Source organism: Cupriavidus sp. CPT47-8839-RL05A (genome assembly GCF_058792255.1).
Map to the genome: position 1 here is coordinate 140,569 of NZ_JBYTEG010000003.1, position 56,083 is coordinate 196,651.

General features: G+C 66.3%; 50 protein-coding genes and 2 pseudogenes (1 of these 52 cut by a window edge). 24 read left to right on the plus strand and 28 right to left on the minus strand.

The genetic code is table 11. The annotated features are described in order from the left end of the window. Together AC3WVS_RS04310 and AC3WVS_RS04315 are read left to right on the plus strand one after the other, a co-directional pair. Nucleotides 1-1,125: sigma-54-dependent transcriptional regulator (locus tag AC3WVS_RS04310; RefSeq protein WP_492317544.1), on the plus strand; the 1,125-nt coding region annotated here is incomplete at its 5' end. Between the two features lie 481 nt (nucleotides 1,126-1,606). Continuing rightward, the gene (locus AC3WVS_RS04315) at nucleotides 1,607-2,203 is read left to right on the plus strand and encodes a helix-turn-helix domain-containing protein (protein WP_492317545.1); all 597 of its coding nucleotides are present in this window, start codon (nucleotides 1,607-1,609) and stop codon (nucleotides 2,201-2,203) included. 46 nt (nucleotides 2,204-2,249) lie between these two features. Here AC3WVS_RS04315 and ocd read toward each other — a convergent pair whose 3' ends face one another. Together ocd and AC3WVS_RS04325 are read right to left on the minus strand one after the other, a co-directional pair. Then, nucleotides 2,250-3,335: an ornithine cyclodeaminase gene (gene ocd / locus AC3WVS_RS04320; RefSeq protein WP_492317546.1), complete on the minus strand. Its 1,086-nt coding sequence runs from the start codon at nucleotides 3,333-3,335 to the stop codon at nucleotides 2,250-2,252. 22 nt (nucleotides 3,336-3,357) lie between these two features. Continuing rightward, nucleotides 3,358-4,236: a dimethylarginine dimethylaminohydrolase family protein gene (locus AC3WVS_RS04325; RefSeq protein WP_492317547.1), complete on the minus strand. Its 879-nt coding sequence runs from the start codon at nucleotides 4,234-4,236 to the stop codon at nucleotides 3,358-3,360. Between the two features lie 164 nt (nucleotides 4,237-4,400). On the opposite strand from AC3WVS_RS04325, the gene AC3WVS_RS04330 reads away from it, so the two are divergent. The 7 genes from AC3WVS_RS04330 to AC3WVS_RS04360 all read left to right on the plus strand — a co-directional run bounded on the left by AC3WVS_RS04330 (nucleotide 4,401) and on the right by AC3WVS_RS04360 (nucleotide 11,545). Next, a complete protein-coding gene (locus AC3WVS_RS04330) occupies nucleotides 4,401-4,820 on the plus strand; it encodes an Lrp/AsnC family transcriptional regulator (protein WP_010813068.1) in 420 nt (139 codons plus the stop codon). A 177-nt stretch (nucleotides 4,821-4,997) separates the two neighbouring features. Further along, on the plus strand, nucleotides 4,998-6,137 hold the full coding sequence (locus AC3WVS_RS04335) for an HPP family protein (RefSeq protein ID WP_492317548.1): 1,140 nt from the start codon (nucleotides 4,998-5,000) through the stop codon (nucleotides 6,135-6,137). 574 nt (nucleotides 6,138-6,711) lie between these two features. After that, a complete protein-coding gene (locus AC3WVS_RS04340; protein WP_010811543.1) occupies nucleotides 6,712-7,869 on the plus strand; it encodes an AI-2E family transporter in 1,158 nt (385 codons plus the stop codon). Beyond that, a complete protein-coding gene (locus AC3WVS_RS04345) occupies nucleotides 7,869-8,552 on the plus strand; it encodes a paraquat-inducible protein A (protein ID WP_492317549.1) in 684 nt (227 codons plus the stop codon). Before AC3WVS_RS04340 ends, AC3WVS_RS04345 begins: the two co-directional genes overlap by 1 nt. Then, on the plus strand, nucleotides 8,549-9,301 hold the full coding sequence (locus tag AC3WVS_RS04350; RefSeq protein ID WP_492317550.1) for a paraquat-inducible protein A: 753 nt from the start codon (nucleotides 8,549-8,551) through the stop codon (nucleotides 9,299-9,301). Before AC3WVS_RS04345 ends, AC3WVS_RS04350 begins: the two co-directional genes overlap by 4 nt. Beyond that, nucleotides 9,288-10,943 carry a PqiB family protein gene (locus tag AC3WVS_RS04355; protein ID WP_492317551.1) on the plus strand — a complete coding sequence of 552 codons (1,656 nt, stop codon included), beginning with the start codon at nucleotides 9,288-9,290 and terminating at the stop codon, nucleotides 10,941-10,943. The genes AC3WVS_RS04350 and AC3WVS_RS04355 overlap by 14 nt, the downstream gene beginning before the upstream one ends. Next, nucleotides 10,940-11,545 carry a PqiC family protein gene (locus AC3WVS_RS04360; RefSeq protein ID WP_492317552.1) on the plus strand — a complete coding sequence of 202 codons (606 nt, stop codon included), beginning with the start codon at nucleotides 10,940-10,942 and terminating at the stop codon, nucleotides 11,543-11,545. Before AC3WVS_RS04355 ends, AC3WVS_RS04360 begins: the two co-directional genes overlap by 4 nt. Here AC3WVS_RS04360 and AC3WVS_RS04365 read toward each other — a convergent pair. Beyond that, nucleotides 11,542-12,102 (minus strand): nucleoside 2-deoxyribosyltransferase, encoded by a 561-nt coding sequence (locus AC3WVS_RS04365; RefSeq protein ID WP_492317553.1) that lies wholly within the window; start codon nucleotides 12,100-12,102, stop codon nucleotides 11,542-11,544. The genes AC3WVS_RS04360 and AC3WVS_RS04365 overlap by 4 nt on opposite strands. Nucleotides 12,103-12,279: 177 nt before the next feature. Here AC3WVS_RS04365 and AC3WVS_RS04370 point away from each other — a divergent pair, with 177 nt between their 5' ends. The 5 genes from AC3WVS_RS04370 to AC3WVS_RS04390 all read left to right on the plus strand — a co-directional run bounded on the left by AC3WVS_RS04370 (nucleotide 12,280) and on the right by AC3WVS_RS04390 (nucleotide 15,936). Next, on the plus strand, nucleotides 12,280-13,221 hold the full coding sequence (locus tag AC3WVS_RS04370; protein ID WP_492317554.1) for a 2-hydroxyacid dehydrogenase: 942 nt from the start codon (nucleotides 12,280-12,282) through the stop codon (nucleotides 13,219-13,221). A gap of 71 nt (nucleotides 13,222-13,292) precedes the next feature. Further along, nucleotides 13,293-13,487 carry a DUF1059 domain-containing protein gene (locus tag AC3WVS_RS04375; protein WP_013955718.1) on the plus strand — a complete coding sequence of 65 codons (195 nt, stop codon included), beginning with the start codon at nucleotides 13,293-13,295 and terminating at the stop codon, nucleotides 13,485-13,487. 210 nt (nucleotides 13,488-13,697) lie between these two features. Further along, the gene (gene modA, locus AC3WVS_RS04380) at nucleotides 13,698-14,471 is read left to right on the plus strand and encodes a molybdate ABC transporter substrate-binding protein (protein ID WP_492317555.1); all 774 of its coding nucleotides are present in this window, start codon (nucleotides 13,698-13,700) and stop codon (nucleotides 14,469-14,471) included. 18 nt (nucleotides 14,472-14,489) lie between these two features. After that, nucleotides 14,490-15,200 carry a molybdate ABC transporter permease subunit gene (gene modB / locus AC3WVS_RS04385; RefSeq protein WP_492317556.1) on the plus strand — a complete coding sequence of 237 codons (711 nt, stop codon included), beginning with the start codon at nucleotides 14,490-14,492 and terminating at the stop codon, nucleotides 15,198-15,200. A 13-nt stretch (nucleotides 15,201-15,213) separates the two neighbouring features. Further along, entirely contained in the window at nucleotides 15,214-15,936 is a 723-nt protein-coding gene (locus AC3WVS_RS04390) for an ATP-binding cassette domain-containing protein (protein ID WP_492317557.1), read from the plus strand. Here AC3WVS_RS04390 and AC3WVS_RS04395 read toward each other — a convergent pair. From AC3WVS_RS04395 to AC3WVS_RS04410, 4 genes are all read right to left on the minus strand, one after another. Next, the gene (locus AC3WVS_RS04395; protein WP_492317558.1) at nucleotides 15,906-16,445 is read right to left on the minus strand and encodes a class IV adenylate cyclase; all 540 of its coding nucleotides are present in this window, start codon (nucleotides 16,443-16,445) and stop codon (nucleotides 15,906-15,908) included. The two genes, AC3WVS_RS04390 and AC3WVS_RS04395, sit on opposite strands and share 31 nt — an antisense overlap. 18 nt (nucleotides 16,446-16,463) lie before the next feature. Next, the gene (locus AC3WVS_RS04400; RefSeq protein WP_013955713.1) at nucleotides 16,464-17,063 is read right to left on the minus strand and encodes a LysE/ArgO family amino acid transporter; all 600 of its coding nucleotides are present in this window, start codon (nucleotides 17,061-17,063) and stop codon (nucleotides 16,464-16,466) included. A 96-nt stretch (nucleotides 17,064-17,159) separates the two neighbouring features. Further along, a complete protein-coding gene (locus AC3WVS_RS04405) occupies nucleotides 17,160-17,954 on the minus strand; it encodes a TOBE domain-containing protein (RefSeq protein ID WP_492317559.1) in 795 nt (264 codons plus the stop codon). An 84-nt stretch (nucleotides 17,955-18,038) separates the two neighbouring features. Next, nucleotides 18,039-20,324 carry a DUF3141 domain-containing protein gene (locus AC3WVS_RS04410; RefSeq protein WP_492317560.1) on the minus strand — a complete coding sequence of 762 codons (2,286 nt, stop codon included), beginning with the start codon at nucleotides 20,322-20,324 and terminating at the stop codon, nucleotides 18,039-18,041. Between the two features lie 343 nt (nucleotides 20,325-20,667). Between AC3WVS_RS04410 and AC3WVS_RS04415 the strand changes: the two genes are divergently transcribed. After that, the gene (locus tag AC3WVS_RS04415) at nucleotides 20,668-21,630 is read left to right on the plus strand and encodes a phosphate acetyltransferase (protein WP_492317688.1); all 963 of its coding nucleotides are present in this window, start codon (nucleotides 20,668-20,670) and stop codon (nucleotides 21,628-21,630) included. Nucleotides 21,631-21,677: 47 nt separating this feature from the next. After that, on the plus strand, nucleotides 21,678-22,913 hold the full coding sequence (locus tag AC3WVS_RS04420) for an acetate/propionate family kinase (protein ID WP_492317561.1): 1,236 nt from the start codon (nucleotides 21,678-21,680) through the stop codon (nucleotides 22,911-22,913). A 1-nt stretch (nucleotide 22,914) separates the two neighbouring features. Here the strand turns inward: AC3WVS_RS04420 and AC3WVS_RS04425 are convergent, their stop codons facing one another. Together AC3WVS_RS04425 and AC3WVS_RS04430 are read right to left on the minus strand one after the other, a co-directional pair. Next, a complete protein-coding gene (locus AC3WVS_RS04425) occupies nucleotides 22,915-23,736 on the minus strand; it encodes a tyrosine-protein phosphatase (protein ID WP_492317562.1) in 822 nt (273 codons plus the stop codon). Between the two features lie 50 nt (nucleotides 23,737-23,786). After that, entirely contained in the window at nucleotides 23,787-24,032 is a 246-nt protein-coding gene (locus tag AC3WVS_RS04430; RefSeq protein WP_010811526.1) for a hypothetical protein, read from the minus strand. 435 nt (nucleotides 24,033-24,467) lie between these two features. Between AC3WVS_RS04430 and AC3WVS_RS04435 the strand changes: the two genes are divergently transcribed. Together AC3WVS_RS04435 and AC3WVS_RS04440 are read left to right on the plus strand one after the other, a co-directional pair. Then, entirely contained in the window at nucleotides 24,468-25,991 is a 1,524-nt protein-coding gene (locus tag AC3WVS_RS04435) for a DASS family sodium-coupled anion symporter (protein ID WP_492317563.1), read from the plus strand. Nucleotides 25,992-26,172: 181 nt separating this feature from the next. Continuing rightward, nucleotides 26,173-26,868, plus strand: coding sequence for a transglycosylase domain-containing protein (locus AC3WVS_RS04440; RefSeq protein ID WP_316153245.1), 696 nt, complete (start codon nucleotides 26,173-26,175; stop codon nucleotides 26,866-26,868). A 48-nt stretch (nucleotides 26,869-26,916) separates the two neighbouring features. On the opposite strand, the gene AC3WVS_RS04445 is transcribed toward AC3WVS_RS04440, so the two are convergent. The 14 genes and pseudogenes from AC3WVS_RS04445 to AC3WVS_RS04510 form a co-directional block, all read right to left on the minus strand. Beyond that, nucleotides 26,917-27,636: a TagF domain-containing protein gene (locus AC3WVS_RS04445; RefSeq protein WP_492317564.1), complete on the minus strand. Its 720-nt coding sequence runs from the start codon at nucleotides 27,634-27,636 to the stop codon at nucleotides 26,917-26,919. Continuing rightward, a complete protein-coding gene (gene tssM / locus AC3WVS_RS04450; RefSeq protein WP_492317565.1) occupies nucleotides 27,633-31,457 on the minus strand; it encodes a type VI secretion system membrane subunit TssM in 3,825 nt (1,274 codons plus the stop codon). The genes AC3WVS_RS04445 and tssM overlap by 4 nt, the downstream gene beginning before the upstream one ends. A 19-nt stretch (nucleotides 31,458-31,476) precedes the next feature. Then, nucleotides 31,477-32,715 carry a type VI secretion system protein TssL, long form gene (tssL, locus tag AC3WVS_RS04455; protein ID WP_492317566.1) on the minus strand — a complete coding sequence of 413 codons (1,239 nt, stop codon included), beginning with the start codon at nucleotides 32,713-32,715 and terminating at the stop codon, nucleotides 31,477-31,479. A gap of 56 nt (nucleotides 32,716-32,771) precedes the next feature. Then, a complete protein-coding gene (tssK, locus tag AC3WVS_RS04460) occupies nucleotides 32,772-34,115 on the minus strand; it encodes a type VI secretion system baseplate subunit TssK (RefSeq protein WP_492317567.1) in 1,344 nt (447 codons plus the stop codon). Between the two features lie 4 nt (nucleotides 34,116-34,119). Continuing rightward, nucleotides 34,120-34,677, minus strand: coding sequence for a type VI secretion system lipoprotein TssJ (tssJ, locus tag AC3WVS_RS04465; protein ID WP_492317568.1), 558 nt, complete (start codon nucleotides 34,675-34,677; stop codon nucleotides 34,120-34,122). Next, nucleotides 34,664-35,002: a PAAR domain-containing protein gene (locus tag AC3WVS_RS04470; protein WP_492317569.1), complete on the minus strand. Its 339-nt coding sequence runs from the start codon at nucleotides 35,000-35,002 to the stop codon at nucleotides 34,664-34,666. Before AC3WVS_RS04470 ends, tssJ begins: the two co-directional genes overlap by 14 nt. Next, nucleotides 35,002-35,472: an inner membrane protein YiaA gene (yiaA, locus tag AC3WVS_RS04475; protein WP_492317570.1), complete on the minus strand. Its 471-nt coding sequence runs from the start codon at nucleotides 35,470-35,472 to the stop codon at nucleotides 35,002-35,004. Before yiaA ends, AC3WVS_RS04470 begins: the two co-directional genes overlap by 1 nt. 67 nt (nucleotides 35,473-35,539) lie before the next feature. Beyond that, nucleotides 35,540-36,985 carry a hypothetical protein gene (locus AC3WVS_RS04480; protein ID WP_492317571.1) on the minus strand — a complete coding sequence of 482 codons (1,446 nt, stop codon included), beginning with the start codon at nucleotides 36,983-36,985 and terminating at the stop codon, nucleotides 35,540-35,542. Between the two features lie 253 nt (nucleotides 36,986-37,238). Further along, nucleotides 37,239-37,793, minus strand: a complete 555-nt coding sequence (locus AC3WVS_RS04485; RefSeq protein WP_492317572.1) for a DUF3304 domain-containing protein — start codon at nucleotides 37,791-37,793, stop codon at nucleotides 37,239-37,241. Between the two features lie 181 nt (nucleotides 37,794-37,974). Beyond that, the gene (locus tag AC3WVS_RS04490; RefSeq protein ID WP_492317573.1) at nucleotides 37,975-38,832 is read right to left on the minus strand and encodes a DUF4123 domain-containing protein; all 858 of its coding nucleotides are present in this window, start codon (nucleotides 38,830-38,832) and stop codon (nucleotides 37,975-37,977) included. Nucleotides 38,833-38,849: 17 nt separating this feature from the next. Next, nucleotides 38,850-41,312, minus strand: coding sequence for a type VI secretion system Vgr family protein (locus AC3WVS_RS04495; RefSeq protein WP_492317574.1), 2,463 nt, complete (start codon nucleotides 41,310-41,312; stop codon nucleotides 38,850-38,852). Between the two features lie 130 nt (nucleotides 41,313-41,442). Beyond that, a complete protein-coding gene (locus AC3WVS_RS04500; protein ID WP_492317575.1) occupies nucleotides 41,443-41,928 on the minus strand; it encodes an Hcp family type VI secretion system effector in 486 nt (161 codons plus the stop codon). Nucleotides 41,929-42,056: 128 nt separating this feature from the next. Continuing rightward, nucleotides 42,057-42,461, minus strand: a pseudogene (locus AC3WVS_RS04505) (type VI secretion system contractile sheath large subunit); the annotation flags it as partial. Continuing rightward, a pseudogene (locus AC3WVS_RS04510) lies at nucleotides 42,452-43,717 on the minus strand (AAA family ATPase); the annotation flags it as partial. The pseudogenes AC3WVS_RS04505 and AC3WVS_RS04510, both read right to left, overlap by 10 nt. 453 nt (nucleotides 43,718-44,170) lie before the next feature. On the opposite strand from AC3WVS_RS04510, the gene AC3WVS_RS04515 reads away from it, so the two are divergent. Genes AC3WVS_RS04515 through tssA form a run of 6 tightly spaced genes read left to right on the plus strand, consistent with a single transcriptional unit; the run spans nucleotide 44,171 to nucleotide 50,090 of the window. Next, complete coding sequence (locus tag AC3WVS_RS04515) at nucleotides 44,171-44,773, plus strand: TagK domain-containing protein (protein WP_492317576.1); 603 nt, start codon at nucleotides 44,171-44,173, stop codon at nucleotides 44,771-44,773. Beyond that, entirely contained in the window at nucleotides 44,763-45,599 is an 837-nt protein-coding gene (locus tag AC3WVS_RS04520; protein WP_492317577.1) for a type VI secretion system accessory protein TagJ, read from the plus strand. The genes AC3WVS_RS04515 and AC3WVS_RS04520 overlap by 11 nt, the downstream gene beginning before the upstream one ends. Next, a complete protein-coding gene (tssE, locus tag AC3WVS_RS04525) occupies nucleotides 45,592-46,113 on the plus strand; it encodes a type VI secretion system baseplate subunit TssE (protein ID WP_492317578.1) in 522 nt (173 codons plus the stop codon). Before AC3WVS_RS04520 ends, tssE begins: the two co-directional genes overlap by 8 nt. 4 nt (nucleotides 46,114-46,117) lie before the next feature. Then, nucleotides 46,118-47,998 (plus strand): type VI secretion system baseplate subunit TssF, encoded by a 1,881-nt coding sequence (tssF, locus tag AC3WVS_RS04530; RefSeq protein ID WP_492317579.1) that lies wholly within the window; start codon nucleotides 46,118-46,120, stop codon nucleotides 47,996-47,998. Nucleotides 47,999-48,000: 2 nt separating this feature from the next. Beyond that, the gene (gene tssG / locus AC3WVS_RS04535) at nucleotides 48,001-49,041 is read left to right on the plus strand and encodes a type VI secretion system baseplate subunit TssG (protein WP_492317580.1); all 1,041 of its coding nucleotides are present in this window, start codon (nucleotides 48,001-48,003) and stop codon (nucleotides 49,039-49,041) included. Nucleotides 49,042-49,043: 2 nt separating this feature from the next. After that, a complete protein-coding gene (gene tssA, locus AC3WVS_RS04540; RefSeq protein ID WP_492317581.1) occupies nucleotides 49,044-50,090 on the plus strand; it encodes a type VI secretion system protein TssA in 1,047 nt (348 codons plus the stop codon). 18 nt (nucleotides 50,091-50,108) lie between these two features. On the opposite strand, the gene AC3WVS_RS04545 is transcribed toward tssA, so the two are convergent. The 5 genes in view from AC3WVS_RS04545 to AC3WVS_RS04565 are tightly spaced (at most 35 nt apart) and all read right to left on the minus strand, a layout consistent with a single transcriptional unit that may run on beyond the window. Continuing rightward, nucleotides 50,109-50,333 (minus strand): formate dehydrogenase subunit delta, encoded by a 225-nt coding sequence (locus tag AC3WVS_RS04545; RefSeq protein ID WP_010811246.1) that lies wholly within the window; start codon nucleotides 50,331-50,333, stop codon nucleotides 50,109-50,111. Continuing rightward, complete coding sequence (gene fdhD, locus AC3WVS_RS04550; RefSeq protein ID WP_492317582.1) at nucleotides 50,330-51,196, minus strand: formate dehydrogenase accessory sulfurtransferase FdhD; 867 nt, start codon at nucleotides 51,194-51,196, stop codon at nucleotides 50,330-50,332. Before fdhD ends, AC3WVS_RS04545 begins: the two co-directional genes overlap by 4 nt. 16 nt (nucleotides 51,197-51,212) lie before the next feature. Next, entirely contained in the window at nucleotides 51,213-54,092 is a 2,880-nt protein-coding gene (gene fdhF, locus AC3WVS_RS04555) for a formate dehydrogenase subunit alpha (protein WP_492317583.1), read from the minus strand. Between the two features lie 35 nt (nucleotides 54,093-54,127). Further along, entirely contained in the window at nucleotides 54,128-55,690 is a 1,563-nt protein-coding gene (locus tag AC3WVS_RS04560; RefSeq protein WP_492317584.1) for a formate dehydrogenase beta subunit, read from the minus strand. After that, nucleotides 55,687-56,083: the 3' portion of a formate dehydrogenase subunit gamma gene (locus AC3WVS_RS04565; protein WP_492317585.1), read on the minus strand. 134 nt of this gene lie beyond the right edge of the window; 397 of the gene's 531 nt are visible here — the last part of the coding sequence; its start codon lies off the right edge, out of view — the gene reads right to left on this strand; its stop codon occupies nucleotides 55,687-55,689. Before AC3WVS_RS04565 ends, AC3WVS_RS04560 begins: the two co-directional genes overlap by 4 nt.

A 56,083-nucleotide genomic window follows, 5' to 3' on the forward strand; every position in this document is an offset into this window, starting at 1 on the left:
CCCCCCACCCCCCCCCCCCCCCGCGACCCGGCCCTGCCGGTGATCATGATCACCGGCCACGGCGACGTGGGGCTGGCGGTGCAGGCGATGAAGCAAGGCGCCTACGACTTCCTGGAAAAGCCGTTCTCGCCCGAGCAGCTGGTGGACGCCACGCGCCGCGCGCTGGAGCAACGCCGGCTTGCGCTGGAAGTGTCAGAACTGCGAGAACGGCTGGCGGGCCGCCAGAAGCTGGAAGCCCACCTGATCGGCCATTCGCCCACGGTCGAGCGGCTGCGCCGCCTGATCGCCGACCTGGCCGGCACCGACGCCAATGTGCTGATCCACGGCGAGACCGGCACCGGCAAGGAACTGGTGGCGCGTTGCCTGCATGAGGCCAGCCAGCGCCACGCGCGCAACTTTGTTGCCATCAACTGCGGCGGCCTGCCAGAGCAGCTGTTCGAGAGCGAGATCTTCGGCCATGAAGCCGGCTCGTTCACCGGTGCCGCGCGCCGCCGCATCGGCAAGATCGAGCACGCCGAAGGCGGCACGCTGTTTCTCGACGAGATCGAGAGCATGCCGATGCCGCTGCAGATCAAGCTGCTGCGGGTGCTGCAGGAACGCGTGGTGGAACGGCTTGGCTCCAACCAGCCGGTGCCGGTCAACACGCGCGTGGTGGCCGCCACCAAGGCCGACCTGCGCGCGCTCTCCGATGCCGGCCAGTTCCGCGCCGACCTGTACTACCGCCTGAACGTGATCACGCTGGAGTTGCCGCCGCTGCGCGAGCGGCGCGAAGACGTGCCGGCTTTGTTCGAGCATTTCGTCGCGCAGGCCGCGTTGCGCTTCAACCGCGAGGCTGTGCCCGCGACCCCGGCCGAGCTGGCCGCGCTGGTAGCCTACCCATGGCCCGGCAATGTGCGCGAGCTGCGCAACCTGGCCGAGCGCCATGTGCTGGGGCTGGGCTGCAACCCCGGCCACGGCACCACCGCGCCAGAAGCCCTGCCGCTGGCGCAGGCAGTCGAGCAATTCGAGCGCGCACTGATTGCCGATGCCATGCGCCGCCACGACGGCAACCTGAGCCGCGCCAGCGAAGCCCTGGGCGTGGCGAAGACCACGCTGTTCGACAAGGTGCGCAAGTACGGGCTTTGAAGCGTGGCCGGTGAATCGGGGACAGTCGCGCCGGCCATGCCGCGCAATCTGTCATGTCACGACAGGACTCTGAAGCGCCCGCTGTATTCAGCGGATGCTTCAGACGCTGCGTCGAATCCCGGGGAACCACCTGCGCAGGACAATGTCTGCGTTACTGTCGTGTCTGCCTGCAAGCACCAATGTGCGTTAAACAACCAATACGCGATGGATTTATGTTTTTTCTTACAGATGGATTGGCGTTTGCGGCATATTATTGGCTTCCAGCAGATCCGAGTCTGAGATCTTCAATACGTCCAGAAAGTCGCTGATCGGCTGGAAATGAAAGAAACAACAAATTTATAAAGAAAGCCGTCCGGCCGGCGGGGGAGCGGGCCAGGACACAGGGTCAGTCAACCATTGGCAGTGACAAGCGCGCGGCGCATGTGCCTGGCGCCGCGGGCGCCGTCCCGGCGCGACTGCCTTCAGGACCACGGGTGATGGGATGAAACTGGATCCGGCACTGGCTGAAAAGCCTTATTACAGCACGCGTACAGCGGCAAAACTGCTTAACGTCTCTCTGGGCACCGTCCAGAAGATGGTCGAGCGCGGCGAACTTGGCGCCTGGAAGACCAACGGCGGCCATCGGCGCATCCACAAGGAAACCGTGCACCGCCTGCTGGCGACGCGCATCGGGCCGGAATCGGCGTCGCCGCACGGCCTGGACCTGGTGGTGTTCCACCCCAACCACCAGGAAGCGCAGCGCATCCACGGCCAGCTTGCCAAATGGGGGCTGCCGCTCAAGAGCGTGGTGGTCGACGATGTGCTGGACACCGTCATCACCTCGGTCAGCGAGCATCCGCGCGTGGTGCTGTACTACGTCGACGAACTGAACGACGCCGAGTCGGCCACCATCGAGAAGCTGCAGAATTTCTTTGCCAGCCAGCACGTGATCTTTGCCGTGATCACCAACCGCCAGGCCTATGAAGGCGTGGCCGATGCCCTGCAGCACTGGGGCATCATGGTGTTCCTGAAGACGCCGTCGCTGGAAGAGGTCAAGGGCTTCCTGCGCGCCCAGCTGATGATGGGCCGCGCCGCCTGAGCACGGCTGCACCGGGGCCATGCCGGCCCCGGCATCGCCTGCAGCCTCAGGCCACTGCCGCCTGCCGGGGCGTTGCCAGCCCGGCTTCGTCGCCGTCGGCCTGCGCCATCATCCAGCCGTACAGGTTGCGCGGATCCGGCGGCATCGCCACCAGCTCAACCGCCCTGCCCGCCCGGTGCGCCTGCGCTGCGGCGTAGAGCCAGCGCAGCGCGGCGTAGTCTTCCAGCGCAAACCCGACCGAATCGAACACGGTCACCTCGTCCGCCGCCGCGCGGCCGGGCGCGTGGCCGGCCAGCACCTGCCACAGCTCGGTCACCGGCGCGTCAGGCGGCAACTGCTGGATCTCGCCTTCGATGCGCGTCTGGTCTTCGTACTCCACCACGATGCGCGCGCGGCGCAGGATATCGGGGTGCAGTTCAGTCTTGCCGGGGCAGTCGCCGCCCACCGCATTCAGGTGCATGCCGGGCCGCACCATTTCCGGCGCGAGGATGGTGGCGCGAGTCTTGTCGGCGGTGACCGTGGAGACAATGTCCGCCCCGGCCAGCGCGGCCTCGATCGATTCGGCACGCCGGATCGAAAGTCCGGGTACGCCACCAAGGTTGCGCATCAGCCGTGTGGTGGCGGCGGGATCGATGTCATAGGCGGCGATCTCGCGCACGCCCAGCATCGCCTGGAAGGCCAGCACCTGGAACTCGGCCTGCGCGCCGTTGCCGATCAGCGCCATGGTCGCCGCACCGGGCGGCGCCATGGCGCGCGCCGCCAGCGCCGACGTGGCCGCGGTGCGCAGCGCCGTGGCCAGCGTCAGGTCGGCCAGCATCAGCGGGAAGCCGGTTTCCACTTCGGCCAGCAAGCCACAGGCCATCACCGTCGGCATGCCATGCTGCGCATTGCGCGGATGGCCGTTCACATACTTGAACGCATACTGGATGCCGTCGCTGACCGGCATCAGCTCGATCACGCCACGCGCGGAATGGCTCGCCAGCCGTGCGGACTTGTCGAAGTCGTGCCAGCGCAGGAAGGCCTGCCGGACCTGCCCGGCCAGGTCGACGATGGCGGCCTGCGGGCCGATCAAGGCCACCAGCCGGGCGACGTCCGTGGCATCGAGAAACAATGATCGGGCGGTGTTCTTCATGACCCTCTCCTTGATGGTCTGCTCAGGCCGCCGCCGCGGCCACGCCACGCCCGCTGCGGCGATCCAGGCGCAGCGTCATGCAATAGGCGCCGCCGCCGGACAGCATGAAGGGCGACAGGTCGACCTCATGCAGCTGGTAGCCGCGCCGGCCCAGCTCGGTGCGCAGGTGCGGCGTGGTGCGGGTCATCACCACCTGGTCGTCGAGATTGACGGCATTGACGCTGAAGTGGCGCAGGTCGTCGGCGCTGGCCTCGATGCGCAGCCGCGCCGGCACGCGCGCGCGCAGCTCGCGCAACGCCGCTTCGCTGAAGGCTGGCGGGTAGTACAGCACCTCGCCGCCGGAAAGCGGGCAGAAGCAGACGTCCAGGTGGTAGCTCTGCTCGGTGGCCAGCTCCAGCGCCACCACGTCCTTGCCGAAGTAGTTCGACACCGCCACGGCCGCCTCATGCGACGAGCGCGGACCGAACCCGGCCCAGAAGTGGCCGCGGCCGGCATCCCAGATGCAGTCGCCCGCGCCTTCCTGGAAGCAGCCCTCGGGCAGCAGCGCGACTTCGTCGAGCAGGCCGCGTTCGCGCAGCTTGCCGAAGATGTCGGCGAACGGCGCTTCTTCACCACGGCGTTGCGGGTAACGGAATCGCGCCAGCAGCGCGCGGCCATCGAGCACCACCGCGGCGTTGGCCGGGAACACCATGTCGGGCAGCCCCGGTGCGCCGGGGGCCACCTCGACCGCAAAGCCGGCCCGGCCCAGCGCCTCGCGCAGCGCGTCGAACGACTGCATCGCGCTGCGGTGCATGCCACGCGGGTCGCGCGCCCAGGCAGCCGGGTCCATCCACGGATTGATGCTGTACGACACATCGTAGAAGGTCGGCTCGACCAGCAGGATCGTGGGGGAGTGGGTCACGGGGGCTCCTTTTTTGATGGCAGGTTTCGGGAAATCAATCGGTCGATTGAATTCTCGGGCAAGCTGGTGTTAACTAATAGCCAGCAACTTGCGCAATTTGCGCGAGGCATTTATCAAAATGTCAGCCTACGCTGGCGCTTTGAAAAGATTGTTTGCCCACCCATATGGATGCCACCGACCACCAGCTGATTTCCCTCCTGCGCGACAACGCGCGCATGCCGGTCACGGCGCTGGCGCAGGCGCTGCGCGTGTCGCGCGCGACCGTGCAGAACCGCATCGACAAACTGGAACAGGAAGGGGTGATCGTTGGCTACACGGTGCGCCTGCGGCCCGAGGCCGAAGCACACCGGATCCGCGCCTGGATGACGATTGCCGTGGAAGGCAACAAGGCCCGCACCGTGCTGCAGGCGCTGCGCGGCGAGCCCAATGTGCAGGCCCTGCATACCACCAACGGCCGCTGGGACATCATTGCCGAACTGCGCGCCGACACACTGGAAGCGTTCGACCGCGCGCTGGACCGGATCCGGCTGATCGACGGCATCAGCGCCACCGAGACCAGCATCCTGCTGTCGACCTACAAGTAAAGGGACCCGCCCAGGTCCCGGCGCTACCCCACCGGCAGGGGCGCCACGCCCGGCGCCGCCATGCGCTTGTGCGGTGCATCACGCCCCACGATTGGGATGCATTGCACCAAAGGCGGCCAAATATATCACCCCGTGATATATTACGCGCACCATTCCAAAGCGCCCCCCGTCACAAGAATGCCAACCGCCCCCGCTGTCTCTGCCCTGGCGCAGAATGCCCGTGCATGGCTGCGCACATTCGTTCCGCTACCCGTTGCCGCCAGCCGCAAGGAGCGCCTCAAAAGTTGCCTGGGCGCCCTGCTGGGCCTGCTCTGCACTGAATGGATCAGCCACCAGACCCTGGGCGGCTTCAACCCCTGGTTTGTCGCGCCGATGGGGGCCTGCGCGGTGCTGCTGTTCGCGGTGCCGTCATCGCCGCTGGCACAGCCCTGGTCAGTGATTGGCGGCAACCTGATTGCCGCGGTGGTCGGCGTGGCGTGCGCGCGCTGGATCCCGGACCCTGGCCTGGCCGCAGCGGTCGCCGTGGCCGTCTCCATCGCCCTGATGTTCCAGTTCCACTGCGTGCACCCACCCAGCGGCGCGGTGGCCATCACCGCCGTATTCGGCGGGCCGGCGGTCAGTGCGCTGGGCTTCGGCTTCGTTGCCGTGCCCGTGCTGTTCAATTCGATGCTGCTGCTGATGATGGCGCTGGCCTTCAACAACCTGTCGCGGCGGCGCTACCCGCACCGCCCGCCCGAGCCGGCCATGCAGCACGGGACCAAGGACGTGCCGCCATCCCAGCGCGTGGGCGTCACCCGCGCCGACCTCGATGCCGCGCTGAAGGTGCGCGGCGAATTCCTGGATATCGAAGAAGACGACCTCGAACAGATCCTGGTGGCCGCGCAGTTGCGCGCCTACCGGCGCCACTTCGGCAACGTGCTGTGCGGCGAGATCATGTCGCGCGACGTAGTCATGGTGACCGCGGACCAGCCTGCGCATGAGGCCGGGCACCTGCTGTCGCGGCACCGTATCAAGGCCCTGCCGGTGGTGGACGCCACCCGGCGGCTGGTGGGCATCATCACCCAAAGCGATTTTTTTGCGGCGCAGCGTGATACCGGTGCGCGGCGGCTGGCTGGTACCGTGCGGGACCTGATGACACGCGCCGTCGTCACCGCCCGACCCGAGCAGCCGATGGTGGAGTTGGCCCAGGCGTTCTCGGATGGCGGCCTGCACCACGCGCCAGTGATCGACGACCACCGGCGCGTGGTGGGGATGGTGACGCAGTCCGATCTGGTGGCTGCACTGCTCAAGAGCGGGGTGATGGCGGTGCCGGATTGAGAGTACGCATCAACGCGTTCGGCTGCGCTACGCACAAGCGCCCAGTGCGCGACGGCGCATTTTGGACCCGCGCAGCAGCCGTAGGCGTCCCCGCGATGCGGCTGGCAGCAGGCGGCCTACGCCCTGCATGGGGATCGTTCAATAGTGGGTTAACGCAGGCACTGTCCCTGACTCACATGGCGTAGCAGGGTCGAACGGGCAACCACGCCCAAACGGCAAGCACCACCGCTCGAACCACCAACACCGTGGAATTGATTGCCAGCCGCACAGGCGACGCGTTTTTTGGTTACTTTTTGTCGCTCGGACAAAAAGTGACTCGCCGGCTACGCCGGCGAAACAGCCACGCCGACCAAGCGCCACATACCGACCGCTAGCAAAAAGCCCAAGCACCCACCCGCTATCCACCGTCACAAACCTATGGCACTGTGCCCCCCACGAGGGGAACACGCCGCACGCAGCGGCCCACCGCCATAGTGACGACTAACCCACCGCCCCCCTTCCGCATCGCCCCACCCAACGTAAGCTATATTTACGCCGTTCCCGTCACACCGGCGGGACCAAGGGAGATCCATCCATGAGTTCCGGCCAGTTAATTGAGAAAATCGCAGCCGTCTTCGCACTGATCGTGCTGATCGGCGGCTCGCTGCTGGTGCTCGCGCCGTTCACCACCGCGCTGCTGTGGGGCGCGATCCTGGCCTTCAGCTCATGGTACCCGTATACGGTGCTGTCGCGCTGGCTGGGCAACCGGCGCAGCCTGGCAGCGTTGATCTGCGTGCTGCTGGCCACGGTGGTGGTGCTGGGTCCGTTCGTCTATGCCGGCGCCAGCTTCTCGGCTCACCTGGACGAACTGTCCGCGCTGGTTGACCGCTATAGGGAACACGGCATCCCGCAGCTGCCGGCCTGGCTGAGCAGCCTGCCCTATGTCGGCTCCTACCTGCAGAACTCCTGGAACAGCGTCATCAATGCCGATTCCGAGATGGTCGCCAACCTGCGCAAGCTGATCGCCCCGGTTGGCCACATGCTGCTGGGCGCCGGGCTGTCGATCGGCGCCGGGCTGGGCCAGCTGGCGCTGTCGATCATCCTGGCGTTCTTCTTCTACACCGGCGGCGAGCTTGCCATTGCCTGGTTGCGCGCGGGCATGCACCGCATCGCCGGCGAGCGCGCCGACCACCTGCTGGAGCTGGCCGGCAGCACCGTCAAGGGCGTGGTCTACGGCGTGCTGGGCACGGCCTTCATCCAGGCCGTGCTGGCCGGCATCGGCCTGTGGATCGCGGGCGTGCCGGGCGCGGCGATCCTTGGCTTCGTGACCTTCTTCCTGTCGGTGATCCCGGTCGGCCCGCCGCTGGTGTGGCTGCCGGCCGCGCTGTGGCTGTACCACACCGGCGCCACCGGCTGGGCCATCTTCCTGGTGGTATGGGGCGTGGGCGTGGTCAGCATGGCTGACAACATCGTCAAGCCGCTGCTGATCAGCAAGGGCACCGGCATGCCGCTGATCTGGATCATGCTGGGCGTGCTCGGCGGCGCGCTCGCGTTCGGCTTCCTGGGCGTGTTCATCGGCCCGACGCTGCTGGCAGTGGCCTATGCGCTGCTGCGCGACTGGACCATCGGCTCGCAGGCAGAGGTAAAGCAAGACCTGAAGCAGAGCGAGGCACTGGCGGCCGCGCCACCGGCGCCGGCCGTGGTCGACAACCCCGACGTCCCGCCGGCCACGACCGGCAAGCACCCCGGCTGATGGCAGGACACGACGCGCCCGGCGCGCCCGCCACCCCCGACCTCTCGCCGGCCGCGCTGCACCGGCTGGTGGCATGCGAATACTGTGACGCGGTCTACGAACGCACGCCGATCTCGCCCGGCGAGCGCGCGCTGTGCCTGCGCTGCGGCGGCCAGCTCTACCGCGAAAGCCGCCGCCAGTATCAACGGCTGCTGCCGCTGGTGATCACCGCGCTGATCCTGTTCCTGGTCTCAAACGCCTACCCGATCGTCGAGATGGACCTGCAGGGGGTCCGCACCCAGACCACGCTGCTGGGCGCCGTGCAGGCCCTGTACACCGACAAGATGGGGCTGGTGGCGGCACTGGTGTTCGCCACCACCATCCTTTTTCCTCTGTCCGAGATGCTGATGATGGCCTATCTGCTGGTGCCGATGGCGCAGCACCGCATGCCCGCCGGCTTCGACCGCATCGTGCGCGGCATCCGCCAGACCCGGCCCTGGGGCATGATCGAAGTCTTCATGATCGGCGTGCTGGTCACGCTGGTGAAGCTGTCCAGCATGGCGCGCGTGCTGCCCGGCATCGCGCTGTGGTCGTTCGCGGCGCTGGTGATCGTGCTGGCGGCGATGTTGTCGTTCGATCCGCGCGACCTCTGGCGCCATCTGGAAACACCCGATGACAACGCCGCGGGCGAGGAAGGCCGATGACGGACCAGCCGCAACCGCCGTCGCAGTGTCCCCGCCAGCCAGGCGGCCGCCTGGCCCGCCCGCGCCAGCTGGCGCGCGAGGTGGTGGCCGAGCTCACCGACGACGACGAGCGCAGTCCGCTGCCGCAGGTCCCGACCGCCAGCCGGCTGGGCCTGCTGTCGTGCCATGCCTGCGACCTGGTCAGCCCGCGCACACTGGAGGGCGGGCCCTGCCCGCGCTGCGGCGCCACCCTGCACCATCGCAAGCCCGACAGCCTGGCGCGCACCTGGGCTTTCCTGCTGGCCGCCTTTATCCTCTATATTCCGGCCAACGTGCTGCCGGTAATGGTGACGCAGTCCATCCTCGGCACGCAGCAGGACACCATCCTGTCCGGCGTGATCTACCTGTGGCTGTCCGGCTCGCACATGCTGGCCGGGCTGGTGCTGATCGCCAGCATCATCGTGCCGCTGCTGAAGATGGTGATCCTCACCTTCCTGCTGCTGTCCGTGCATTTCCGCTCGACCTGGCGGATCCGGCAGCAGACCCGGCTGTACGGGCTGGTGGAGGTGATCGGCCGCTGGTCGATGCTCGATATTTTCGTGGTGGCGCTGCTGGCCTCGCTGGTGCGGGCCGGGGCGCTGGCCACCATCATCCCAGGCGGCGGCGCCATGGCCTTCGGCGCGGTCGTGGTCATGACCATGCTGGCCTCGCTCAGCTTCGATCCGCGCCTGCTGTGGGATTCGCTGGAAGACAACAATGCCCGACACTGACAACCAAGCCTCCACGCCCTCGGCTTCGCCCCCGCCGGCACCACCGGGCCTGCCGCGGCCCGAACGACGGCGCCGCGCGCGCTGGCTGCCCTCGCTGGTCTGGCTGATCCCGATCGTCGCCGCGGTGGTCGGCATCTCGCTGCTGGTGCATACGCTGACCTCGCGCGGGCCGGAGATTACGGTCACCTTCCGCACCGCCGAGGGCCTGACGCCCGGCAAGACGGCGGTGCGCTACAAGGACGTCGACATCGGGCTGGTCAAGTCGGTGCGGCTGGCACGCGACCGCTCGCACGTGGTGGCGTCGATCGACCTGACCAAGGACGCCGAGAACTTCGCCGTGGCCGACACCCGCTTCTGGGTGGTGCGCCCGCGCTTTGCGGCCAGCGGCGTGTCCGGGCTGGAGACGCTGCTGTCGGGCGCCTATATCGGCGTGGACGCGGGCAAGTCGAATGAATCCGCGCGCGACTTCAAGGGGCTGGAAGTGCCGCCGGTGGTGACCACCGATGCCTCCGGCAAGCAGTTCGTGCTGCGCGCCTCCGAGCTGGGCTCGCTCGATATCGGCTCGCCGGTCTACTACCGGCGCGTGCTGGTGGGCCAGGTGGTGGCTTACCAGCTCGACCCCAACGGGCGCGACCTCACGCTGCGCGTGTTCGTCAACAAACCCTATGACAACCTGGTCACCGCGGACACGCGCTTCTGGCATGCCAGTGGCGTGGACCTGAAGCTCGATGCGGGCGGGCTCAAGCTGTCGACCCAGTCGCTGGTGACAGTGCTGCTGGGCGGTGTCGCCTTCCAGGCGCCGGACCACACCACTGCCACCGACGCCGCGTCCGAGAACACGCAGTTCCTGCTGGCCAACGACCAGGCCGAGGCGATGAAGGAGCCGGAAGAACTGGCGCCCACGCTGGCGGTGCTGAATTTCGACCAGTCCGTGCGCGGGCTCTCGCCGGGTGCACCGGTGGACTTCCGCGGCGTGATCGTGGGCCAGGTGCGTTCGATCGGCATCGAGTACCAGCGCGACAAGAGAGCATTCCGCATGCCCGTGGTGGTGGAGCTGTACCCGTCGCGCATGGGCTTCCGCGAACGCGATGTCGAAGACCGCGAGCGCGCGCGCAAGATCATCCAGGGGCTGCTGCAGCGTGGCATGCGCGCGCAGCTGCGCACCGGCAACCTGCTCACCGGCCAGCTCTACGTGGCGCTCGACTTCTTCCCGAAGGCGCCGCCGGCCAAGGTCGACCTGGACGCGCCGATCCCGGAATTCGCCACCACGCCTGGCACCTTCGACCAGCTGCAGGCGCAGGTGGGCGATATCGTCAACCGCATCGACAAGGTGCCGTTCGACCAGATCGGCCAGGACCTGCGCACCACGGTGGCCAGCCTGAACAAGACGCTGGCGACCGCCGACAAGCTGGTGCAGCAGCTCAACGGCGACGTCGCGCCGCAGGTGCTGGCCGCGCTGCAGGACGCGCGCAAGACCCTGACCGCGGCCAACGGCACGCTGGCCTCGGACGCGCCGCTGCAGCAGGACACGCGCCGCATGCTGCAGGAGCTGACGCGCACCGCCACGTCGCTGCGCACGCTGACCGATTACCTCGAACGCCACCCAGAAGCGCTGCTGCGCGGCAAGCCGGAGCAAGAATGATGAAGCGCCTTTCTATCACCAGCCTCCTCGCCGGCGCGCTGGCCGCGGCCGTGCTGGCCGGGTGCGCCTCGCCCGAGCCGCGCTACTACACGCTGGCGCAGGGCGCGGCCGCGCCGCTGCCGGCCACGACGACGCCGGCATCGACCAACACGCTATGGCTGGAAGTCGCGCCGGTGCGCGTGCCGGAGCGGCTCAACCGCCCGCAACTGGTGGTGCGCGATGGCGGCGATGCCGGCCTGCGCCTGCTGGACCTGGCGCGCTGGTCCGCGCCGCTGCCTGACGAGCTGCGCGACGCGCTGTCGCAACGCCTGCAGGCCACGCTGGGCGCGGTCGACACCTACCAGCAGGGGATGTCCGACGTGCAGCCGCTGTACCGGATCACCACGGAAGTGCTGCGCCTGGATGCCGACGTGGGCCAGCGTGCCGGCGCCACCATCAACTGGACCGTGCGGCGGCTGCCTGACGGCAAGGTGGTCAGCGGCCGCACCCAGGCAGAGCTGCCGGCGCCCGGCGCGGTCGATGGCGTCGTGGCGGCGTACCGCGAGATCGTCGCCACCACGGCGGCCGATATCGCGGCCGGGGTGCAGTCGCTGCAGCGCTAGTCGTCGCCCCACGCGGCCGCGTCGCGCTCGCGGCGCGCGGCCGCTTCAGCGGCGCGCCGGTGAATCGCCTCGGCCATCGCCGCCAGGCACTCGGCCGCCCCACCCTGCACCAGCTTCGCCGCACACGCCAGCATCAGGTTCTTGCCCAGCCCGAAATCCTCCACCACGAAGCCGCGCGTATCCAGCGGCGCGCCATCCTCGTCGGTGGCCACGGTGACGCGCTCGCGCAGCGTGCCCGCATCCGCGCTGTAGGCCCAGACCGGCTTCTGCAGCGCCACCGCAAAGCCCACCTCGAACGCGGTGCCGGAATCCGGCTCGCCCGGTCCGCGGAAATCGTCGAGGTTGGCCATCACCATGTCGGCGCGCCGCAGCAGCGCAAGATTGGCGTCATAGATCCAGCGCGCGGTGTCGGCGCCCGACAGGCCATCGGGCGCGGATTTGTCGAGTGGATACAGGCCGCTGAAGCCGTGCGCCGCGCACAGCGCCTTGAGGTGCTCGCCCCAGGCGCGCGCATCCTTGCGAAAGACGTCGAAGCCAGCCAGGTAGATGGTTTTCATGGCACGTGAAGTGGGGCAACAGGGATCAGGATCGCAGCATAACCCGCCGCCCGCGGGCGCGATACCACCTGCCTGCACGAACATCGCACAACTTGCGCGCGCACGCTTTGCCTGCTCCCTGCGCATGGGGGGCCCTTGCGCTACCATTGCCCGTCCCCTCCTTGCATCCCGCATCCCATGCCTGCTCCCCAGATCCTCCAGGTCGGCCCGCTCGCGCCGCAGACCAATGCCACCCTGCAGCAACAGTACGGCGCCGCGGCGCTGTGGCAGCAGGCCGATCCGATCGCGTGGGCGCGCAGCGAGGCCCAGCAGGTGCGCGTGGTGGTGACCTCGGCGCGCCACGGCTGCAGCGCGGCGCTGATCGATGCGCTGCCGCGCCTGGAAGCCATCGTCAGCTTCGGCGTGGGCTATGACGCGATCGCGCTGGATGCGGCCCGCGCGCGCGGCATCCAGGTCAGCAACACGCCCGACGTGCTCAACGACTGCGTTGCCGACCTGGCCTTCGGGCTGCTGCTGGACGCGGCGCGCGGCATCGCCCATGGCGACCGCTTCGTGCGCGCCGGGCGCTGGCCGCAGGGCGGCTTCCCGCTGACCACGCGCGTGTCGGGCAAGAAGCTCGGCATCCTCGGGCTGGGCCGCATCGGCGAGATCGTGGCGCGCCGCGCGCAGGGCTTCGACATGGAGATCGCCTACAACAACCGCAGCCCGCGCGAGGGCGCGCTGTGGCGCTTCGAGCCTGACCTGAAGGCGCTGGCGACGTGGGCCGACTTCCTGGTGGTGGCCACCGTCGGCGGGCCGTCGACGGCCGGGCTGGTATCGCGCGAGGTCATCGACGCCCTCGGGCCCAGGGGCATCCTGGTCAATGTGTCGCGCGGCAGCGTGATCGACGAGGCGGCAATGGTCGAGGCTCTGGTTGACGGGCGCCTGGGCGGCGCCGGCCTGGATGTGTTCCAGGACGAGCCCAACGTGCCGCCCGCGCTGCTGGCACTGGACAATGTCGTGCTGGCGCCGCACATGGCCAGCGGCACGCATGAAACGCGCGCCGCCATGACCGCGCTGACGCTGCAGAACCTGGATGCATTCCTGGCTGATGGCAGGGTGCTGACGCCAGTGCTGTAGACGGCTACCGCCGTGCCTATACTGGATGCACCGGCTCCAGCCCACTCTGCGGGCCGGCGTCAGGAGGCATCATGGCACGCAAGTTTATCGATTGCCGCGAGTTCCCGAGCGACACCCACTGCACGGTGGCAATGAGCGCCGACAGCGAAGACGAACTGCTCGAAGCCGCGGTCCAGCACGCGGTAGCGGTGCACCAGCATCAGGACACCCCTGAGTTGCGCACCCAGTTGAAGTCATTGTTCAAGGAAGGCATGCCGCCGGCGTGAAACCGGCACGGCTGGCGCCCGGGGGCGCCGGCTCCCACCCCTGGCCTCATTCGCAGTAGCTGATAAAGCACTTTAGCCACATCGAATACCCATGACCGCCGTCATGGCGCATCATTGACGCAGCGCTATATACAGACGTATATTGCGCATGACAGTCCACCCGCACGGGCCTTGCCGCACACGCCGGCCGGCCGATTCCCGAGGATTCCGATGTTTGCCCTTCGTTCCTGCCGCCGCGGGTTCCTGCTGGCCGCTTCCGTCGCCACGCTGGCGCTGGCCGCGCCGCCTGCCTTTGCCACCGACCTGGTGGTGTCCGCGGCATCCAGCCTGACCAATGCCTTCAAGTCGCTGGCCGAGTCGTTCGAGCGCGCCCATCCCGGCACGCACGTGGTGCTGAACTTCGGCGCGTCCGACGTGCTGATGCAGCAGATCATCAAGGGCGCGCCGGCCGACGTGTTTGCCTCGGCCGACCAGGAGGCAATGAACAAGGCCGAGGCCGAGAAGGTGATCGCGCCGGCCTCGCGCCGCAACTTCGCCGCCAACCAGGTGGTGCTGATCGTGCCCGCGGACAGCAAGCTGGCCATCGCCTCGCTGCAGGACCTGACCCGCCCGGAAGTCAAGCGCATCGCCTACGGCAACCCGGCCTCGGTGCCGGTGGGCCGCTACACCCGCGGCGCGCTGGAAGCGGCCGGGTTGTGGGACGCCGTGGCCGCCAAGGGCGTGCCGGCGCAGAACGTGCGCCAGAGCCTGGACTACGTCGCGCGCGGCGAGGTCGAGGCCGGCTTCGTCTTTGCCACCGACGCCGCGGTGATGCCGGACAAGGTCAAGGTGGCAGTGCGCGTGCCAAGCCGCACGCCGGTGACCTACCCCATCGCCATCACCGGCCAGACGCGCCAGCAGAAGGAAGCGGCGCAGTTCGTCGACTACGTCGCCTCGCCGGAAGGCCAGGCCATCCTGTCGCGTTTCGGCTTCCAGAAGCCCTGACGGAGCGTTGCGCGCACCATGGACGCCGTCTGGGTACCGCTGCTGCTGTCGCTGAAGGTGGCCGGCTGGGCCACCGCGCTGAATGCCGTGCTCGGCGTCGGCGCGGCCTGGGCGCTGGCGCGCTGGCGCTCCCCGCTGCGCGACGTGGTCGATGCGGTGCTGACGCTGCCGCTGGTGCTGCCGCCCACGGTGCTCGGCTATTACCTGCTGGTGCTGGTCGGGCGCCGTGGCGTCTTCGGCGAGTGGCTGGCGCGCCTGGGCATCGAACTGGTCTTCACCTGGCAGGGCGCGGTGCTGGCCTCCACCATCGTCGCCTTCCCGCTGGTGCTCAAGTCCGCGCGCGCCGCCTTTGAAGGCGTGGACCATCAACTGGAAAACGCCGCCCGCGTGCTGGGCGTGCCCGAAGCCGGCATCTTCTTCCGTGTCACGCTGCCGCTGGCCGCGCGCGGCATCATCGCCGGCGTGCTGCTGGCCTTTGCCCGCGCGCTGGGCGAATTCGGCGCCACGCTGATGATCGCCGGCAACCTGCCCGGACGCACGCAGACGCTGTCAGTCGCCATCTATGAGGCGGTGCAGGCCGGCGACGACAACACCGCCAACCTGCTGGTGCTGGTGACCTCCGTCACCTGCGTGCTGCTGCTGGTGGTCGCCGGGCGCCTGGTGCCCGCCGCGGCGCGCAAGCCCGCTGAACTCTATGAACGCCGGCGCCTGCGCCCGCGCATCCGCTAAGCCGGGACCCGCCATGAGCATGCACGTCAGCATCCGCAAGCAGATGGTCTCGGCCGACCGCCACTTTGCACTGGATATCGATTTCGATTCGGCCAGCCGGCGCATTGCGCTGTTCGGGCCCTCGGGCGCCGGCAAGAGCCTGACGCTGCGCGCCATCGCCGGCCTGCTGGCACCGGACAGCGGCCGCATCGTGCTGAACGGCCGCACGCTGTTCGATGCCGACGCCGGCATCGACGTGCGCCCGCAAGAGCGCCGCGTGGCCTACCTGTTCCAGGAATATGCGCTGTTCCCGCACCTGACCGTGGGCCAGAACATCGGCTTCGGCCTGTCGCGCGGCTGGCGCAACCCGCGCCGTGGCGCCGTGCATCCGGAAGCGCAGCGCTGGATCGATGCCTTCGGCCTGGCCGACATCGTCGGCAACTACCCGGCGGAGATCTCCGGCGGCCAGAAGCAGCGCGTGGCACTGGCGCGCGCGCTGGTGGCGCAGCCCGACATCGTCTTGCTGGATGAACCCTTCTCCGCGCTCGACCCCGCGCTGCGCGCGCGCATGCGCGCTGAGTTGCGCACGCTGCAGGCCAGCCTGGATGTGCCGATGCTGGTGATCTCGCACGATCCCGCCGATGTCGAGGCGCTGGGCGACCACGTGCTGGAAATCCGCGAGGGCCGCATCTTCGGCAGCGGCACCAGCCGCCACCATCCACCGGTCTACGCGCCGGTATCGGCGCGCGTGGCCTGAGCCGCGCGCAGCAGGTCGACATAGGCGCCTTCAATCAGGCTCGACGCGGGAATGCCCAGCCGCGCCAGCAATGCGTGGGCTTCGGCCACGCCGTTCTCCAGGCGCTCGTCTTCGGCCAGCACCACTTCCAATTCCAGGAAATCGCCAAGGTCCTCGACCCGGTCCAGGTGCACGCGCGTGCGGCCAGCCAGGTACAGCGTGCGCAGCTTGCGCACCCGCCCGCCTTCGCCATGCGCCGCGGCCAGCGCGGCGCGCAGGGTTTCCGGCGATTGCGTCGGCGACAGGATGTAGAAGCTCTCCTTCGGCCCCGCCTCGTCGGCACGCGCATAGAAGATCAGCTCGCCGCGGTCGGGCGCGAACTCGCGCAGCTTGAGCCGGCCGTTGGCACAGGGGAAGAAGGTATCGTCCTGGCGGATGTATTCGGGACCGCTGTCGGCCAGCGCTGCCGCATGCGGCAGCACGGCTTCGATACTGTCAATGCGAGCCTTGATCTCGACGTTTCTTGGCATGCGTTTCTCTCCTTTTAATCAGCCCAGCAGCAGCCGCGCGGCAATCACCCACATGGTGATGCCGATCACCACTTCCAGCACCTGCCACGCGCGCGGCCGTGCAAACACCGGCCGCAGCAGCGCCGCGCCATAGCCCAGCGAAAAGAAGAACAGGAACGACGCGGTCATGGCACCCGCGGCAAACTCGCGCGCATTCCCTGCGAACTGCGTCGACACCGAGCCGATCAGCATCACCGTATCGAGATACACATGCGGATTGAGCCAGGTGAACGCCAGGCATACCGCCAGCGTCGCGCCCAGCGGCCGCGGCGCGGCGTCGCTGGGATCCAGCACCGCATTCGAGCGCCACGCGGCCAGGAAGCTGCGCGCGCCATACCAGATCAGGAAAGCCGCGCCGCCGTAGCGCATCGCCGCACCCAGCCAGGGCAGCTCGCGGATCATCACGGCAAAGCCGGAAACGCCCAGCAGGATCAGCAGCGCATCGGAAAGTGCGCACACCAGGCAGACCCAGAACACATGCTCGCGCCGCAACCCTTGTCGCAGCACGAAAGCATTCTGGGAACCGATGGCAAGAATCAGGGAAAGACCGAGGGAGAAGCCGGCCAGGGCGGCGTGCATTGGATGTGGAACGGCTGTTTTTTTGGGTGGCTATTATTGCACGCCGGGGGCAGCCGCCATGCCCGCCCACCTTCCCATTCCTGCCGCAGGACTACCTCACGCCACTACACCCAGGATCACGCTTGACGCCTTGAACACCGCCAGCGCAGCCACCCCCACCTGCAGCCCCAGCGCTTCCACACTGCCATTGGTCACGATCGCCGCAACCGTACCGCCGCCGTCGAGCTCGATCACCACCTCGGCGTTCACCGCGCCAGGCATCACGCGCGACACCACGCCCGGCAGCTGGTTGCGCGCCGACAGCCGCATCCCCGGATCGGGCAGCCCCACCAGCACCGACGATGCCTTGATCAGCGCAAACGCCTCCGCGCCCTCGGCCAGCGCCAGCGTTTCGACACTTTCATGCGTGATGGTGGCCACGATCTGCTGCCCGCCGGGCAGTTCCAGCACGACCTCGTCATTGACCGCGCCGCCGCGCACGCTGGCCACGCGCCCGAACAGCTTGTTGCGTGCACTGGTCTTGATCATCATTCGCCTCATCAGGTGGATATCGTCGGCCGCCCCTTCGCCCAGGAGCGACAGCTGCGCGACAAAGCGCTGGTGTTCATCTTCCAGCGCACGATAGGTGCGGATCAGTTGCTCGCCGCGCGCGGTCAGGTGCGTGCCTCCGCCGCCCTTGCCGCCGGCGGCGCGCACCACCAGCGGCTCGCCCGCGCTGTTGTTCATGGCATCGATGGCGTCCCACGCGGCCTTGTAGCTGATGCCGACCGCGCGCGCGGCCGCGGTGATCGAGCCGTGTTCGCCGATGGCGGCGAGCAGCGCGATGCGGTCCTTGCCGCCCCAGTCTTGCGAGCCGGAGCGGAACCAGATGGCTCCCTGGAGTTCAAGCATGGATGTCGGGTGCCGGTGGCCGGCACCGCAATGGAGTCATAGACGCGGCTATGGTAATCCGAATTGCGGATCGGTCCGGCGCACTCAGTCCTGGTGCGCGGCCTCATCCCCCTCGGCTGAGTCGGCAACCTCGCGCGGATGACCCGTCCCCATCACGTCGGCGACTTCCCGATAACGCCCCAGCCGCTCGCCTGCCAGCGGGCCCCCGACCGTCATCACGCGATGCACCGCCACCATCAGCTTGCGGCGGGTCTCGCGGTCCGGCACCAGTGCCGGCAGTGCCCGGATCGCGCGCTGCGGATCCAGCCTGACGATAAAGCTCTGCTGGCGCACCGCGGTCTTGAACGCAGCCAGGTCGGCCTGGCCGCCGGATTGCCCGGTGGCTTGCTGCTGTTCGCGCGCGATGCGGCGCAGCAGGTTGAACGGCCGCTCCTCGATGGCGCTGGGGCGATCGGCGACGTAGGCCAGCACGCGCACAAAGGCCTCCAGCGTGCCGCCCTGCCCGATCGCCGCCTCGGCATCATGCAGACGGCGCGCGGCCAGCTCCTTGCGCAGCGCCACAGTCACGGGCGACTCCAGGTTGGCCGGCGCCGGCGCGCGCAGCCCCACCAGCGCCGCCGTCGCCGGCGAAGCGTAGATCACCTCGAAGGCCCGCTCGTACCAGGCATCGCGCAGGTCGCGGAACTGGTCGAGCGCGCTGACGATCTGCGCCGAGGCCGCGTGCTCCAGCGTCAGCAGTGGATTGTCCGCCGATACCGGCGCGCGATGCTCGCGCACCAGCGGCGCCAGCGCGCCGATCCACGCCATCCATGGGTTCACGTCGGTCGCCAGCTCGCGCTCCAGCCGCGCGGGATGCAGCGCGCGCAGCCACTGCGCGCTCACTTCGTTGGACATGGCGCGTACCCACGGCGAGGCGAAGGTGTCGTAGATATGCTGGTTGACCTCGGCCACGCGCCGCACCACCTCGAAGGCGCGCTCGTCGTCGCGGCCGTCGTCCAGCGCCAGGATGTCGGCAATGCCGCGGCGCTCGAAGCGCATCAGGTAGCGCCCTTCGACCAGGTCGCGGTGCCGCAGGTCGGGCGCGACGTCTTCGATCTTCGCCTCGTACAGGCCCGGCGGCAGCACGTCGATCAGGTCCAGTGCGCAGAACAGTTCGCTGTGCTCGCGGTTGGCCACGCCCGCGGAGACAAAAATGCCGAGGTGGCCCACGGTCGGGTGCAGGCAGTAGACGATCACCTGGTCGTTGGCGACCAGTTCCTCATCGCTCGCGTACAGGTCCGGGATCCAGTTCAGCGCCTGCTGCGGCGGCGTAATGTTGTCCCCCCAGGAGGCAAAGATGATCACCGGCGAGCGCACGTTGCGCAGGTCCACCACGGTCGTGCCGTCGGTGCTGCGCACCTCGCCCGCGGTGAGCCGGTTGCCGACGAACAGCTTCTGCACGATCCAGTCGATCTCGGCGCGGTTCATCAGGAAGTGGCCACCCCACCAGCGCTCGAAGTCGAGGAAGCGCGGGCCTTCGGTGTCGGCCTTCGCATAGACGTCGTAGAGCTTCTCCCACAGTGTATTGGCGGGATTGAGCTGTTCGAAGTTCTCCACCAGCCAGGCGCCGTCGAAGCGGCCATTGCCCAGGTCAGCAATCAGCGAGGCCAGCCACGAACCGCCCAGCAAGCCGCCGCTGTAGCGCATCGGGTTGCGCCCGCGCACGCCGGACCAGTACGCCAGCGGCGCGCCGGCCAGCAGCAACGGGCCGGTGCGCTCCGGCGCCACCGCGGCCAGCATCATCAGCGCCCAGCCGGCCTGGCAGTTGCCGATGATGAAGGGCTTGCCCGGTGCATCCGGGTGGCGCTCGCCAACGATCTGCAGGAAGGCAGCCTCGGCGCGCGCCACCGATTCGATGGTCTGGCCCGGGCAGGGCTCGTAGAAGAAGGTGATGAAATAGCACGGATGACCGGTGCGCAGCGCGATGCCGATCTCGCTGTCGGCCTTGAAACCGCCGATGCCGGGGCCGTGGCCTGCGCGCGGGTCGATCACCACGAAGGGGCGCAGGGCGGGATCGGTCGGGCTGTCCGCCGGCGGCACGATGCGCAGCAGCGCGTAGTTGGCGGGTTCAGGCAGCTGGCGGCCATCGGCCAGCAGTTCGTGCTCGAACACCAGCACGGGTGGCATGCCCTCAAGCTCATGCTCGGCGGACTCGTTGCCGCGCTGGCGCAGGATGTCGAGCAGCAGCACGGTGCGCTGCCAGGCGTCGAGGGCGTATTCCAGCGCCGGCTGTGCCAGTGCCGCGAACGGGTTGGCGTGCGCGGACAGACTGGTAGCGGTCGAGGTGGCGCTGCTGTCCCGCGGCAGGTCGGCGCGTTCACGTGCGGTCATTCCACTCCCCTGGTTGGCGCCCCGTCCGGCGTATCCGCGCGCTTGGCGGCGCGACCGGAGTGACGCATGTTGCTATGCAACAAAGCCAAGCGTACCAGCCGCTGCCATGCGGTGCAACCCAGAGACCGGTTGCGCGCAATGCCACACTGTTGGCGCGCCGCGCGGTCATCGACTGGAAAGACTCGTCGCCTATACTGGCGCAGGGCGCTTTGCGCATTGCAGCAATCGCGCACCCGCGCGCGGCCGGCGCCAGGCTCGACGCAATGACGCGGGCCGGGTACCCTAGCCGCTGCCTCGCTCACGGAACATCGTCATGACCGCTGCCTCGCCTGCCACGTCCGCCATGTCCGAACTTGCCGCGCCCGCCGCAGACGCGCCGGACAAATACGCCACACTGCTGGCGCGCTGCGCGGGGCTGCCGCCCATCCCCACCGCGGTGGCGCATCCGTGCGACGCCGCCTCGCTGGGCGGCGCGCTGCAAGCGGCGGAACTGGGCCTGATCGTGCCGATCCTGGTGGGCCCTGCCGCGCGCATCCGGCAGGTGGCGGCAGAGCACGGCATGGCGCTGGGCAACACCATCGTCATCGACACGGCGCACAGCCACGACTCGGCCGAACGCGCGGTCGAAGCCGTGCGCGCCGGCGACGCCGAGCTGCTGATGAAGGGCAGCCTGCACACCGACGAGCTGCTGCACGCGGTCACTGCCACGGCCAGCGGGCTGCGCACCGGGCGGCGCCTGTCGCATGTGTTCGCAATGGACGTGCCGCGCTACCACAAGCCGCTGTTCATCACCGATGCGGCGGTCAACATCTTCCCCACGCTCAACGAGAAGGCAGATATCTGCCGCAATGCCATCGACCTGGTGCGCATGCTGGGCATCGAGCAGCCCAAGGTGGCGATCCTGTCGGCAGTGGAAACCGTCACCGACAAGATCCCCTCCACCATCGACGCCGCGGCGCTGTGCACCATGGCACGGCGCGGCCAGATCACCGGCGGCATGCTGGACGGCCCGCTCGCCTTCGACAACGCCATCAGCCGCGAGGCCGCCATCACCAAGGGCATCGACTCGGACGTGGCCGGCGACCCCGACATCCTGCTGGTGCCGGACCTGGAAGCGGGCAATATGCTGGCCAAGCAGCTGACCTTCCTGGCCGGCGCCGAAGCCGCCGGCATCGTGGTGGGCGCGCGCGTGCCCATCATCCTCACCAGCCGGGCCGACAGCGTGCGCGCGCGCATCGGCAGCTGCGCCATTGCCGTGCTGCTGGCCCATGCGCGCCGCAGCGCCGCAGCCGCGGCGCAGGTCTGAGCCGTGCCCGTGCAGCCCTTGCGCAACCACTTGGGAGTCCCTCCAGCGTGACCGCCATCCATCCCGCCGTGCATCCCGTCATCCTCGTTGTCAACGCCGGCTCGTCCAGCGTCAAGGTCTCGGTCTACGCCGTGCCCGACGCCGCGCATGGCAATGCCGACATCAACCCGGTGCTGAGCGCGCACGGCCAGATCGAGGGCATCGGCGTGGCGCCGCGCCTGACCGCGCGCATGGCCGACGGGCGCGTGGTCGCCGACGAGACCTTCCCGCAGGCCCAGGTGGCCGACCACGACGCCGCCTTCCGCCTGGTGCGGCTGGTACTGAGCGTGGGCCTGCGCGACAACCCGCCGGTGGCGATCGGCCATCGCGTCGTACATGGCGGCGCCGACTATGCGCAGGCCGTGCGCATCGACGACGAGGTGATCGCAAAGCTGGAGGCGCTGGTGCCGCTGGCACCGCTGCACCAGCCGCACAACCTGACTGCCATCCGCGCGGTGCGCGAGGCCGTGCCGGACCTGCTGCAGGTGGCCTGCTTCGACACCGCCTTCCATGCCGGCCACGACGTGCTGGCGCAGCTGATGGCGCTGCCCTACGCGTACTACGAGCGCGGCATCCGGCGCTACGGCTTCCACGGACTGTCGTACGAGTACATCGCGCGCCGGCTGCGCCAGGTCGCGCCCGACCTGGCCGAGGGCCGCGTGATCGTGGCGCACCTGGGCAACGGCGCCAGCCTGTGCGCCATGCGCAACGGCCGCAGCGTGGAAAGCACCATGGGCCTGACCGCGCTCGACGGCCTGCCCATGGGCACGCGCTGCGGCTCGGTCGATCCCGGCGCGCTGCTGTGGCTGGCGCAGCAGGGCATGAAGCCGGCCGAGATCCAGGCGATGCTGTACCAGGAATCCGGGCTGAAGGGACTGTCAGGCGTGAGCAGCGACATGCGCGCGCTGCTGGCCAGCGATGCGCCGCGCGCGCGGCTGGCGCTGGACTTCTACGCCTACCGCGCCGCGCAGGAGATCGGCAAGCTCGCCACCACGCTGGGCGGCCTTGACGCGCTGGTGTTCACCGCGGGCATCGGCGCCAACTCGCCGCCGGTGCGCGCACGCACCTGCGAACACCTGGCGGGCCTGTTCGGCATCGCGCTCGACGGCGGCGCCAACGGCGAGAACAGCCAGCGCATCAGCCGCGACGACAGCCGCGTGCCGGTGCTGGTGCTGCCGACCGATGAAGAAGGGATGATTGCGCTGAACACCGCCCGCATCCTGCGCGGATGCGGGCAGCTCTGAGTCAGCCTGCCAGGTAGTGCCCGCGCAGCTGCGCGACGTCCACTTCGAGCGCGTCGCGCAGGTAGTTGTCGACGCTGCCCCAGCCCGCGTCGATGGCCTGCATCGACGCATCGAGATAGCTGGCGCGGACTTCCAGCAGCGGCGTCATCACCGCGGGGGCCACGCCAAGCCCGGCCATGCGCGCCAGCGCAGACTGGTTGAACTGCGCATTGCGCTGGTTCGACTCCAGGTAGTTGGCCAGGATATCGTCCTGCGCCACGCCCAGCGCCGCCAGCAACAACAGTGCGGCAAAGCCGGTGCGATCCTTGCCGGCGGTGCAGTGGAACAGCAGCGTCTTGCCGCCCTGCGCGGTGCGCATGAAGCCGGCGAAGGCGTCGCGGTAGCGCACCGGGAAGTCGCCATAGACCTCCAGCATGAAGGCATCCATCTGTGCCGGCGTACTGGCGCGCAGGCGCGGCATCAGCACGTCCATCGCCATGCTGCCTTCCAGCACCGGCGCCGCCACCCAGTGGAAGCGCTGGCCGAAGGCGGCCTCTTCAGGCGACTTCTCGCCGGGCGAACGGAAATCCACCACCATGTCGAGCCCGAGCGTCTGCAGCCGCTCCAGGTCCGCCGCGCTGGCCAGCGCGGGGTTGCCGCTGCGGTACAGGCGCCCCTGGCGCACGCGGCGTCCGCCCGCGCCGGCCAGGCCGCCCAGGTCGCGCGCATTGCTGATGGTGTCGAATGCCAGGTCATGCCGGCCCTGCACGCTGGCCGCGGCCGCAGCCTGCGGCACGACAGCATGGGCGGACAGGCATCCTGCGCGTTGAAGCCACTTGATCATTGTTCTTTCCCGATTGTCCTTGCGATGCGGGCCGATGCCGTGCCGGCGCTTCAGCGCGCGCGGTACGCCGGCACATGCCAGCGCAGGTGGCAGCCGGCGATATAGCGCCGGTCCAGCCGCGCCACCAGCTTCCACACCGTCAGCGCACTGGCATCGATATCGACCCACGCCCACGGGTGCTTCGGGTCGCCCGCTTCCACCAGTTCCACCGAACGGATCTTCGCATACCGCGCCAGCGCCTCGCGCAGTGCCGCCGCGTCCAGGCCTGCTTTCAGTCCACGTACTAAAACCTTCATGGTCGGCTCCAATTATTTCAGATCACTCCCGCTCATGCATCACCCGGCCGGGGCCCTGGTGGCGCGCTTGCGCACACACACCGCCGCCAGCCTTATGTGGCGAGCTTCTCACTGGTATGACGCCTGCGGCGACCCGGGTATCCATTGATCATGCGTGGACTTGATCCTGCTCATGGCGGGCGGAAATAGCTTGGGATCGCCCTCGACAGGGCCGGCTGCCGGTCGGAAAATTCCTATCATGTCGAACGCGGCGGCCACGCCAGCAGCGAGGCCGCTCCGGGCACACCGCACACGGATGCCGTCTCGCGACCGACACCTGCCTGTCCTGCCGGCCGCGCTGTCCCAGCGCCGGCGCGCCGCACTGTCCGCCGAGAGCCGTCCGAGCCAGGTGCCCCCGGGTACCGACCAGGACCACCAACCAAAAGGATGCCGGCGATGACAGATACTTCCGCCTCCCCCCCTTCCGCCCCTTCCGCCGCGGCTGCCCAGGCTGTCGTGCCGGCGCCGAAACTCACGCTGCCCTGGGGCCTGTTCGCCGCCGTTGCCGCGTTGCTGGCGGTCCTGGCGATTCCGCAGCCCGAAGGCCTGACCGTCGCCGGCCAGCGCATGCTGGCGATCCTCGCCTTCGCCATCGTGGTGTGGATCACCGAGGCGGTGTCATATGAGACCAGCGCCATCATGATCACCTCGCTGATGGCGGGGCTGATCGGCTTTGCGCCGACCGTCAACGACCCCTCGGTGCAGTACGGCACCTCGAAAGCGCTCGGCATGGCGCTGGCCGGGTTCTCCAACACTGCGCTGGCACTGGTCGCCGCGGCGCTGTTCATCTCCGCGGCGATGACCGTGACCGGGCTGGACCGGCGCATCGCGCTGGTGACGCTGTCTGCCATTGGCACCAGCACGCGCCGCATCCTGATCGGCACGATCGCCGTCACCATCGCGCTGAGCCTGGTGGTGCCCAGCGCCACCGCGCGCAGTGCGTGCGTGGTGCCGATCATGATGGGCGTGATTGCAGCGTTCGGCGTCGACAAGAAGTCCAATATCGCCGCCGGCATCATGATCACGGTGGCGCAGGCCACCAGCATCTGGAACGTCGGCATCCAGACTGCCGCGGCGCAGAACCTGCTGACGGTGGGCTTCATGGACAAGCTGCTGGGCGAGCGCATCACCTGGCTGCAATGGCTGATCGCGGGCGCGCCATGGGCCATCGCAATGTCGGTGGTGCTGTATTTCCTGGTGCGCTTGCTGCTGCCCGCCGAAACCGACGCCATCCCCGGCGGCAAGGAAGCCGTGCAGCGCGAGCTGTCGGCCCTCGGCCCCATGAGCGCCCCGCAGAAGCGGCTGGCCGCGGTATCGCTGGGCCTGCTGCTGTTCTGGGCCACCGAAGGCAAGCTGCACAGCTTCGACACCGCCACCGTGACCTTCGTCGGCCTGGTGATCCTGATGATGCCGCGCATCGGCGTGATGGACTGGAAGACCATGCAGCAACGCACGCCGTGGGGCACGCTGATCGTGTTCGGCGTCGGCATCAGCCTGGGCACGGCGCTGCTGTCCACCAACGCCGGCCAGTGGCTGGGGCAGTTCGTGGTCACGCATTCCGGGCTGGCGGCGCACGGCGCGCTGCTGGTGTTTGCGATCCTGTCGGCCTTCCTGATCCTGATCCACCTGGGCTTTGCCAGCGCCACCGCGCTGACCGCGGCACTGCTGCCAATCCTGATCGCGGTGCTGCAGACACTGCCCGGCGACATCAACCGCGTGGGCATGACCATGCTGCTGGGCTTTACCGTCAGCTTCGGCTTTATCCTGCCGATCAACGCGCCGCAGAACATGGTGTGCCTGGGCACGGAAACCTTCAACGGCCGCCAGTTCGCGCGCATCGGCATCCCCGTGACGATCATCGGCTACGCCATGATGCTGCTGTTCGCAGCCACCTACTGGCGCTGGCTGGGCTGGGTCTGAGGAGGCACCATCCAGCCGGACAACCCGCTGCGGACCTGGGCCTGGACTGGCAGAGCGCCGAAGTCGAGGCTTTGATCCGGCCATCTGGCGCACTCGCTCAACGTGGCCGTGCCCACGGCCTGAAGACGCCGCCTGCGGCGGGACTCGCACCCTGCCGCACACGGCTGGCACAATACGTGCCATGAAAAGCCTCTGGTCCGCCTTCATCAAGCTGCTGGTGCTCGCCGTGATCGGCGGCGCGCTGCTGGCCGCCATCGCCATCCTGGCCGCCAACCGTCAGCTGCCGTCGCTCGACGCCCTCACCGCCTTCCGCCACACGCCCGACTACGTGCCCATCGGCAAGATCCCGCGCGAGCTGACCGACGCCGTGGTGGCGATCGAGGATGAGCGCTTCTACGTGCATGACGGCATCGACTACATCGGCGTCGTCCGTGCCGGCGTTGCCAACCTGTCGGACGAGCTGTCGCAGGGGGCATCGACCATCACCATGCAGGTGGCACGCAATTTCTACCTGTCGCGGGACAAGACCTATACCCGCAAGCTGTACGAGGTGCTGCTGTCATACCGGATCGAAAAGGCACTGACCAAGGACGAGATCCTGGAGCTGTACATGAACAAGATCTACCTGGGCCAGGGGGCGTATGGCTTTGCCGATGCGGCGCGGACTTACTTTGGCAAGCGGCTGGATCAGTTGACGCTGGCTGAGTGTGCGATGCTTGCCGGGCTGCCCAAGGCGCCGTCGGCTAATAATCCGGTGGCGAATCCGAGGCGGGCGCGGCAGCGGCAGGTTTATATCCTGCAGCGGATGCTGGAGCTTGGACGGATCTCGCGAGGAGAGTATGACGGGGCATTGCTGGAGCCGTTGAGGCTGAGGTAAGCCGCGGGTGATGGCGCTGGCGGAAAATGTCCCGCCCTGGGGGAAGGATCAGAGTCCGGCCACGATCCGGCGAATGGAATGAACGCCGTCAATTTCGATAGCGCAGTGCGCAGCGGACTGCCAAACGCTGCCAAGGCTGCCATCGCGCAACAGGCCCGGGGGCCAGTCGTCTCGCGTTGACTTTGGCCCGATAACGCCGTCGCTTGACGCGCCAGGCCGGGATGCATCGGCCAGCCGCCTGAGCGAAAGCTGGATACGATCCCGCCAACCAGGCCGGTGGCGGGCCCAGAGGTCATCTACCGCGGCAGCCAGGCCGGTTCGGCCCGCCATGCGCGTGTGGTCGTGCACGATTTGCACCAAATCGGTAAGCCACTGTGCGGGCGCGGCAAGGATATGACCGGCCCATTGCGCGCTCGCGGCCTGCCAGACCACCAGCGGATAGCGGCGCCCAACCCGGTCGTGCGATGCAGCGAGGATACCGAACAGGTAGCTGCTCTCGCTGGGAAACTGCAGGCCGCGCGGCCGCAGGATGAAGAGGCATGGTTCAGACGGGCGCAAGCGGGACTGAACCGAGAGACTGGGCGGGGTCAGGTGCAGCCAATGCCGGACGCTGCCGCCCGCGGAATGCGACGCCGCCCTCGCCGGGAATTCGTCGTCCCGATGATCGAACCAGCTCCGCCACGCCTGCACCTGGTCCAGCGACGCATTGTGGCGGACAAAGTCTCCCAGCGCTGGCAGCTTGCCGAATATCGACGGCGCCGTGATCACCCGGACCTCCCGGGACACTGGAAGCCCTGCAGCAGCCCGGTGGTCCAGGGGTTGGCGAGGCTGCCGGTATTGATATCGAGCTTCGCCTTGCGGCCGTCGAAGTCATATTCGGCCATGAAGTGGCTGGCGCTAGCGGAGCCGGCGAGCCTGCCCTTGGCAATCACCCGCATCAGGGCCCACGGGCCGTTGGCGGCCAGCGTCGAGGTATCCGGACGAATCCGGGGGCTGGCAGTGATCTCAGCCCCTTGCCCGCCCCGCGGTCCCGGCCAGGTCACCTTGAGCGGGATGACCGGACCGTGCACGTAACGCTGGCTCTGTCCGTCGAAGTCCATGTTCAGCTCGACGATTTCGGGATCGAGTTCCACCACCTTCAGGTCCACCTTCCAGGCCATCTTCTTCGCTCCCGGATCCCGGAAGAACACTTCCCGGATTTCCCTGGCGCGCTGGAACGGCACCAGACTCGGGCCAGCCACGGGCGGCACGTCGGGGGCGGTCAACTTGTAGCGCCAAGGCGAGATGGTGGTATCCACGTGCGGCGCCAACACCTTCTGGAAAAAGTCGTCCAGCACTCCGCCCGCGGCGAAGACGCGCGCAAAGTCTTCCGGGTCCACGTCCTGCATCGACGTCGGCGTGAACGGATACTTGCCGTCGATGGCGCCGCGGCAGCTCTCGCCGATGACGGCGTCCATCTGCGCAATCAGGATATCGCCCACGCCCTTGTTGACGTCCCTGGCGCCCTGCACGACCAGGTCGGCCAGCACCGCCTGGAAGGGTGCCGGCAACTTCGCCGCCTCCATGCGCAACTGCTCGCCTGCGTCCGCGGGCGGCGGCAGGTTCCGGGTGCTCAGCGCGTTATTGGCCACTACCAGACTGGTGTAGTAAGCATTGACGATGCCGGCAATCGCATCCAGCTGCGGCTTGCCGGCGGTGTCCCGCGCGCCTGGCGCCGCCGCGTCGGCCTGGCCGGTAACCACTTCGCGCAGCGCGGCGAAGCGGTTATCAACCAGCTCGCGTTCCTGACGGGCCTCGGCACGCATGCTCAGTGCACTGGTTTTGTCGGCCTTCTTGTCCAGCGCTGACAACGCCTTCTCCGCAAGGGACTTTTCCTCGGGCTCGAGCGTGCGGCTGAGCGTCGTTTCTTGCACCGCTGCCCTGCCCAGCCTGGCAAGCGGTGAATCCGGCGCGGCAAAGTTGCGCAGGATCTCCAGGTCAAAGGCCAGGTTGCTTCCCGTCACGGTCCGGATGTCACCCAGAAACTTCTCCCAGTTCCGGGCATATTCGCTCAGGTAAAGGCGCCGGATCTCGCGCGTGAGCGGATCATTGCCCGTGAGCCGGCCGGCGGCATTGTCAGCCGTTTTTTTTTGAGCGCCAGGCCCTGTTCCACGCCCCATCACCCAAATGTCGACCGCCTGCGCCCTGGCGACAAACTCCGGCAAGCGGGCATTGAACAGGTCGTGGTAGCCGGCATAGGTAAAAAGCCCCGGAATACCGCGCTCCAGCGGCTCACCGCTGGCCCGGGTAAAGACCGTGCCGGCCTGGGGACCGACCGCGCGCACCAGCGTGAAATCTTGCGGTGCCTCTTCCATCATGGCCGCCTTGGCGCGGTCATACAGGCGTTCGACCGAGGTATCGCTGTCCAGGAAATCGCGCGCCGAGCGGATCAGTGCCTCGTTCTTTGCGTAGGGCGACAAGACCGGCCGGCTGCCATCGAGCAGGCTGTCCAGATGCTCCAGCACCGCCACGCGGCCACCAAAGGCATCCGCCCCGTTGCCCGTCGCCCAGTCGCTGCGCACCCAGCTACGCACGTCGGATGCGTTGAACTTGTCCTTGTCATGCAGCATCAGGTAGACCCGCAGGGTGTCGTAGGCCTGCTTGGCGTCGCGCTGACTGACCGCCGTTGACAGCACCGCTTCGACCCGGCGCACCAGGTACGGCACCAGCAGGTTGTCCTGCAACCTGGTATGGGTCAAGGTCGCGGCGCCCAGCACCGGCGCCACGCTGTACAGGCCGTAGCGCCAGTCGGCAGAAGGATTGACCAGATCCAGGCCGGCGTAGGCAGGCAGGTCGCGGGCCGCTCCCAACACCTCCGGCATCGAATCAGGCTGCGGCTTCTTGTAAAACGCCGTTACCGTGGCGGCCAGCGCCTTGGCTTTCTCCTGCACCACGTCAAGGTAGCTGCGGTTATGGCCGAAACTGGCATATAACGCCCCCACCAGCCACAGGAAGATCACCAACGCCAGCGCATGCCCGAGCAGGCGCAGCAGGCGGAAGCGGAATTCCCAGCGCAGGTTTGGCTTCACCATGTGGGCTTCCGGCACGATGATGCGTTTGAAGACATCCTGCAGGAAGTAGCTGCGGTTGCCGGCGGGCTGATCCGTGGCGGCGCCGGCAGCCTGGGTACCGGACTGTCCCGTACCGCGCACCTGCCTGATGACAGTACCCGCATCCGCGACCACCGCCTCCCCGGTTTGCGCGGCGCTGGTGAAGTACACGCCGCGCAGCATTGCGTTCCGCTCGGTATCGTCGTACCGCGAGTCCAGGAATATCTGCTCCAGCATCGCGACAAGCGGTTCTGTCACGCTCGCAAGCTCATCGCTCAGAGCGTACAGCGCCTTGCGCCGGCTCAGGTCAAATTCCTCATACAGCCGCCCGTCCAGCCCCGTCTCCAACCGCGTCACCAGAGACCGCATCTCCTCCCGGCACAGTGCGGAGACATCCACAGCGGGCTGTCCCCGCCGCCGCTTCGCCGCGACGGGCAAGGTGAAGCCCCAGGGCTGCGACCGCCCCTCGCTGGTCAGGTACTGGAAGTAGTCGGCAAAACCGGCGAGCTGGTCGAGCTTGGTCACCAGCACGTAGATGGGAAACTGGATACCCAACTCCTCGCGCAGTTCGGCCAGGCGTGCCCGGATCCTGGACGCTTCGGCCACCCGCGCCTCCTTGGAGTGCCGAAGCAGGTCCTCCACGCTGATGGTCACCAGCGCGCCGTTGATCGGGGCGCGGGGGCGATATTTGCGCAGCAGGCCGAGGAATCCCTTCCATTCTGCCGGGTCGATCGCCGAACCCGCTTCCTGCGCGGTGTAGCGGCCTGCCGTGTCGATCAGCACCGCCTCATTGGTGAACCACCAATCCGTCTGCTCGGTGCCATGCCGCGCGCGGGCCGCCAGGCTCATCTGCTCCGCGATGGGGAATTGCAGCCCGGCATTCAGCAACGCTGTCGTCTTGCCGGCCCCCGGCACGCCGAACATCATGTACCAGGGCAGTTCGTAGAGATAGCGGCGGCCCTCGAACAGGCGAGCAATCCGGCTACCGGTGCGCATGCTCCTGAGCTGCCCCAGCGCAGTCTGAATAGCCGCATTCAGCTTGGCGATTTCATCCCTGGCCACGACTTCCTGCCGCTTGCCGCCAAAGTTCAGCAGGCTCTCGACCAAGGTCTTGTCCGTGCGTGCGCGCTGCCAAAGCAGGTACAACAGGTACGCGGCAAATACAAACACAATCGCCGCGATCAGCAGAATACGCATCGAATCAGGCTTCAGCGGATGCGTGGCACCAATGGCCAGCAACGGGCCGGCATGCCAGATCAGCAGGCACAGCGCGGCGACTCCGATGGTGGAGACCGGCCAGCCAAGCAACCAGAACAGTGTCAGCGCCAGCAGCAGCACGATCAGCGTGACGCGCGCGCCGATGCCCGCCAGCGGATGCATGCCGTTGAAACCGAGAAGCGGCCCGATAAACCAGATGGCAGCCGCGACCATAAGCCCGGCAATGAGAGCGAGCGTCTGCCGGGAGAACAACACCGCACCAATACGTTTGAGGAATTCCATGCCTTGACCTTGACCCCGATTACTGCGTTACCACGATCTCGACCCGGCGATTCCTTGCCCGGGCGGCTGGCGACTTGTTGTCGGTAAGCGGCTCGGAATCGCCCTTACCAATCGCTTCAAGGCGACTCTTTGCGACGCCCTTGCTGGCCAGGTACTCGGTCACTGTCGCAGCGCGCTCTTCCGACAGCACCTGGTTTGACGGGTACCTGGCCGTTTTGATGGGAACGTTGTCGCTGTGACCGATCACCGTCACCTTGCCGGTGACCTTGTTGATCTCCGCAGCCACCTTGTCCAGCAACGGCAGGATCCTGTCGCTGACTTCGGCGCGGCCGCCGCCAAACATGTCATCACCGCGGAACGTTACGGCACTGCGCGCCGCATCCTCCTGTACGCTGACAACGCCACGCGCGATCTCGTCCTTGAGCAACGCTGCAAGGCGCAGTAACTTAGGCGGCTCCGGTGGTGCTGCCTTGCCGATGGCAAGTATCTGCTGCTCGAGATCGTGGGTGCGGAACAAGAGCTGGTACTTGTACCAGGCGAACAGGCCAAACACCGCCAGTGCCAGCACCGACACCGTGACCCATACCGGCACCGTGCGTAGCAGGCTGAGCCGCCCGGCGTCGGCGCCCCGCCAGTGCGGCGACAAGTCGCGCGGCACGCTTTCGCGTGCTCCGCTGATCAAGTGCAGGAGGCGTTGCCGGATCGCGTCGAGTGGACGATGGCCGTCAGTGTGGCCGGCATATCGGCCGAGGAAGCCGAGTGACAGGACGTGGTAGATCACTTCGATCACGTCGATGTGTTCGGCGGGCCGTTCAACGAGCCGGCCAAGCAAGTGGAACACGCGCTCGCCGCCATCGTTCTCGCCATGCAACTGGATCAGGAGACTGTTATTTGCCCAGGTATGCTGCCCCCATGGCGTGCCGTTCGCTGCTTCGTCCAGCGCCGTACAGAGAGCGTAGCGCGCGGCCAGGATATGCTCGCGACGAATATTGGCGCGTTCGCAGACGGCTTGAAAATCCCTCGCTTCCTGCACCAGCACTTCCTTCAACCGTTCGCCCTGTGCCGGTTGAAAGTCCATGGGCATATCGGCCAGGGCCCGCAGCAACGGGCGCGCAGCCGCCAGCAGCGGGTTGGTGGCGTGGCCGATTTCAGCTACCCGTTGCTCGACCGGCTTGCGCATGATCGGCCGGACTTCCGCCTCTTCCGTACGCGCGGGCTGCGATGTTCCACTTGGCGGCACGCTGGAGAACGCCTCCATCCATGGACTCGGAGCACCGCTGGACGCAACAGCCTCTGTATCGCGTGTATCGGGCTTCACTGCCGTACTCCCCACAATTCCATGCGCAACTCAGGGAAACTGCCTGCCACATGGAGAGCCAACCCACCGTAGCGCTCGACCTGCTCCCAGAGCGGGTGTTGCTGGGACAGTTCAAAGTAGACGAAGCCGGCGTTGAACGGAATCTGCCGTGGCGGCACCGGCAATGCCTGCAGGGGAATGCCGGGGAGGTGGGACCGGATCAGATCCGGCAGTCGCTCGGACGGCCCTACCTTGGTCTGCGCAGGAAACTGCTGCTGCAGGAGATCGGCAGGAACCTGGGCAGTGACCGCCAATACAAGGGTGGCGAAGCGGCCAAGTTCAATCGGATCAAGCACCGCCAGGCGCACGCCGTGCGCTTGCTCTTTGATCTCGATCCGTTGCGCGGCCCGCTCCAGGACTACATTGAGCAGAAGGCGGAGATCGTCCACCAACGGCTTCAGGCACAGATGCGGGGCGTCGTGCCGATAGGCGGCATGCTCCGCAGGTCGGCGGGTCTGCGTGCGCACGAATGTCGACAACTCACCCGACAGCGCAGCCAGATGCAGGTAGATCACCTCCGGTGAAGCAGCCTTAGCGGCCAACAGGTGGGTCAGGATCGGCTCGTATCGGTTCAGCAATTGGAGAATGAGGTATTCCGACACCTCGGCCGCGTCGCCGCCTCGCATGCTGGCAGCCGACAGGCGCTCGGCCATCGCGTCGGCCCTCAGGTGCAAGAGGCCGTGGATCTCGTTAAGCCACGTGTGAAGCAATGCGCTGGCCGTGTACACATTGACCGGCGGAATCACTGCCGAATCCAGCCGAGCGCTCCCATCTGCCCGAATCTCTGCCACTTTGGTCAGCGGCAGGCCAAGCCAGGACTCGGAAAGCTCCTTCTCCGGCAACAGCCGAAGACGCAAATCCGCCAGCTGCACCAGCTTCGGCCCTTGCGCGATCGAATTGGCGTCCAGCAACTCCTGCTCGAAAGTCCGGTACCGTGCCAGCGAATCCGCGGCATCCTCGAAGTTCGTCTCTTCCGCATTGGGCGTCCGAATCGGGACCGCCAGATAGATGGTCTGATTCAGATGTTCGTGCTGGAGCGCGAGTGGCGCGGGCAGCGCGGCATGCGCCGGGGCATCAAAAGGCGTGCCGTCCTGAAAGATGCCAGCTGCGCTCGACACGACCAGTTTGCCAAGCGACAGTGCCTCGGCATCAATCGCAAGATGATGAAAGCCCCAGAAAAACGGACTGAGCGCCGCGCTGCGCTTATGCGCGTAGTGCTCAAGATAGCGTTCCTGCTGCTGAAAAAGTTGCGGGCGCAGAAACAGCCCTTCGCTCCAGACGACCTTGTTGTACCAGCTCATGGCTTCAATCACGTTTGGAAATGGTAATGGACTGCTGGTCCAACGAGACTTGCAGCTTGATCTTGCGTGCGGGGATGGCCGCGCGATACCACGCGGCCTCAGGGGCGGGGGGCAACTTGTAGACCGCTCTCCATGTCGCCTTGCCAAGCTCCCTGTACCCGACCAGGAACCCCAATGCCTGCGTGTCCGGATTGAGCTTGCGCTCGATGTCACGAGATTCGCCGGGGCGGAGAATGAACTCGTCGCGCACCAGCAGATCCTGCGTCAGCAGCGTCTTGTCAGCCTTTTCGAGCGTGAAGTAGTCGGCATTCTCGAAGGCGTTTTCCGTCTTGAGTTCGTACACACGAACCAGGACCGGCGACGCCCGCCCCTTGTCATCGGGGTTGACGGTGTCTTTGGCCAGCATGGCCAGATCAAGCCTCATCTGCTCGTTCCTGGCAGGTGCCGTGGAGCATCCGACGAGTACCACCCCTGTCAGCCAGAGGATCCCGGCCAGGCGGCACAGAGCCCTGCGCCGCCGGCATCCCGGATCTGCCGTCCGGCGCTGCTCAAACGCGTTCACCGTCCGTCCCATTGAGTTTGGAGATCAAGCTACAGCCGTTGCTGGTCAACATGCCATGCACGACCTGAGGTCGGCCATTTGACAATGTGGAACCGCGCACGCCGCCCACGATCACGCACGCCTTGTCACAGCGCATGCGCGCCCCCTGGAAGGTATAAGCGCGACCGCCGTCAGCAGTGTCCTGCGGCGATCCCTCTTCCACTGTCGCGCCACAGGTCGCTGTATCGCCCTGGCAGATATAGCCGAGTATTTCCATGGATTCTTCTGAAGATGGTGTTGCCAGCCCTGCCGCATGGACGCGACCGTTGATATCGTCCTCAGCCATCAGGCATCGGTCTGCTTGCTTGCGCCATCCTCCTGGAGACGGAACAACTCCGGCTCGATGATGGTCGGCCTGGCCGCCTGGATGTCGCGCGTGTTCTTCTGCACCGCAATGGCGCCGAACAGTGCCAGTGCGAACGACATGCCATAGAAGCCCTTCTCACTCAGGGCCAGCGTTGCATTGAACAAGCCGACGCAAAGCAACAGCACCGCCAGAATGACCGAGAGCCAACTCAAACCGTAGTAGATGCCCGTCACGGGAACGCCCTCGAGTCTGTCGCGCACGCTCTTCTGGACCGAAACAGCGGCGAACAGGCCGTAGACCAGCACGGTGAAGTAGTAGCCGCGCTCATTCAGCTGCATATCGGCATTGAACAGGCCGATCAGGAATGCCAGAAAACCAGCAAGCAGCGCCGACCAGGATGCTGCGACAAAGGCGAAGGACGGTTGTTGTGAGTTGTGGTGCATGGTCATGGATAGATAGGCTGGTGAGTGAATAGGATCGGGAAAGCACGATGCATTTGCCTTCGCTTGGGCCTGGCTAGAGGCGTGGAATTGGGAAGCTGGTCGGCAAGACTTTCTCGAGAACGCGTCTTCCTTCTGCCGCCGCGCCGTCCAGGATCGCGTCGACGCCCTTTGCTGCAGCATCGCCCACGGCATCAAGCGTTGCATCGCGAGTAGCCCTGACCTTCTTCTCGACGGCATTGGCCGCGTCGCGCATGGCGTCAAGCGTGCCTGGCATCTTGATGCCGAGGTGACGCACCCGGGTATCGTTGCCAACGAAAAACGTCCGCGCCCAGCCGTAGCCGCCTGGTGCGTATTCATGGAAATTCGGGACCCGGAACCACGCCCGGCTGTCGTGGATGTAGTCGTCGAACAGCTTGATCGCCGCCTTCTCCTGAATGGCGAACTGGTCCACAGCGGCTGCAGACGTCCACTTGCGCAGGTAGTCCCCCATTTCCGGGGCATGCTCCAGCACCACGTCGTCCTCGGGTGCATAAGCAGCGATTGCTGCGTACATCACGCGGACGTCCGACTTCACAAGAGCGACCAGGCTGGAGTCCGAGGCCGGACGATTCTGGCGCAAGACACACAGGTGTGGGCCAGAGTTCGTCATGGCTCCGGCCGTACTAGTGAGAATTGGACCCGCAATGCCGAATGGGAATCCCATCGCGACCTGACCAAGCGTCGCTGGCCGAGAAATCGTCTTGATGGTGGCCTGCCATTTTTCACGTTGATCCGGATGCAGCGATGCCAGCAGAAGACGAAAGTCCTCCGCGCCTTCCAGCAAATCAGTCTGGTCATTGGTGACGATCTCGTCCGCGCCTTCGCCCGGCCGGGCGTCCTCCGGCTTCTTGCCCGCAACCTGCGCATAGAGCACCTCTTCCCGGCGCTGAATCTCCAGTCGCTTGGAAACCAACTTCGCTTGTACAGCCCGCATCTGCGCCGAACCGGCGAGCATGGCTTTGATGTCTCCACGATAGCCAGCACTCTCCACCTCAGAGGCGATCTCTCCGCTTTCGCGCATCAGATCCTGCTGTTCGCGTCGAAGGCGTTGCAATACATCGTCCTGCTTCGCCACCTTCTTGTGCTCCTTCTCGACCTGATTCGGGGTGAGCTTGTCTTGCCGGCAGGCGGCAAAGAAGGGTTGATTGGCAAGATAGCTCCCGGTCCCAATTCGCGCGCGCAAGGTCCGCCACATCAGGTTCTGGCGCATGCCGAACTCCATGGCGTCTTCCACGGTTCTGATGGGGATGACCTTGTCCAGCCAGGCGTTGAATGCCTTGGCAACGTCCGGCGTTATCTGGAAATCCCCGGTCAGCTGGGCGGACTCCTTGATCTTGTCATGCAGCAACAAGGGGACACCAGCCTTCAGCGCCTCGATATACATGTCGTGCAGCGGAATCCGACTCAGCTTGTCGGAATCCCCCAGGCGCGCCTTGCCCTGCTCCCCCGCAACATAGCCGCCGCCTACGTCAGAATGCACGCCAGGATAGGCGACTTCAAGCAGCCTGGCTGCGTTCTGCGGGCAAGCACCGAAGCATCACGAGCTTCGGCGGGGACTGCAGTACGCTCCGTACACGCCGGCAGTGCCGCCACCACAGCCAGCATGACCAGGGCCACCAGCGCACGACTTGTCATCCGGAACCTCATCGCGATGTGCCTACTGTCGATGAACCGCCCTCGCTTCTCAGCCAGTCCATCGGACTTCGGCATCTTCTTCGGCCAACGCGGTGCGCTCATTTCGCTCTCCCTGCAGGGCAATCTGTCGGTAGCACGGGATACTTGCAGCGGCGCCCTGCAGCCTCGCGGTTCGCCGGTTCGTCCACCACCCCCTGAGCGACGTACGGATCATCGTCGCCGGGCCGCACGTTGAGGCTGTTGTGGCCGCTGGCATTCCCATCATTCACCATCACCTTGACTCGATCATTTGGCAAGAAAATCGCCCACATGCCGCCAGTGTCTCTTGAGTACTGCGGAACCTTCGCAACTGCCATGTAGTGAATCCCTGGCGTCTTGCCATCCGGAACCTTCTCCACCTCCCAGCGGATCGTTATCTTCATGTCTGGCTTCCATACTTCCGGAATGCCGATACAGCACGTCTCCGCCCCTCCCCCGGCAGGGCCGTCACCTTCTGCGCGCCAGATGTTGGGGCCGCCCCCGCTCATGCCGTTCTCACCGGCGATGCCGAAGCCCACGATATAGTGAGGCGTGTAGTTCAGCCCGCTTACGCCGCCTGGGTTCACTACGTTCTGATCGGCGAGGGCCGGCACATCGCGAGCTTCGGCGGGCACTGCAGTACGCTCCTTGCACGCCTGCAGTGAAGCCGCAAGGGCCAGTACTAGCAAGGCCACCAGCGCACGGCATATCTCCCGGGTCCTCATCGCGACGCATCTCCTCTCAATGAACCACCCTCGCGTCCTAGCCAGTCCCCGGGCTTCGGACATCTCTGCCAGCCAACGCTGTACGCACATTTCACTCACCGTTGTGTCCGGCACCACGCTGGCGCTTATGCAGCAACTCCGTCCATACGTGATCCGGCAATGCGTCAACGCTTTCAATGAACGAACCGCCTTCGCGCCATCTCGCTTCCAGCGCCGTCCGCACCTCCGGGTGCTCGTCGAAATCGAACCCATACCGATAGCTGTACTCGCAATACCGCAGCCGACACATCGTCTCCGTGAGCCCCCAGGCTGCAACGCGCCGATATCGATGCAGCAAGTCTTCAAAGCGCTCCGCATATAGCCCTGCGCCGGCGACTACGCCGCCTTGAATCAGGCTGAACAGCACCTGATCCGGCTCGCAGTGAGCAATCAGGTAATCCTGTTGCCGCTGATCCAGGCTGATGGCCACCGGGGTGTCCTGCACTGCGGTGTACTCAGCGCCACCGTTTATGCCGTTCCACTTCCGCGAGTGCCCGCGGTACTTCCATTGATACATAGGCCGCGTCAACTTCTCGGCAAGCTCCGGGCCGAGAATGCTCAGGAAGGCAGCGAGATTGCGCGGATCGAAGTAGCGCACCAGCGCAGACATCTTGTCGCCCAGGTCGGCAATCAGAAACTGCTGCAGATGCATCGCCATGGCGTCGATGCCGGCATCGCTCAGGATCAATGAGATGCACGGCATCTGCTGATCCAGTCGATCCAGCTCTGTCATCCACGCCGGCTGGCCCTCGCCGACGCGCGCCAGGAACAGCGACGCGCTCTCCGCCCGCTCTTCCGGCATTCCGGCATACACGTTCCGGCACTCCGGAGCCTGCGCCACCAGAAAGGCAACGTTAGCGGGAAACTGCGCGCCATCGGCGAGCACATACAGAGGCATCGATTCAGTCATGGCAGCCATCCCGGACATCAACGCAGAACCAGTGCGGCATTGCTCTTGGCAGCCTTGAGCAGGCATTCAATACAAAGCGACTTTGTCTCGAATTCCACCGGCATGCTGCGCGGACCCGATTTGGATTTGCTTGCGGCATGGATGGTGTGGCCGCCGGGCGTGTACTCATTGATATTGCCGTTAAGCACGATCGCACTGCCGCCACCGGAGAGCCGCAGTTCCTTTTCGGCGCTGATTTCGATCCGCTCGCCTGTCAAGGTGATCTTCAGCTTTGCGAGCAAGTTGACCGAGTTCCTGAGGGCGTGGATGTCGATGTCATCGGAAGCAGCTACCAGCCTGATCCCTGCTTCATGAACAAACACGCGCCACGCCTTGCGGACATTGGCGAACAGGCCGCCCCCGGCGGTCAGGGAGATATGTTGTCCGGCGGTCACGGCAGCGTGTCCGCCGCTGCGCGTATGGCTTGATCCCGGAGTGGCCTGGATGATTCCCGCTGGGCTGGCGAGAACCAGGTGCGGCGAGGTCAGCTCCTTGAGGCGGCCTTCTCCCAGCATCGCGTCCACTTGCTTGGCAAGGATCTTGGACACGGCCGCAGGCTCCCCATCATGGGCTTCGACTGTCCTGCCGGCGTCGATCAGTTGATCGGCCTCTCTGGCGCTCTCCCGCAGGCCGTCAACCACCGCTCCCATGCTAAGCGCATAGTCGTCGCCAGACTCGCGCGGATAAGTGCTGACCAGCATGCCGAGGCTGGCGCGCAAGGCACCCCAGGCGTCCGTACGAAGCTCAAATCCTTCGCCACGTTTGTCCGTGCGACCGGCATTGCCGGGGATATCGACGATATGGCCGAGCGCCAGCTCCGACGCCTGGTAGTCCGAGCCGATTTGTGCCTGCGGTTGCCCCGGCGTATCGTCCGCGATCACCTTGTTCGCGCGGCCACCACCCTTGCCACTCCCGTCTGCGAATTCGCGGCTCCGAAAGCCCGACAACGACTGCTGGTGGGGCAATAACCACGGCGGCAGATTGAGCTGGTTCGGCGCCCGCCCGACAATCACCGGACAGTCCGGATCGCCGTTGATGAACGCCACAATGACCTCCTGCCTGATCCGCGGAATGTGCATCGCGCCGAACTGGTCGCCCGACCAGCCATTGACCACCCGAATCCATGGCGACGAGTTCTCGTCGTACTTCCCGTAGCGGTCCCATTCGAATTGAATGATCACGTTGCCGTGGTCGTTGCACCAGATCTCCTGGTTCTTCGGGCCGGTCACCACCGCTCGCTGCACGCCAGCCACGCGTGGTTTGCCGACCGTGCGCGGGGGGCGAAAGACTTCATCAGTGGGGTGCGCTTCAAACGAAACGCGGCACGAAAACTGTTGCCCGCTGCCGGATTCGCCGCCGACATCCTCCAGGTCCAGCGTCGCACCGGTCACCAGAAACTCGCGGTTCATCGCCGGGTTGCTGTGATTGCTCACCAGGTAGGTGCAGCCCGCCGCCACCCCGCGCAGCGCACCCGCGCCACGTGCGCGCCGGCCGCGTGAGCGGCGTTCCTCCATGCGAATCCTCGCCCGCATCTCGCCCACCGCCGGATCGACATAGTCGCCCGGGTGCTCGTAGCGCTCGAAATCAGCGAAGCTGGTATCGCGCGGCTGGCTGTTGTCGGTGGTCAGATTCGCGCGCGGCTTGCGCGGATCGTAGTCGTTCAGCGTCACCTTGCCCGTGCGCAGCCGGTTGACCGGATCGAAGCGGACCAGATGTTCCTGGTCGATCTTGAAGCCACGCGGATAGATGGGCAGCGTGTGATAGGCCTCGCTGGGGAACTGGCGATATGCTCCCGATTCGGCGGCCAGGATCAGCCGATGGTGTCCGCCGTCATGCTCGAAGAAGTAGGTAATGCCATACTCCTCGGTCAGCCGCTGGATGAAATGCGCATCGGTCTCTCCATGCTGCACCTCCCAGGCGAGCTTCGGATAGACCGATGTATCGAGGCGCTTCTCCACCGAGAACGGGTAGTCCGCAAGCACCTCGTCAAGAATCTCAATCACCGTCTTCTTCTGGAAAGGCTTGAAGTCGGACGTCTGCGTCGCCAGCCACAGCCAGGGGCGCAGCGTGAACCGGTACAAGCGATTCTCCGCAACGCCGCCGACATGTTCGATATCGGAGATGACACCGGTGATCTCGCGATGCCCAGCCCCTACCCCACCCAGCAGGCCGGTGCCCATGCCATCGAGCTCGATGGTGACGGTCATCTCGCGGCCGATCATCGCATCGGGATCGGCCTCCGCAAGATACTGTTCCGCGGCAGGCGAGACCGCACGCAGGTCTACCTTGTAGGTGAAGAGTTCGCTCAATCCCTCATGACCTGAGAGCCTCACGAACTCCAGCTGGGGCTGCCCCAACAGGTCGGGAATCGCCGCGCTGGAGACGCTGACGGTGCGATTCCGCCCAACGGCCAGGTTTTTCAGATTGTTTAGCGCACTCATAAGGTCATCTCTTTAACGGCTGCTCAGAGTCGGGCCGTTGTCATCCGCATGGATTCCGCACTCGGTCAGTGCCAGACTCCTTGGCCTCGCCAGCTTCAACACTGGTAGCCGGCGAGGCCAGCCATGACAATCAGGCTTCCTTGTTGCCCTTGATGTCGTAACCCGCGGTCACGGCGCCACCGCTGCCGCCCTGGGCGTTCTGCACCACGTACTCCTGCTTCACCTTGGAAAACGACAGCGCCACCTTCTCGCGCATGCGTACTTCGTCATCCACCGAACCCTTGGGGCTCACCCTGGTGACGATCACGTCGGTCATGGTGAGCTTCAGGTATTCGAGCGGATTGCCGCCGGCCTTGCGCACCACCAGCACGGCTTCGTTGATGTGCTTGCCGGTCAGGCAGTACTTCATCAGGTTGGGCGATGCGCGATCGATGAAATGCTCGAAGGACAGGTCCGACACGGTCGCCTTGCCGGCGCCGCCGCCACTGCCCGCGTGCATGGTGGACTGCTGCTCGATGCTCCAGTCCCAGGCCAGTACTTCGACTTCGTTCTTGTGCGACGAATCCTGCGACTCGCCGTCGATGCCGTTGATCTTCAGGAAAATGTCCTGTGCCATTGCAAAACTCCTTGACGTTAAGACAGGTACTGCAGACAAGAGCCACAACCAGGGCCGCGCCCCAATCAGGTCAGGGGCGCGATACCTCGGCGTGGAACTACCGGTACGTTTCAATGCCTGAGCGACGCTCAGGCGGCGTCCTTGACCGACGGCAGGCGCGCCACCAGCCGCAGCGAGACGGTCAGGCCCTCGAGCTGGAAGTGCGGACGCAGGAAGAACTTGGCGCTGTAGTAGCCGGGGTTGCCTTCCAGTTCCTCGACGACCACCTCGGCTGCCGCCAGCGGTCGGCGCGCCTTGGTCTCCTGCGACGAGTTGGCCGGGTCGGCATCGACGTAGTTCATGATCCATTCGTTGAGCCAGCGCTGCATGTCCTCGCGCTCCTTGAAGGCGCCGATCTTGTCGCGCACGATGCACTTCAGGTAATGGGCAAAGCGCGAGCAGGCGAACAGGTACGGCAGGCGTGCCGAGAGGTTGGCGTTGGCGGTCGCATCAGCGTCGTAGTACTCGGCTGGCTTCTGCATCGACTGATCGCCTTGTCGGGCAACTGCCGCGACGGGATAAAGCGATGCGATAGCCTGACGGCGGCGCGCACCGCCTCGTCGCGGATCAGTACCTGGTGATGCGCCTCGAACGTCCGGACCAGACCCCGCACCATGGCGACCGCACTGGCTTCGTCCGGTTCCATGACCTGCAGCACCTGGAAGCGGCGGGTGAGCGCCGGATCCTTCTCGATGTGGCGCTTGTATTCGCTCCAGGTGGTGGCGCCGATCGTGCGCAGTGCCCCACGCGCCAGCGCCGGTTTGAGCAGGTTCGCGGCATCGCCGGTGCCGGCCTGGCCACCGGCGCCAACCAGCGTGTGGACTTCATCGACGAACAGGATCACGGGCGTCGGGGATCTGGCAGCTTCCTCAAGTACGCCCTTCAACCGCGCTTCGAACTCGCCCTTCATGCTGGCGCCCGCCAGCAGCGCACCCACGTCGAGGCTCAGCAGCCTGATGTCCTTCAGGCTGGGCGGCACCTCACCCGCGGCAATGGCCTGTGCCAGCCCCTCGATGACGGCGGTCTTGCCGACGCCCGCCTCTCCGGTCAGGAGCGGATTGTTCTGACGGCGGCGCAGCAGGATGTCCGTCATGGTGCGGATCTCATGCTCGCGGCCGATCACGGGATCCAGCCGGCCCGCGCGTGCCTCCTCGGTCAAGTCGCGGCAGTACCTGCCCAGGGCGGGCTTGCCGGCACTGGCAGGTGCCGTCGCGCCACTGGCTTCACCCGGTGTGGCCGGCGCCAGGCCACTGCCGTCATACGCCGCTTCACGGCTCTCAGGCGATTGCGCGAGGAGCGCCGGTGCCATTTCCACCAGGTCATCGGGCCGCACCTTCGCGAACTGGCTTGAGATGCCCAGCACCGTACGGCGCAACTCCGGCGTCTTGAGCAGCGCAGCGAGCAGATAGGCGCCGCGCACGTGGTCATCGGAAAAAGCAAGCGTCGCATAGACCCAGGCCCGCTCGATCGCCGACTCAAGCTGGAACGAAAAGTCACTGATCGAGGTGGCGCCGGCAGGCAACGCGGCCAGCGCGCGGGTCAGGTCGGCTTCAAGCACGGACAGGTCGGCGCCGGCATGGCGCAGCATCCGCTGCAGGTCGCCATCCGGGGCTTGCAGCAGTTGGTGGAGCCAATGCACAAGCTCCACGTACGGGTTGCCGCGGAGCTTGCAAAAGGCCGTCGCGCTTTCGATCGCCTTGAATAGCGTGAGATTGAGTCGGCCAAATAACGCCTGACGCGAAATATCCATTCGATGCCTTTGCCGTTCGCCCTCCTTGGAAGAGAGGGCTGCCATTGCACAGAGATTTTGTTATTGGCTTTTTTAGGATATGACCAAAACAATATGCTAGCAAACTTCTCATCCGCGACAAAATCCCTGCACGGCGGCATCTTAAATTTATCTAACCAATTGATTTTGAAGAACTTATTCACACCATCGCGCGATTATCACGATTTCTTCGCGCCGACAATGACCCAACACCATGCCCGCATGAAATATTACAATTTTTGACAATCCATCCGAGACATACATCATTTTTATCCGATGTCCATAGGATCATCCTTAAACTGCTAAAATCATCTTTTAATTCTGATTTTCCGGATATTTAATAGGAAAATTCCATTCGATTTAAAATTCGTTACGCCAGGATTTTCGATTATCATCAGACGCTCTCGAAAACCAATAACCTCAGGTGGCTGGGCTATGAGCGACTGGCAGAACCGCACTGCAGAAATCCACGCCGTCAACGCCGGACTCGGTGGCGACAGCAATGCGCCCTGGCCCTGGGATGCGCTTGGGGGGCCGCAGCCAGACGCTGCCGATCCGTTCTCGCTGGTGAAGCCAGCCGGTGGCGCGGGGACAACGGCGGCGGCTGCCCCTGACCCGGCCGACGTGCTCGATCAGCTCAAACGCGAGGCCGAGACGGCGCTACGGGATCCGAACTACGTCAGTGCACATGCCAGCTCAAATGCAACGTCGACAGTTCAGATCCCGGCGGAGGTCGACCCGAAGCCGCTGCAAACGGTCGCGCGCGAAGCGAACCATGCCGATAGCTTGATGGACATGCTGGACACAGCTGGCCATATTGATTCGCTGATCGGCTCCCAAGAATCCCTGGAAGAGCACGAACTCTTTTCAACCCCGGCTGCGCCGGACGTGCTGTGGCTGTTCGCTGGCGACATTGCGCCCACGCGGCGCCGCAATGTCACGGCCCCGCTTACCCGTCGCGAACACCATCTGGTCTCGATGGACAGCGCCTACCGTCCCGCGCCGGCGCTGACGCCTGATCCTGACCATGACGCTTGAATCGCACACCCCTCGTCAGGCATCCGACACGGGGCTGTCATCAATCCTTCGCCGAAGCGGCTCGGTCAAGGGCGCGCTGGCCCAGACGGAGGCGCAGGTCCGCGAGGAACCTGGCTCTTTCGCTTTCCGTTGGCGGCTATTCCAGTGGCTCTGCGTGGTCGGTGACTGGTCCAGGGCCCTCAAGCAATTGCAGGTCGCCACGCAGCTTGCGCCCGGCTTCGCGCAAACCGCGCATGTGTACCGCGACCTGATCCGTGCGGAGGTGTTCCGTGGCGAGGTATTTGCCGGCCAGCGCACCCCCGGCTCGCTGCTGCCGGCCCCGGCGTGGGTGGCAAAGCTCCACACGGCTCTGGCAGGAAACAAGGCCGGCGATTGCTCAGCCGCGGACGCCAGCCGGCACCTGGCCCTGTCGCAGGTGCCAGCCTCAGCCGGCGCGCACGACGGCGTGCGCTTTGCCTGGATTACCGACACTGACACACGGCTGGGACCGACCTGCGAGATCGTAACCGCGGGGCGCTACGCCTGGCTGCCCTTTGCGCAGATGCGCAAGATCGAGTTGGGCAAGGCGTCCGGGTTGCTGGATCTGTTATGGCGCCCGGCCACGGTGACACTCGCCGACGGCGTGGTCAGCCGTGGCTTCCTGCCGGTGCGCTACCCAGGCTCCGAACAAGGCAGCGACGGGATTCGGCTGGCTCGCGAAACCAGCTGGAGTGAAGCGGGCGAGACAGGTGTCATCGGTTTCGGCCAGAAGACCTGGATGACGGACACGGGGGATGTCGCCATGCTGGATGTGACAACACTCACCCTGGACGCGGAGCATGGCTGAACACCGCCCGCCGCGCCGCCCGAATTCGCAACTGCTGCCGACATTGCTGGACCGGCTGCGCGACGACGCGCCCCAGCGCCAGACGGAAAGCGCGGACGAATACACCGTCACGCGTGCCCAGATGCGCGAGATCATCCAGCGCGACCTCACCTATCTGCTCAACACCACCAATCGCGAGGATGAAATCGATCGCAAGCGCTATCCCGCTGCTGCCGCATCGACCATCAACTACGGCGTGTCCCCGGTCGCCGGCAGTTATCTGGCCGAACACAAGTGGAGCGATATCATCACCATCGTCAGGCGTGCGATCCTGGACTTCGAACCCCGGCTCATCCCCGGCTCGCTGGAAGTGAAGCCGCTTCTCAAAGAAGATGCGCCACAACGCTACAACACCCTGGTGTTCGAGATCAAAGGCCTGATCCATATGAACCCGTATCCGATGGCGTTCACTGCCCAAAGCTCGCTCGACCTGGAAACCAGCCGGATGAGTGTCCAATCGATCCACGCCAGCTGACACCATGGATCCGCAACTGCTCGATTACTACAATCGCGAGCTCGTCTATATGCGCGAGCTGGCCGGGGAATTCGCCAAACAGCACCCGAAGGTCGCGAAACGGCTGGGCATGCAGGGCATCGAGGTGGCCGACCCCTACGTCGAGCGCCTGATCGAGGCGTTCTGCTTCCTGTCAGCGCGTACCGAGATCAAGCTGGACGCAGAGTTCCCACGCTTCACGCAGCGGCTGCTGGAGGTGATCTACCCCAACTATGTGGCGCCGACGCCATCGATTGCGGTCGCGCAGTTCCGACCCAGCCAGAGCGAGGGCGATTTTGCGCATGGCGTGGAGGTTCCGCGCGGCACGGAGGTCAACGCGGCGGCGGCGCCTGGAGAGAAGACGGCCTGCCAGTTCAGGACCACGCAGCCGTTGACACTGTGGCCGGTTGAGATCACCGAAGCGCGGCTCACTGGCATTCCGCCCGATGTCAGGGGGCCGGAGCGCTATGTGCCCGCCCATGTGACAGTCCAGGGTGCACTGCGGTTGCGCCTGCGCTGTACGCGAGACGCGACCTTCGACCAACTGCCCGGCCTGGACCACCTGCCGGTCTATCTGCGCGGCGATGACCTGATCGCCTCACAACTGTTCGAACTGTTGCACAGCGCCGGTGTGGCGACGCTGATCGGACACCCCGGGGCCATGAGCGAGCGCCCCTGCGCAGTGGCGCAGGATGCTGTCAGTTACGTGGGAATGGGACCGGGCGAAGGCGCGCTGCCTTTGCAGTGGAACAGCTTCCACGGCCACAACCTGTTGCATGAGTACTTCGCTTGCCCGCAGCGCTTCTATTTCTTCGGCCTCAACAAGCTCGCTCAGGGCCTGAGCCGGATCCGCAGCAAGGAAGCCGAGATCGTCGTGCTGCTGTCAAAGCCGCCCCGGGATCTGACCAGCAAGGTCGACCGCGAACAGTTCGCGCTGTTTTGCACACCGGTGGTCAATCTGTTTCCAAAGCGCACCGATCGCATCGAGGTCACGCCGGGCCGCGCCGAGTTTCACCTGGTCGCCGACCGGCAGCATCCGTTTGACTACGAAATCCACACCGTCAGGCAGCTCTCCGCACAACGGTCCGAGCACAGCGCAGGCATCGACTTCCAGCCGCTCTTTACCACCCTGAATAGTGATGAAGGCAACCACGGCCGCTACTTTTCCCTGCGGCGCGAGCGTCGGCTGATCTCTGAGCAGGCTCGCAAGTACGGCACACGCACGGCATACGTCGGCACCGAGCTGTTCGTGTCGCTGGTGGACCAGAACGAAGCTCCCTACCCGGACGCCTTGCGCTACCTGTCAGTGGAATCGCTGGTTACAAATCGCGATCTGCCCAATCTGGTACCGCGCAATGGCCGGCACGACCTGACCCCGGCAGCTTCCATCCCCGTGGACGGGATCGGCCTGATCCGCGCGCCGTCGGCACCACGGCCGCCCTATGCGGATGGTGAAATGGCCTGGCGCCTGATACGGCTGCTGGGCTTCAACTACTTGTCGCTGACCGACCTGGAGCATCGCTCAGGGGGCCAGGGCCTGCGTGACATGCTGCGGCTTTTCGTGGCGAACGACGACCTCGCGCACCAGGGGCAAATCCAGAGCCTGATCGGCGCGAACGTGAAACCAGTCATGCGCCGGCTGCCAGGCAACGGGCCCTTGATCTACGGCCGCGGCATCCAGTGCCAGCTCACGGTGGACGAAGGCGGCTTCTCCGGCATCAGCCCATACCTGTTCGGCGTGGTGCTGGAGCATTTCCTGGCGCGCCACGTCTCGGTCAATGTCTTCACGCAAACCGAACTGCACTCCATGCAACGCGGCCTGGTGCATCGTTGGCCCGTGCGCATGGGCGGCCGCAGCGCCGTGTAGCCATGTTCAAAGGCAACGACGACAATGTGCCGCCCTCGCCGGCGGCGACGGCCGCGCCCGGAAACTATGCCGGCCAGGCGCCGTGGAAGCTGAGCTTCCTGGGGCTCCTGCGGCATCTGTCCGCCCGGCACCCTGACTTGCCCCCGATCGGGCAGGCGAGCCGGCCACGCGACGAGCCTTTCCGGGCTGGCCAGCAGGCCGCGCTCACCTTCGCGCCGCGCGAGATTGCGCAGGTGCAGCCGCTGCCCGGCCGGCTCAAGGTGCAATTGTTTGGCTTGGGCATGCTGGGGCCGAACGGGGCGCTGCCGATTCACCTGACGGAAGTTGTACGCGAGCGTAGCGAGGCACAGCGGGACAACACCACCGCCGACTTCCTGGATCTTTTCCACCATCGCGCCTTCACGCAGTTCTACCGCGCGTGGGCAAGCGCGCAAGCCACCGCGGGCCTCGATCGGCGCGACGGCGAGGTGTTCTCCCGCTATGTCGGCTGGCTGGCGGGCAATGAAGCCGACGAAATCGCGCACAGCACCCTGCCGCCGCACGCCCGGCTCGCTGCGAGCGCACACCAGGTGCGCGAAGCACGCAATCCCGACGGCATCGCGGCCACGCTTTCACACTTCTTTGGTGTGCCCGTCAGGCTTGAAGAGTATGTATTGCACTGGATCGCCGTCGATCCGGCCGAGCGCAGCCGCCTGGGACACCCGGGCGCCCCAGGGGTCATGGGGCAAGGCGCCATGCTTGGTGAAATGGTGCCGGACCGCCAACACAAGTTCCGTCTGGTGATCGGTCCGCTCGGGTTGCAGCAATACTTGAACTTCACGCCGAACGGCAGGGATCTTCCGACGCTCATCGAATGGGTGCGCGCCTTCGTCGGTTTCGAGTTCGTCTGGGAAGCCGAGCTGCAGGTGATCCCGGACTCGGCGCCGCCTGCCATCCTGGGCTCGCAGGAACGCCTGGGCTGGTCTACATGGCTGGGCGAACCGGATCACAGCCGCGCCATCACCGGCATGGTGTTCGAGCCCGAACACTATGCAACACACTGACCATGAATGCCAAAGCCAAGGCCGTACCGGTGCCAAGACCTGACTTTCCCTTCCCGGAACTGCTGGAACCTGTCGCACCCGACAGGCCATGCGGTGACGACCTGGAATACGACCCTGAGTTCGTCGTGCTGCTGGCCAAGGCGGCGCCGAAGCCCGACGCGCAGTACGGCAACTTCGTCAGCGAGCCCGAGGCCATCAACTGGGCGGATCTGGAGCGCGACTGCCGGCGCCTGCTGCTGCGCACGCGCGACATCCGCATCCTGGCGCTGTTGCTGCGCTGCCGTACCCGGCTAGGCCAGGCAAGCGGCCTGCGCGACGGACTCGCGGCCATGGCGCGGCTGCTGGCAAAATGGCCCGATGCCGTCCATCCGCAGTTATGCGTCGATGGCGAAACCGATCCCGCGATGCGCGCCAATGCGCTGGCCGCGCTGACCGACCCGGAGGGGCTGATGCGGGACGTGCGGGAGCTGACGATCACTGGCAACGCGGCGCTCCGGCTGCAGATCCGCGACGTCGAGCGTTCGCTCGGCGTGCCGCGGCCCGCGGACGCCCTGGCGCCGGAATCGGTGCGACAACAAATGCAGGATCTGCGCCAGCAGAACAGCCCCGCCCTCACGGCACTCGACGAGGCCGCGGCCCAAGCAGCGGCCATTGACGCTTGGGCAAAAGCCAACCTCCGGCAGGACAGCCCCGACTTGAGCCCGCTGCTCAGGCTGCTTGGCTTGATGACGAGCACTGTCGCAACCGCCCCGCCAGCGCAGGTCGCCGCACCAACGGCCGCGCCAGTCGCTGCTCCTTCATGCGGCGATGCTGCCGGCGGTCTTTCCCCTGCCGCAACCGCCGTGCACGCAGACGGCTGCAAACCGCGGGATCGCGATGCCGCCCTGGCCGCCATCCGCGCCGCGCGTCAATGGTTCGAGTTCCACGAACCCAGCAGCCCGGTGGCACTGCTGCTCAGGCAAGCCGAGCGGCTGACCGGCAAGCGCTTCGATGAAGTGTTCCAGGCGATCCCTGCGGATCTGGTGGAGCGCTGGGCGCAGGACACATAGCGGCAACCGGCCTGCAAGCTACTCCAGCATCGCCCGATGGCGCCCCAACGCCTCGCGCACGATGTCCAGCAGTCCGCTCCCTGCCTCGGCATCCACATGCCCCAGCAAGGCCTTGCGCATGCGCGGCTCCCAAAACCGCTTGATATGCCCTGCAATATCAGAGACGGCCTCTTCCCGATCCGGCATGGCCTCGAAGAAGCTGCCGATCTGGTTGGCCATGGTGATGAGGTTGTCGATCTTCATGCCAGGCTCGCTTCGTGCTGCAGACGTTGGGGATGGGCATAGACCACGTGCGCGCCGGCGCGCACGAAGCCGGCCAGGGTGATGCTGGCTTGTTCGGCAAGCCGCACGGCCAGCGCCGTCGGTGCGGATACCGCGGCGAGCACGCCGGCGCCGATGGCGGCGGTCTTCAGCACCATTTCATAGCTGGCGCGGCTGGTCACCAGCACCGCGCCGCTGGAGATGTCCTCGCCACTGCGGGCAAGCGCGCCCGCCAGCTTGTCCAGCGCGTTGTGGCGGCCCACGTCTTCACGCACCAGTGATACATGGCCATCGGCACGCAGCCATGCGGCAGCGTGCGTCGCACCCGTGTGTTGCTGCAATTCCTGCCGCAGTTGCAGTTGCACGAACGCGGCCTGGATCACGTCGGTATGGAAGCTGGCATCGCTGCGCACCGGTGCCGGCAGGCGCATCACCTGTTCCAGCGATTCGGTGCCGCACAGTCCGCAGCCGGTGCGCCCGGCCAGCGAGCGGCGGCGGTCCTTGAGCCGCATGAAGGCTTCCGATGCGATCTCCAGCTGCACCGCGATGCCTTCCTCGCGCGTGTCGATTTCGATGTCATAGACATCCCTGGCACTCGCGACGATGCCTTCGCTCAGGCTGAAGCCGAGTGCGAAGTCCTCCAGGTCGGCCGGCGTCGCCAGCATCACCGCGTGCGAGATGCCGTTGTACACCAGCGCGACCGGCACCTCCTCGGCCACTTCATCGGGGCTCAGCATCAGCTCGCCGCGGCGCCAGCGGCTGACGGCGAAGGTGCTGTGAGTGGGCGGCTCGGCGTCTCCGGCCGCGGCCGGATGCACCTCCGGTGACTGCATGCAGCGCATCATGGCGTGGCCCCTCCGCTCAGCGTACGGCCTGCGCCGGGTCGGCGCTGGCGGCTTCCAGCAGTTGCAGCTGCTGGGCGTTGAACTCCTGGTACTCCCGCTGCCACGCCGACGGCTGCGCCACCGGCAGCACCTGCACCGCGGTCACCTTGTACTCCGGGCAGTTGGTGGCCCAGTCTGAGTTGTCGGTGGTGATCACGTTGGCGCCGGATTCCGGAAAGTGGAAGGTAGTGTAGACCACGCCCGGCTGCATGCGCTCGCTGACGATCGCGCGCAGCACCGTGTCGCCGGCACGGCTCTGCACCCCGACCCAGTCGCCGTCCTTGATGCCGCGCTCCTCGGCATCGTGCGGATGGATCTCGAGCCGGTCCTCGGCATGCCAGTAGACGTTGTCGGTACGGCGCGTCTGCGCGCCGACGTTGTACTGCGACAGGATGCGGCCGGTGGTCAGGATCAGCGGGAAGGCGCGCGTGATCTTCTCGGTGGTGGGCACGTACTTGGTGATGATGAACTTGCCCTTGCCGCGCACGAAGGTGTCGATATGCATGGTCGGCGTGCCTTCCGGCGCCTCGGCGTTGCACGGCCACTGGATGCTGCCGAGCTGGTCCAGGCGCTTGTAGCTGACACCTGCGAAGGTCGGCGTCAGGCGCGCGATCTCGTCCATGATCTCCGACGGATGCTTGTAGTCCATCGGGTAGCCCAGCGCATTGGCCAGCAGGATGGTGGCTTCCCAGTCGGCATAGCGCGCCTTGGGCGGCATCACCTTGCGCACGCGCGAGATGCGGCGCTCGGCGTTGGTGAAGGTGCCGTCCTTTTCCAGGAAGGAAGAGCCCGGCAGGAACACGTGCGCGTACTTGGCGGTCTCGTTCAGGAAGATGTCCTGCACCACGATGCATTCCATCGACGACAGCGCCTCGGACACGTGCTGCGTGTTCGGGTCGGACTGGACGATGTCCTCGCCCTGGCAGTACAGACCCTTGAAGCTGCCGGCCAGCGCGGCTTCAAACATATTGGGGATGCGCAGGCCCGGCTCGGGGCTGATCTCGACATTCCACGCGGCTTCGAACAGGCCGCGCGTGGTCGAGTCCGACACGTGGCGATAGCCCGGCAGCTCATGCGGGAACGAACCGATATCGCACGAGCCCTGCACGTTGTTCTGTCCGCGCAGGGGGTTCACGCCCACGCCTTCGCGGCCGATATTGCCGGTTGCCATGGCAAGGTTGGCAATGCCCATCACGGTGGTGGAGCCTTGCGCATGCTCGGTCACGCCCAGGCCGTAGTAGATCGCAGCGTTGCCGCCGGTGGCATACAGGCGTGCGGCACCGCGCAGCTGTTCCGCCGGAATGCCAGTCACGCTTTCCATCGCCTCCGGCGAGTTCTCCGGCAGCGAGACGAAATCGCGCCATTGCTGGAAGGCGCGGTCCTCGCAGCGCTCGGCGATGAAGGCTTCGTTGAGCAGGCCTTCGGTGACGATCACGTGCGCCAGCGAGGTCACCAGCGCCACGTTGGTGCCCGGGCGCAGTTGCAGGTGATAGTCGGCACGGATATGCGGGGAGTCGACCAGGTCGATGCGGCGTGGATCGACCACGATCAACCTGGCGCCGGCGCGCAGGCGCTTCTTCATGCGCGACGCAAAGACCGGGTGGCCGTCGGTCGGGTTGGCACCGATCACCATGATCACGTCGGCCTTCTCCACCGACTTGAAGGTCTGCGTGCCGGCCGATTCGCCCAGGGTCTGCTTCAGGCCGTAGCCGGTCGGCGAATGGCACACGCGCGCGCAGGTGTCGACGTTGTTGTTGCCGAAGGCTGCGCGCACCAGCTTCTGCACCAGGTAGCCCTCTTCATTGGTGCAGCGCGACGACACGATGCCGCCGATGGAGTCCTTGCCGTGCTCGGCCTGGATACGCTTGAACTGCGACGCGGCATAGTCGATCGCCTCTTCCCACGACACCTCGCGCCACGGATCGGTGATCTTCGCGCGGATCATCGGCTTGAGGATGCGGTCCTTGTGCGTGGCGTAGCCCCAGGCAAAGCGGCCCTTGACGCAGGCGTGGCCTTCATTGGCCTTGCCGTCCTTGTACGGCACCATGCGCACCACTTCATTGCCCTTCATCTCGGCCTTGAACGAACAGCCCACGCCGCAATAGGCACAGGTGGTCACGGTGCTGTGCGAGGGCTGGCCGAACTTGATCACCGAGGTCTCGGTCAGCGTCGCGGTCGGGCACGCCTGCACGCAGGCGCCGCACGAGACGCAGTCCGATTCCATGAACGACTGGCTGGTGCCGGGCGAGACGCGGGAATCGAAACCGCGGCCACTGATAGTCAGGGCGAAAGTGCCCTGCGTTTCCTCGCAGGCGCGCACGCAGCGGTTGCAGACGATGCACTTGGAGGGGTCGTAGGTGAAGTAAGGATTGGATTCGTCCTTCTTCATCTGCGTGTGCGTCGCGATCGGCGCAGCTTCCGGGCCGCCGTCGTTGTAGCGCACTTCACGCAGGCCGACCACGCCGGCCATGTCCTGCAGCTCGCAGTTGCCGTTGGTCGGGCAGGTCAGGCAATCGAGCGGGTGGTCGGAGATATACAGCTCCATCACGCCGCGGCGCAGGTCGGCCAGCTTGTCGCTCTGGGTCTTGACCTTCATGCCGGCTTCGACCGGCGTGGTGCACGATGCCGGATAGCCGCGGCGCCCTTCGATCTCGACCAGGCAGAGCCGGCACGAGCCGAAGGCTTCGAGGCTGTCGGTGGCGCACAGCTTGGGGACGGCGATCTGCGCTTCCATCGCGGCGCGCATCACCGAGGTGCCGGCGGGTACGGTGACGCTGACGCCATCGACCTCCAGGGTGACCAGTTCGGTGGATGGGCTGGCGGGCGTGCCGAAATCGATCTCGTTGCGGGCATTCATGGCGGTTTGTCTCCCGTGTCTCTGCTGGACCTGGCTCAGGCGGCCTTGGCTGGGTTGGAGGCGAGGCCGAAGTCCTCGGGGAATTCATTCAGCGCGGACAGCACCGGGTACGGGGTCATGCCGCCCATCGCGCACAGCGAGCCGTTGAGCATGGTGTCGCACAGGTCGCGCACCAGCGCTACGTGCTTGACCGGCTGCTCGCCGGCGATGATGCGGTCCATCACTTCGACGCCGCGGGTCGAGCCGATCCGGCACGGGGTGCACTTGCCGCACGATTCGATCGCGCAGAACTCCATCGCGTAGCGGGCCTGCTTTGCCATGTCGACGGTTTCATCGAACACCACGATGCCGCCGTGGCCGACCACGCCGCCGAACGCGGCATAGGCTTCATAGTCCAGCGGCACGTCGAAGCGCGACTCGGGCAGGTACGCGCCCAGCGGCCCGCCCACCTGCACCGCGCGGATGGCGCGGCCGCTGCGCGTGCCGCCGCCGTAGTCGACCAGCAGCTCGCGCAGCGTGACGCCGAACGCCTTCTCCACCAGTCCGCCCTGCTTGATGTTGCCGGCCAGCTGGAACGGCAGCGTGCCGCGCGAGCGGCCCATGCCGTAGTCGCGGTAGTACTGCGCGCCGCGCGCCAGGATCACCGGCACGGTGGCCAGCGAGATCACGTTGTTGATCACCGTGGGCTTGCCGAACAGCCCCTGCAGCGCCGGCAGCGGCGGCTTGGCGCGCACCACGCCGCGCCGTCCTTCCAGGCTTTCCAGCAGCGCGGTTTCCTCGCCGCAGACATAGGCGCCGGCGCCCTTGCGCACTTCCAGGTGAAAGCGCTTGCCGCTGCCGCGGATATCGTCGCCGAGCCAGCCGGCGGCGTTGGCGATGCCGATCGCGCTTTCCAGCACGGCAATCGCGTGCGGATATTCGGAACGGCAGTAGATGTAGCCCTGCTCCGCACCCACCGCCAGCGCGGCGATGGTCATGCCTTCGATCAGCATGAACGGGTCGTCTTCCATCACCATGCGGTCGGAGAACGTGCCCGAGTCGCCTTCATCAGCATTGCAGACGATGTACTTGACCGCGGACTGCGCGCCCAGCACGGTCTTCCACTTGATGCCGGTCGGGAACGCCGCGCCGCCGCGGCCGCGCAGGCCGGAGTCGGTGACCTCCTGCACGATCTCGGCGGGCTGCATCGCCAGCGCGCGCTCCAGGCCGGCAAAGCCCTCATGCGCGCGGTAGTCGTCCAGCGACAGCGGATCGGTGATGCCGACGCGGGCGAAGGTCAGGCGCTCCTGCTGCTTCAGGAAGGGGATTTCGTCGGTGACGCCCTGCGACAGCGCGTGCTCGCCGCCTTGCAGCAAGCCGGCGTCGAATAGTTCCGGCACGTCTGCGGCGCTGACCGGGCCATAGGCCACGCGGCCGGCTCCGGTCTGCACCTCGACCAGCGGCTCCAGCCAGAACATGCCGCGCGAGCCATTGCGCACAATGCGCACGTGCTGGTTGCGCGCCGCGGCCTCACGCGCGATGGCGCGGGCCACGTCGTCGGCGCCCAGCGCCAGCGCGGTGGAATCGCGCGGCACGAAGATGGTGGTGATCGTGATCATGCCTGTGCCTCCGCGGCTTCCGTGGTCTTTTCCGCGGACGACTCGCGCAGCGAGCGCACCAGCGCGTCGAAGCGTTTGGCATCGACATAGCCGTGCAGTTGCTCGCCGACCATCACCGCCGGGCCGCAGGCGCACTGGCCCAGGCAATAAACCGGCTCCAGCGTCACCTGCCCGTCCGCGGTGGTTTCATGGAAGCCACAGCCAAGTGCGCGCTGCGCATGCGCGACCAGCGCTTCGGCGCCGACCGACTGGCACGCTTCGGCGCGGCAGACCTGCACCACATGGCGCCCGGCCGGCTGCTGGCGGAAGTGGTGGTAGAAGGTGATCACGCCGTGCACCTCGGCGCGCGACAGGTTCAGCGCGCGGGCAATCACGGGCACGGCGGCGTCGGGG

What these genes read in the sequence shown, in the direction of transcription:
- AC3WVS_RS04395 (WP_492317558.1), bottom strand. Translation starts at nt 16,445, where the DNA reads ATGCCAAGAAACGTCGAGATCAAGGCTCGCATTGACAGTATCGAAGCC.
- AC3WVS_RS04350 (WP_492317550.1), top strand. Translation starts at nt 8,549, where the DNA reads ATGACGGACCAGCCGCAACCGCCGTCGCAGTGTCCCCGCCAGCCAGGC.
- AC3WVS_RS04365 (WP_492317553.1), bottom strand. Translation starts at nt 12,102, where the DNA reads ATGAAAACCATCTACCTGGCTGGCTTCGACGTCTTTCGCAAGGATGCG.
- AC3WVS_RS04440 (WP_316153245.1), top strand. Translation starts at nt 26,173, where the DNA reads ATGAAAAGCCTCTGGTCCGCCTTCATCAAGCTGCTGGTGCTCGCCGTG.
- AC3WVS_RS04345 (WP_492317549.1), top strand. Translation starts at nt 7,869, where the DNA reads ATGGCAGGACACGACGCGCCCGGCGCGCCCGCCACCCCCGACCTCTCG.
- AC3WVS_RS04330 (WP_010813068.1), top strand. Translation starts at nt 4,401, where the DNA reads ATGGATGCCACCGACCACCAGCTGATTTCCCTCCTGCGCGACAACGCG.
- AC3WVS_RS04390 (WP_492317557.1), top strand. Translation starts at nt 15,214, where the DNA reads ATGAGCATGCACGTCAGCATCCGCAAGCAGATGGTCTCGGCCGACCGC.
- AC3WVS_RS04370 (WP_492317554.1), top strand. Translation starts at nt 12,280, where the DNA reads ATGCCTGCTCCCCAGATCCTCCAGGTCGGCCCGCTCGCGCCGCAGACC.
- AC3WVS_RS04560 (WP_492317584.1), bottom strand. Translation starts at nt 55,690, where the DNA reads ATGATCACGATCACCACCATCTTCGTGCCGCGCGATTCCACCGCGCTG.
- AC3WVS_RS04500 (WP_492317575.1), bottom strand. Translation starts at nt 41,928, where the DNA reads ATGGCACAGGACATTTTCCTGAAGATCAACGGCATCGACGGCGAGTCG.
- AC3WVS_RS04470 (WP_492317569.1), bottom strand. Translation starts at nt 35,002, where the DNA reads ATGGCTGAGGACGATATCAACGGTCGCGTCCATGCGGCAGGGCTGGCA.
- AC3WVS_RS04495 (WP_492317574.1), bottom strand. Translation starts at nt 41,312, where the DNA reads ATGAGTGCGCTAAACAATCTGAAAAACCTGGCCGTTGGGCGGAATCGC.
- AC3WVS_RS04405 (WP_492317559.1), bottom strand. Translation starts at nt 17,954, where the DNA reads ATGCTTGAACTCCAGGGAGCCATCTGGTTCCGCTCCGGCTCGCAAGAC.
- AC3WVS_RS04425 (WP_492317562.1), bottom strand. Translation starts at nt 23,736, where the DNA reads ATGATCAAGTGGCTTCAACGCGCAGGATGCCTGTCCGCCCATGCTGTC.
- AC3WVS_RS04315 (WP_492317545.1), top strand. Translation starts at nt 1,607, where the DNA reads ATGAAACTGGATCCGGCACTGGCTGAAAAGCCTTATTACAGCACGCGT.
- AC3WVS_RS04430 (WP_010811526.1), bottom strand. Translation starts at nt 24,032, where the DNA reads ATGAAGGTTTTAGTACGTGGACTGAAAGCAGGCCTGGACGCGGCGGCA.
- ocd (WP_492317546.1), bottom strand. Translation starts at nt 3,335, where the DNA reads ATGAAGAACACCGCCCGATCATTGTTTCTCGATGCCACGGACGTCGCC.
- tssG (WP_492317580.1), top strand. Translation starts at nt 48,001, where the DNA reads ATGTTCAAAGGCAACGACGACAATGTGCCGCCCTCGCCGGCGGCGACG.
- modB (WP_492317556.1), top strand. Translation starts at nt 14,490, where the DNA reads ATGGACGCCGTCTGGGTACCGCTGCTGCTGTCGCTGAAGGTGGCCGGC.
- tssL (WP_492317566.1), bottom strand. Translation starts at nt 32,715, where the DNA reads ATGGAGGCGTTCTCCAGCGTGCCGCCAAGTGGAACATCGCAGCCCGCG.
- AC3WVS_RS04400 (WP_013955713.1), bottom strand. Translation starts at nt 17,063, where the DNA reads ATGCACGCCGCCCTGGCCGGCTTCTCCCTCGGTCTTTCCCTGATTCTT.
- AC3WVS_RS04340 (WP_010811543.1), top strand. Translation starts at nt 6,712, where the DNA reads ATGAGTTCCGGCCAGTTAATTGAGAAAATCGCAGCCGTCTTCGCACTG.
- AC3WVS_RS04355 (WP_492317551.1), top strand. Translation starts at nt 9,288, where the DNA reads ATGCCCGACACTGACAACCAAGCCTCCACGCCCTCGGCTTCGCCCCCG.
- AC3WVS_RS04335 (WP_492317548.1), top strand. Translation starts at nt 4,998, where the DNA reads ATGCCAACCGCCCCCGCTGTCTCTGCCCTGGCGCAGAATGCCCGTGCA.
- fdhF (WP_492317583.1), bottom strand. Translation starts at nt 54,092, where the DNA reads ATGAATGCCCGCAACGAGATCGATTTCGGCACGCCCGCCAGCCCATCC.
- tssE (WP_492317578.1), top strand. Translation starts at nt 45,592, where the DNA reads ATGGCTGAACACCGCCCGCCGCGCCGCCCGAATTCGCAACTGCTGCCG.
- tssF (WP_492317579.1), top strand. Translation starts at nt 46,118, where the DNA reads ATGGATCCGCAACTGCTCGATTACTACAATCGCGAGCTCGTCTATATG.
- AC3WVS_RS04375 (WP_013955718.1), top strand. Translation starts at nt 13,293, where the DNA reads ATGGCACGCAAGTTTATCGATTGCCGCGAGTTCCCGAGCGACACCCAC.
- AC3WVS_RS04360 (WP_492317552.1), top strand. Translation starts at nt 10,940, where the DNA reads ATGATGAAGCGCCTTTCTATCACCAGCCTCCTCGCCGGCGCGCTGGCC.
- tssM (WP_492317565.1), bottom strand. Translation starts at nt 31,457, where the DNA reads ATGGAATTCCTCAAACGTATTGGTGCGGTGTTGTTCTCCCGGCAGACG.
- AC3WVS_RS04515 (WP_492317576.1), top strand. Translation starts at nt 44,171, where the DNA reads ATGAGCGACTGGCAGAACCGCACTGCAGAAATCCACGCCGTCAACGCC.
- AC3WVS_RS04415 (WP_492317688.1), top strand. Translation starts at nt 20,668, where the DNA reads ATGTCCGAACTTGCCGCGCCCGCCGCAGACGCGCCGGACAAATACGCC.
- AC3WVS_RS04410 (WP_492317560.1), bottom strand. Translation starts at nt 20,324, where the DNA reads ATGACCGCACGTGAACGCGCCGACCTGCCGCGGGACAGCAGCGCCACC.
- yiaA (WP_492317570.1), bottom strand. Translation starts at nt 35,472, where the DNA reads ATGACCATGCACCACAACTCACAACAACCGTCCTTCGCCTTTGTCGCA.
- AC3WVS_RS04545 (WP_010811246.1), bottom strand. Translation starts at nt 50,333, where the DNA reads ATGAAGATCGACAACCTCATCACCATGGCCAACCAGATCGGCAGCTTC.
- AC3WVS_RS04490 (WP_492317573.1), bottom strand. Translation starts at nt 38,832, where the DNA reads ATGACTGAATCGATGCCTCTGTATGTGCTCGCCGATGGCGCGCAGTTT.
- tssA (WP_492317581.1), top strand. Translation starts at nt 49,044, where the DNA reads ATGAATGCCAAAGCCAAGGCCGTACCGGTGCCAAGACCTGACTTTCCC.
- AC3WVS_RS04520 (WP_492317577.1), top strand. Translation starts at nt 44,763, where the DNA reads ATGACGCTTGAATCGCACACCCCTCGTCAGGCATCCGACACGGGGCTG.
- fdhD (WP_492317582.1), bottom strand. Translation starts at nt 51,196, where the DNA reads ATGATGCGCTGCATGCAGTCACCGGAGGTGCATCCGGCCGCGGCCGGA.
- tssK (WP_492317567.1), bottom strand. Translation starts at nt 34,115, where the DNA reads ATGAGCTGGTACAACAAGGTCGTCTGGAGCGAAGGGCTGTTTCTGCGC.
- modA (WP_492317555.1), top strand. Translation starts at nt 13,698, where the DNA reads ATGTTTGCCCTTCGTTCCTGCCGCCGCGGGTTCCTGCTGGCCGCTTCC.
- AC3WVS_RS04435 (WP_492317563.1), top strand. Translation starts at nt 24,468, where the DNA reads ATGACAGATACTTCCGCCTCCCCCCCTTCCGCCCCTTCCGCCGCGGCT.